The 46,407-nt window shown below is 72.1% G+C and carries 34 protein-coding genes and 1 pseudogene (1 of these 35 cut by a window edge); 5 read left to right on the top strand and 30 right to left on the bottom strand.

Annotation, left to right across the window (positions count from 1 at the left end; genetic code table 11):
- Positions 1–114: 114 nt before the first annotated feature.
- The 16 genes from ACZ7HQ_RS06255 to ACZ7HQ_RS06180 form a co-directional block, all read right to left on the bottom strand.
- Positions 115–291, bottom strand: a complete 177-nt coding sequence (locus tag ACZ7HQ_RS06255) for a thiazolylpeptide-type bacteriocin (RefSeq protein ID WP_470985420.1) — start codon at positions 289–291, stop codon at positions 115–117.
- A 44-nt stretch (positions 292–335) separates the two neighbouring features.
- The gene (locus tag ACZ7HQ_RS06250) at positions 336–509 is read right to left on the bottom strand and encodes a thiazolylpeptide-type bacteriocin (RefSeq protein WP_470985418.1); all 174 of its coding nucleotides are present in this window, start codon (positions 507–509) and stop codon (positions 336–338) included.
- A 21-nt stretch (positions 510–530) separates the two neighbouring features.
- The gene (locus ACZ7HQ_RS06245; RefSeq protein ID WP_470985415.1) at positions 531–719 is read right to left on the bottom strand and encodes a thiazolylpeptide-type bacteriocin; all 189 of its coding nucleotides are present in this window, start codon (positions 717–719) and stop codon (positions 531–533) included.
- A gap of 50 nt (positions 720–769) precedes the next feature.
- Positions 770–2,086 (bottom strand): amidohydrolase, encoded by a 1,317-nt coding sequence (locus ACZ7HQ_RS06240; protein WP_470985413.1) that lies wholly within the window; start codon positions 2,084–2,086, stop codon positions 770–772.
- A 71-nt stretch (positions 2,087–2,157) separates the two neighbouring features.
- Positions 2,158–4,104 (bottom strand): TOMM precursor leader peptide-binding protein, encoded by a 1,947-nt coding sequence (locus tag ACZ7HQ_RS06235; RefSeq protein ID WP_470985411.1) that lies wholly within the window; start codon positions 4,102–4,104, stop codon positions 2,158–2,160.
- On the bottom strand, positions 4,101–4,856 hold the full coding sequence (locus tag ACZ7HQ_RS06230; protein ID WP_470985408.1) for an ABC transporter permease: 756 nt from the start codon (positions 4,854–4,856) through the stop codon (positions 4,101–4,103). Before ACZ7HQ_RS06230 ends, ACZ7HQ_RS06235 begins: the two co-directional genes overlap by 4 nt.
- A complete protein-coding gene (locus ACZ7HQ_RS06225; protein WP_470987106.1) occupies positions 4,853–5,788 on the bottom strand; it encodes an ABC transporter ATP-binding protein in 936 nt (311 codons plus the stop codon). The genes ACZ7HQ_RS06230 and ACZ7HQ_RS06225 overlap by 4 nt, the downstream gene beginning before the upstream one ends.
- Positions 5,789–7,077: 1,289 nt before the next feature.
- A complete protein-coding gene (locus ACZ7HQ_RS06220) occupies positions 7,078–8,142 on the bottom strand; it encodes a lantibiotic dehydratase C-terminal domain-containing protein (protein WP_470985406.1) in 1,065 nt (354 codons plus the stop codon).
- Complete coding sequence (locus tag ACZ7HQ_RS06215; RefSeq protein WP_470985403.1) at positions 8,139–10,961, bottom strand: lantibiotic dehydratase; 2,823 nt, start codon at positions 10,959–10,961, stop codon at positions 8,139–8,141. Before ACZ7HQ_RS06215 ends, ACZ7HQ_RS06220 begins: the two co-directional genes overlap by 4 nt.
- Positions 10,962–10,971: 10 nt before the next feature.
- Entirely contained in the window at positions 10,972–12,585 is a 1,614-nt protein-coding gene (locus ACZ7HQ_RS06210) for a SagB family peptide dehydrogenase (protein WP_470985401.1), read from the bottom strand.
- Positions 12,586–12,612: 27 nt separating this feature from the next.
- Positions 12,613–14,589, bottom strand: a complete 1,977-nt coding sequence (locus tag ACZ7HQ_RS06205; RefSeq protein WP_470985398.1) for a TOMM precursor leader peptide-binding protein — start codon at positions 14,587–14,589, stop codon at positions 12,613–12,615.
- A complete protein-coding gene (locus ACZ7HQ_RS06200; protein WP_470985395.1) occupies positions 14,586–16,805 on the bottom strand; it encodes a TOMM precursor leader peptide-binding protein in 2,220 nt (739 codons plus the stop codon). Before ACZ7HQ_RS06200 ends, ACZ7HQ_RS06205 begins: the two co-directional genes overlap by 4 nt.
- Positions 16,805–18,562: an AfsR/SARP family transcriptional regulator gene (locus tag ACZ7HQ_RS06195; RefSeq protein WP_470985393.1), complete on the bottom strand. Its 1,758-nt coding sequence runs from the start codon at positions 18,560–18,562 to the stop codon at positions 16,805–16,807. The genes ACZ7HQ_RS06200 and ACZ7HQ_RS06195 overlap by 1 nt, the downstream gene beginning before the upstream one ends.
- A gap of 567 nt (positions 18,563–19,129) precedes the next feature.
- Positions 19,130–20,035, bottom strand: a complete 906-nt coding sequence (locus ACZ7HQ_RS06190; RefSeq protein WP_470985390.1) for an ADP-ribosylglycohydrolase family protein — start codon at positions 20,033–20,035, stop codon at positions 19,130–19,132.
- Between the two features lie 12 nt (positions 20,036–20,047).
- Complete coding sequence (locus ACZ7HQ_RS06185) at positions 20,048–20,707, bottom strand: histidine phosphatase family protein (protein ID WP_470985388.1); 660 nt, start codon at positions 20,705–20,707, stop codon at positions 20,048–20,050.
- Between the two features lie 97 nt (positions 20,708–20,804).
- Positions 20,805–21,410 (bottom strand): YdbC family protein, encoded by a 606-nt coding sequence (locus ACZ7HQ_RS06180; protein ID WP_470985385.1) that lies wholly within the window; start codon positions 21,408–21,410, stop codon positions 20,805–20,807.
- A gap of 153 nt (positions 21,411–21,563) precedes the next feature.
- On the opposite strand from ACZ7HQ_RS06180, the gene ACZ7HQ_RS06175 reads away from it, so the two are divergent.
- Positions 21,564–22,094, top strand: a complete 531-nt coding sequence (locus tag ACZ7HQ_RS06175) for a TerD family protein (protein WP_470985382.1) — start codon at positions 21,564–21,566, stop codon at positions 22,092–22,094.
- A 58-nt stretch (positions 22,095–22,152) separates the two neighbouring features.
- On the opposite strand, the gene ACZ7HQ_RS06170 is transcribed toward ACZ7HQ_RS06175, so the two are convergent.
- Both ACZ7HQ_RS06170 and nrdR read right to left on the bottom strand, forming a co-directional pair.
- On the bottom strand, positions 22,153–25,050 hold the full coding sequence (locus ACZ7HQ_RS06170) for a vitamin B12-dependent ribonucleotide reductase (RefSeq protein ID WP_470985379.1): 2,898 nt from the start codon (positions 25,048–25,050) through the stop codon (positions 22,153–22,155).
- 164 nt (positions 25,051–25,214) lie between these two features.
- Positions 25,215–25,766: a transcriptional regulator NrdR gene (nrdR, locus tag ACZ7HQ_RS06165; protein WP_470985376.1), complete on the bottom strand. Its 552-nt coding sequence runs from the start codon at positions 25,764–25,766 to the stop codon at positions 25,215–25,217.
- 563 nt (positions 25,767–26,329) lie between these two features.
- Between nrdR and lexA the strand changes: the two genes are divergently transcribed.
- Positions 26,330–27,109, top strand: a complete 780-nt coding sequence (gene lexA / locus ACZ7HQ_RS06160; RefSeq protein WP_470985374.1) for a transcriptional repressor LexA — start codon at positions 26,330–26,332, stop codon at positions 27,107–27,109.
- A 121-nt stretch (positions 27,110–27,230) separates the two neighbouring features.
- Here lexA and ACZ7HQ_RS06155 read toward each other — a convergent pair whose 3' ends face one another.
- The 4 genes from ACZ7HQ_RS06155 to ACZ7HQ_RS06140 form a co-directional block, all read right to left on the bottom strand.
- Positions 27,231–29,222 (bottom strand): ATP-dependent DNA helicase, encoded by a 1,992-nt coding sequence (locus tag ACZ7HQ_RS06155; protein ID WP_470985372.1) that lies wholly within the window; start codon positions 29,220–29,222, stop codon positions 27,231–27,233.
- A 125-nt stretch (positions 29,223–29,347) separates the two neighbouring features.
- Entirely contained in the window at positions 29,348–30,178 is an 831-nt protein-coding gene (locus ACZ7HQ_RS06150; protein WP_470985370.1) for a GNAT family N-acetyltransferase, read from the bottom strand.
- Between the two features lie 68 nt (positions 30,179–30,246).
- Positions 30,247–32,199: an IucA/IucC family protein gene (locus ACZ7HQ_RS06145; protein ID WP_470985367.1), complete on the bottom strand. Its 1,953-nt coding sequence runs from the start codon at positions 32,197–32,199 to the stop codon at positions 30,247–30,249.
- 287 nt (positions 32,200–32,486) lie between these two features.
- Complete coding sequence (locus tag ACZ7HQ_RS06140; protein WP_470987104.1) at positions 32,487–33,923, bottom strand: diaminobutyrate--2-oxoglutarate transaminase family protein; 1,437 nt, start codon at positions 33,921–33,923, stop codon at positions 32,487–32,489.
- A 434-nt stretch (positions 33,924–34,357) separates the two neighbouring features.
- Here ACZ7HQ_RS06140 and ACZ7HQ_RS06135 point away from each other — a divergent pair.
- A pseudogene (locus ACZ7HQ_RS06135) lies at positions 34,358–35,580 on the top strand (trypsin-like serine peptidase).
- 93 nt (positions 35,581–35,673) lie between these two features.
- Here ACZ7HQ_RS06135 and hflX read toward each other — a convergent pair.
- The 6 genes from hflX to miaA form a co-directional block, all read right to left on the bottom strand.
- On the bottom strand, positions 35,674–37,164 hold the full coding sequence (gene hflX / locus ACZ7HQ_RS06130) for a GTPase HflX (RefSeq protein WP_470985364.1): 1,491 nt from the start codon (positions 37,162–37,164) through the stop codon (positions 35,674–35,676).
- Between the two features lie 159 nt (positions 37,165–37,323).
- Entirely contained in the window at positions 37,324–38,904 is a 1,581-nt protein-coding gene (locus ACZ7HQ_RS06125) for a M1 family metallopeptidase (protein WP_470985362.1), read from the bottom strand.
- A gap of 172 nt (positions 38,905–39,076) precedes the next feature.
- Entirely contained in the window at positions 39,077–41,302 is a 2,226-nt protein-coding gene (locus ACZ7HQ_RS06120; RefSeq protein WP_470985359.1) for a RelA/SpoT family protein, read from the bottom strand.
- Positions 41,303–41,585: 283 nt separating this feature from the next.
- Positions 41,586–42,455 carry a diaminopimelate epimerase gene (gene dapF / locus ACZ7HQ_RS06115; protein ID WP_470985356.1) on the bottom strand — a complete coding sequence of 290 codons (870 nt, stop codon included), beginning with the start codon at positions 42,453–42,455 and terminating at the stop codon, positions 41,586–41,588.
- 77 nt (positions 42,456–42,532) lie between these two features.
- Positions 42,533–43,162, bottom strand: coding sequence for a hypothetical protein (locus ACZ7HQ_RS06110; RefSeq protein ID WP_470987102.1), 630 nt, complete (start codon positions 43,160–43,162; stop codon positions 42,533–42,535).
- A 107-nt stretch (positions 43,163–43,269) separates the two neighbouring features.
- Positions 43,270–44,208: a tRNA (adenosine(37)-N6)-dimethylallyltransferase MiaA gene (gene miaA, locus ACZ7HQ_RS06105; protein WP_470985354.1), complete on the bottom strand. Its 939-nt coding sequence runs from the start codon at positions 44,206–44,208 to the stop codon at positions 43,270–43,272.
- Positions 44,209–44,391: 183 nt separating this feature from the next.
- On the opposite strand from miaA, the gene ACZ7HQ_RS06100 reads away from it, so the two are divergent.
- Entirely contained in the window at positions 44,392–44,685 is a 294-nt protein-coding gene (locus tag ACZ7HQ_RS06100) for a hypothetical protein (RefSeq protein ID WP_470985352.1), read from the top strand.
- A 23-nt stretch (positions 44,686–44,708) separates the two neighbouring features.
- Positions 44,709–44,993, top strand: a complete 285-nt coding sequence (locus tag ACZ7HQ_RS06095) for an antitoxin (protein WP_470985350.1) — start codon at positions 44,709–44,711, stop codon at positions 44,991–44,993.
- A gap of 168 nt (positions 44,994–45,161) precedes the next feature.
- Here ACZ7HQ_RS06095 and ACZ7HQ_RS06090 read toward each other — a convergent pair whose 3' ends face one another.
- Both ACZ7HQ_RS06090 and miaB read right to left on the bottom strand, forming a co-directional pair.
- Positions 45,162–45,875, bottom strand: coding sequence for a class III extradiol dioxygenase subunit B-like domain-containing protein (locus tag ACZ7HQ_RS06090; protein WP_470985349.1), 714 nt, complete (start codon positions 45,873–45,875; stop codon positions 45,162–45,164).
- Positions 45,876–45,995: 120 nt separating this feature from the next.
- Positions 45,996–46,407, bottom strand: partial view of a tRNA (N6-isopentenyl adenosine(37)-C2)-methylthiotransferase MiaB gene (gene miaB, locus ACZ7HQ_RS06085; RefSeq protein ID WP_470985346.1) — the 3' portion only. The gene runs 1,118 nt beyond the window's last position; 412 of the gene's 1,530 nt are visible here — the last part of the coding sequence; its start codon lies off the right edge, out of view; it ends in the stop codon at positions 45,996–45,998.

Genomic DNA, 46,407 nt, shown 5'->3' with positions numbered 1-46,407 from the left:
GTACGCCCCCCCCCACCCCCCCCCCCCCCCCCCCCCCCCCCCCCCCCCCCCCCCCCCCCCGCCCTCCCCCCCCCCCCCCCCCCCCCCCCCCCCCCCACGGCCGGGGGTGTGTGCTCAGCCGCAGGAGCTGGAGCACGAGGTGGTGCTCGAGGTGGTGCTGGTACTGGTCGTGCTCGTGGAACCGAGCATCAGACCGTTGTCCTTGTCCTCGTAGTCGTTGATCTCGAACGTCTCCAGTTCGAGGTCGAGCATCTCCCGCGCCAGTTCGGCGAGATCGCCCTTCTTCGTCATGGGCCGTCCTTTCCTTGTTCCGCTGTGTACCGGACCCGCGGGGGTCAGGCGCAGGAGGTGCAGCTGGTGCAGCTGGAGGTGGTGCTGCAGCTCGTGGTGCTGGTCGAGCCGAGCATCAGACCTTCGGTGTCGTCGTCGTAGTCGTTGATCTCGAAGGTCTCGAGCTCCAGCTCCAGCATTTCCCGCGCCATGTCGGCGAGGTGGCTCTTCTGCGTCATCGGACGTCCCTCCGCCGTGCGTCAGGCCGTCGAGCAGGACGTGGTGCTGGTGCAGGTGCTGGAGCTGCAGCTGGAGCTGTCGCAGCTGGTCGAGGGGACCGCGGACAGCATCTTTCCGTCGAACTCGTTGTAGTCGTTGATCTCGAAGGTCTCCGACTCCAGCGTGAGCATCTCGCGGGCGAGTTCGGCGAGTTCGGGCTTGGCAGCCATTGAACGGGTTCCTTTCGCTTTCGTGCCGGCGGGTTTTCCGAACCGGTGATTCAGTTGTCCCACGCCGCTCGGGCAACGGGCTGACCGTCGTCTTTCACTTCGCTTTCACCGGCGGCGGAGGTGCTGTCACCGTCCAGACAGGCGAGTGCGGCCGTCGCCATCGCGGTGATTCCGCTGCGCAGCACGGGAACCGGATCCGGCCGGAAACGGGGCGAGTGATTGGGCGCGAAGGACGCCCATTTCTCGGTGAATGTGGCTCCCGGTGCCTCCCGCCACTGCCGGGGTCCCACGCTGCCCAGCATCCAGTACACGAGGGGCACCGTCCCCCCGGCCGACAGGGTGGGAAAGTCCTCCGCCGCCATGGAGGTCGCCCAGGGCACCACCGCGTTCGGTCCCAGGGCGGCCACATGGGCCTCGCGCACCACGGCCGTGCGGCCGGGGTCGTTGACCGTGGGGACGGCCGCGGCCGTCGTGGCCACCTCCACCCGCATCGGCGAGCCGTGGCGCGCCGACGTCGTCCCGGCCAGCTCCCGCACGGCGGCCTCCGCCCGGTCCAGGTCCGCCGGGTGCGCGGCGCGCAGGCTGACCTCCAGCACGGCGTCCTCGGGCACGACGTTCGCCGCGGCGCCCGCCTGCAACCGGCCGACCGTGCAGGTCGCGGGGGGCGGGATGTGCGCGCGCAGCCCGGTGACGAGGTCCGCGGCGGCCTCGATCGGGTTCGCGTGGCTCGACGCGTCGGCCGCGTGGCCGCCCGCTCCGCACACCCGGATCCGCAGCGAGCGGCTGGCGGCCAGCATGGTGGCACCGTGCGCGACCCGCCCGGCCGGGAAGACCGCGAGGTGCTGGGCGAGAGCCACGAGCGGTGTGCCGAACCGGTCGTAGAGCCCGTCGGCCATCATGGCGGCGGCCCCGGAGAGCGTCTCCTCCGCGGGCTGGGCCACCACCATCACGGTGCCCCGCCACCGCTCACGCTCGCGCGCGAGGAGGTCGGCGGTGCCCAGCAGCGCGGCCAGATGGGCGTCGTGTCCGCAGGCGTGCATCACCGGCACGGTGAGTCCGTCGCGGACGGCGGTCGCCCGGCTGGCGTACGGCACCCCGGTCCGTTCCTCGACGGGCACCGCGTCCAGTTCGGCCCGGACCAGGACGCGCGGGCCCGGCCCGTTCTCCAGCAGCGCCACGACACCGTGGCCGCCCACGCCCTCGGTGACCCGGCAGCCCGAACGCCGCAGGAGGCCGGCGGCCAGGGCCGCCGTCCGTTCCTCCTGGCCGGACAGCTCGGGGTTGCTGTGGACGTCGAGGTACGCCTCCAGAGCGGCGGGCAGCACGTCGGCGACACGGGGCGGGAGCCATGCGTGCGGGGACTTCACGAGACGGTGAACCTCACAGTCCTGAGTCGGGCGGGGGGCGGGGCGGACGGCACCGGGACGGGCGCGGTCCGTCACGGGAAGGGGTGCGGCACGGCGTGCAGGTCGGCGGGGGTCAGGTCGTCCGCCCGCCATCCCGCGCGCCGGTAGGCGGTGAACATGCGCGGCATCTCCAGGGCGCGCTGGCGGGACCAGCCGAAGTCGAGCGGCAGCAGCCCGGGCACGATGGTCGCCACCGTGTGCACGCCCAGGGCCCGTTGCTCCGGCGTCGTCTGCTCGACCACGATGACGTCGAGACCCGCGTCCGCGAGCTCCCCGGCCACCAGCTCGACGTCCGCCACCAGATCGCCGGTGCGGGGCCGGGTCTCCTGCCAGTGCCGGTACACGTCCGCGAAGGGCCGCCGTTCGGCGGGCCGCAGATAGCGCTCGGCATGCGGTGCCATCTCCGGCAGCGCGAACAGCGTGGGATGGTCGGTGAGCTGGCGCACCAGGAAGTAGTCGTCCATCATCGCGCGCACCTCTTCGGTGCGCCGGCTCAGCCGTATCGGGAGTGCCGGGAGGTAGGTGAGGATCTCCGCCATGGCGCCGAGCAGCGCGGCGCGCGGGTCCAGGGCGGCGCCCGCCGCGAAGGACAGCAGGCCGGGACCGCCGTCCCGGCGGACGGCCACACCGGTGACCGCGGGCACCGCAAGGTCGATCCGGTTGTCGAAGAGGTGGACGTCGTAGCCCTGGAGTTCGGCGCGGTCCAGCATCATCCGCAGTTCCGGATCGCGCAGGTCGCTGACGTCGATCTCGGTCAGGTGCGCCCCGCCGTACCAGCCGAGCACGAAGGAGTCGCGCTCGATCAGTTCGAGGAGACCGAAGAGTACGGCCTCGGCGAGGCTGGACCCGCTGGCGCAGCCGTTGGAGGAGTCGTAGACGAAGTTGTCGTCCGTGCTGTTGCCGCCGTAGTACACCAGCCGGGCGGGCACGAGCACCGGCTCGCCCGAGCGCAGGCGGACACCCTGGACCCAGGGGATGGGCCGGCTCGGGTCGAACGCGTCGACGTAGGGGTCGAGCCGGTACGTCCGCGCGCCGTACGTTCCGCACTCCCGGGGGTCGAGGGCCCGGTCGGCGATGTCGTCGTAGGCGGCGATCAGCGGAGCCGTCCGGTGCCGCCGGGCGACGCCCGCGTAGCGCTCCAGCCCCTCGAAGTAGGCGAGGCCCCGGCTCGCCCGGAAGGAGTTGCCCTGGCCGCTCCAGGTCAGCTCGGCCAGGCGGTGGTGTCCGCGGAAGTGGGAGCGGCCGTTCACCGGGGCGGTGGTGGGCGAGGTCACGCTCAGGAAGGTGGCCCGGCCGAGGATGCCGCAGACGGGGTTGACGAGCGAGCGGTCGGGCAGCGCGAAGCTGTCCACCGACCGTCCCCGGTAGTCGTCGGGGCCGTGCTTGGGGGCCGGGGGCAGGGCGGCCGACAGCGGCTCCGTCCCGGGTTCGCCGCAGGCGGGGCACAGCGGGTCCGCGACCAGCGGGAAGCGCCGGGTCAGCAACGACTCGGTGTCCACGACCCACACCCATGCCTCGCGCAGCACACCGCCGGTGTCCGGACCGTGTCCTGCGGCCGCCAGGTACAGCTGCCAGACGGTGTCCACCAGGTGCCCGGTCGGCAGCGGCCAGTCGCCGGCGGCACGCGCGGGAGAGCCGAACTCCAGGGCCTGGCGCTCGAACTCGGCGCGCAGCCGCTGCCAGCGCAGTGCGAGGCAGTGGCCACAGGGGCCGTCGTCGCCCTCGGTGTCCGTGAACGGGCCGATCACGACCATCGACGAGCCCAGGTGCACGGTCGCCGCCCGGCGTGCGCGCACCTCGTCCGGGCCCGCCGGGGCCTCCGCGTTGTGCGCGCCCAGCGGCACCACGGACGGCCGCCGCACTCGGGCGCGTTCGGCCGCGGGGAGCGCGGTGTGCCGCGCGGTGAGGAGGCGGCCGAAGTCCGTGGCGAGCCGTGCCCGGGACTCGGCGGCGGGCGCCGCGCTGCGGCTTTCGTTCACGGCTTGTTCTCCCAGCGGAAGTTCTTCAGGACGGGCAGCGTCGCCAGGGCCGCGAAGGCCAGCAGGACGAGGCAGCGCCAGGCCATGGCCGTGATGTGCCCACCGCCGTCGAGGACGGCGGTGACGGCCTGGTTCATGTAGCGCAGCGGCAGGGCGTAGGAGACGTCGCGCAGCCAGCCGGGGGCCTGTGAGAGAGGGATGAACGATCCGCTGAGGAACGCCATCGGGACCATCAGGCAGTTGGAGATGGCGGCGACCGCGTCGGGGGTGCGGACCAGGTTGCCCACGCACACGCCCACGGCGTAGAACGCCAGCGCCCCGCAGGCCAGTACGGGCACCGTCAGCAGCAGACCGGTGACCGTGACGTGCAGCCGGAACGGGGGCAGCGCGGCCACGGCGAGGAACAGCACCGCCTGGGTCAGGGCCACGGCGAGCACGACCACCAGCCGGGCGGCGAGCAGGGTCAGCACGGAGGTGGGGGTGCGCCTGATCAGCCGCAGCAGGTCCGTGCCGCGCCAGTTGACGAGGGAGTAGCCGACGCCGAACACGGCGGCGTTGGCGACGCCCCAGGCCATGACGCCCGGAGCCAGGTAGTCGATGGTGTGCCTGCCGCCGCCCGCGGGCTGGTTGCCGAACAGCAGCCCGAAGACGACGATGAAGATGAGCGGGAAGGCGAAGGTGAAGAAGAGCTCCGTCTTGTTCCGGCCGGTGGCCAGGAAGTGGGCCCGCACCAGTGGCTTGAGGCCGGTCACGCCGCGTATTCCTTTCCGGTGAGCTGCAGATAGACGTCTTCCAGCGTGGGCCGACGGGTCTCGACCGACGCCAGGTCGACCAGGGCGCCCAGGGCGGCCAGCACGCTGGACAGCGAGTGGGTGGACAGCTGCACCGACGTGCCGTCGTCGCGGGCCTCCACCACCCCGGGCAGGGCCGCGAGCCGTTCGGTGGGCACCAGCCCGGCGGGGACGCTCACGCGCTCGGGGCCGCCGTGGTCGCGGACGAGCCGGCGCGGGGAGTCGAGCGCGATGACCGAGCCGTCCCGCACGATGGCGATGCGGTCGCACAGCACCTCGGCCTCGTCGAGGTGGTGGGTGGTGTAGACGATCGAGCAGCCGCGGGACTTCAGGGACCGCAGCAGCGCCCACAGCTCCCGGCGGGCCTCCGGGTCGAGTGCGGCGGTGGGCTCGTCGAGGAAGAGCAGCCGGGGGTCGTGGACCAGCGCCGAGGCGATGGCCAGACGCTGGCGCTGGCCGCCCGACAGCCCGGTCACCCGCACGCGCGCGGACGCGGTCAGACCGACGTCGGCCAGGGCCGCGGCGGCCGCCGCCCGGTCCAGTCCGTACAGCCCCGCGACCGTCTCCAGATGCTCCTGCGACGTCAGGTGGGGGAAGAACGACGACGCCTGGGTCTGTACGCCGATGCGGTCGTTGATGTCGGCCCGGCGGGGCCAGGGGGACTCGCCGAAGAGCGTCACCGAACCCGAGTCGGCGCGACGCTGGCCGGAGAGGATCTCGATCAGCGTGGTCTTGCCCGCGCCGTTGGGCCCGAGCACGCCGAAGAACTCCCCTCGCCGCACGGTCAGCGAGGTGCCCGCCACGGCCTGGACGTCCCCGTACCGTTTGCGCAGTTCCTCCGTGACGATCACGGGCTCGGCGCCCGGATCGACGGCGTCGTCGGCCGCCGTCATGTCCGGCATGAGCGGTTCCACTGCCGTTACCTCATCTCGATCTGTGTGGGGGGACTCCTCTTCGCGCGGTGCCGTGCGGTCCGGGAGAGGAGCGGCGGCCCGCCGCCGCAGCAGGCGGCCCGCCACGGAGGCGGCGGCCAGTACCGCCGCCGCCGTGAGCAGCACGGGCCCGTAGGGGCCCGGAAGCCGGCCGGCCACCGCCACGAGGGCGGTGCCGGCCGCGACCAGCAGGACGACGACCAGGACCGCGTAACCGGCGTAGATCCGCCGGGCTCGCCTCGGGTACGCCGCGAGCAGCGGGCTGCGGGTGACCAGACGGTGGACGTACGTCCGTGTCTGCGGGCCGAGTTCGATCACGCCGAGGGCGCTCTGCAGCATGAGCTGGCCGTCGAGGCCCAGCACCGGCAGGTAGTTGAACAGGGCCTGGGCCGTGCCGATCAGCAGCAGGCCGGAGAGGGCGTCATGCGTCACGTCACCGGGTGGCAGCAGCAGCCGCAGCACGAAGAAGGGCGCCAGGAAGACCAGGCTCGCCACCGAGCCCACGGCGGCGGTGACCACGCGCTGCCGCCGGGAGCGGAACAGCAGCACGTCGTCCGCCTCGCAGAAAAACGTCACCGCGGGCAGCCGCCAGCGCATCCCGATGGCCGTGGCCCGGCCGCCGTATCGATGGCACCACAGTCCGTGCGCGAGCTCGTGAAAGGCGGTCCCCGTCCAGACGACGAACCCCGAGAGCATCGCCAGCTCCGGCTGTTCGCGCAGGGCATGGGACTCTCTCAGCAGCACCGGCGCCCGCAGCGCGGTGTACGCCACCAGCGCCCCGCACAGCAGCAGGGCCAGTGCGGCCGTGACGGGCGAGAACAGCCAGGTGACCCGGGGGAGCAGACGGTCGAGGAGCGGACCGGGGTCGCCCCAGGACACCGAGCCGGACAGCCCGCGCGCGCTCCTGCCGGCGTTGACGTCCTCCTCGGTCCGCCCCGGTCCCGGCCGCCCCCGGCCCGCGGCACCGGCCAGGAAGGACCGGTTCCACAGGGCACCCAGGATCGCTCCCCAGGAGCGGTCGTCCAGCCGCTTGCCGAACTGCTGCTCGTAGGCCGCGCCGATCTGCCGCAGAGTGAGCGAGCCGTCCAGCCGCTCGATGATGAACCGCTCCTTGGCACCGATCCGGTAGACGCGTCCGGAGCGGCCGTCCTTCACCAGGTGGACGGTCCGCTCGCCGCGCAGCACGGGCGGCCCCACGGTCAGCTCGGGCGCGCGCACGGGCCGGCTGTCCAGCAGCGACGGCGCGGACATCAGGCCACCGCCTCCGGGTCCGTCAGGGCCCGCAGCAGGGCGTGCGCCAGGTACGCCTCGTCGGTGATCGTGATGTGCAGCCGGTTGTTCGTCATGTGCAGACAGGGCCAGAGCAGCCGCAGCAGGGCCTCGCCGGTGTCCGTCACCGTGCAGTGGCCCTCGCCCTCCCACTCGCGGAACACCAGCCGGCCCGCCGTGGACAGCTCCTCGACCCGGCGGCGCAGCTCGGTGCAGTGCTCCGCCCACCGCCCCAGGGCCCGGGGCAGTTCCTCGCCGCGATCGGCGCGGACCGCCGACCGGACGACGGCGAACCGCTCCCGCAGCGAGTCGGCCATGGCCTCGTAGCCGCGGTCGAAGCTGCGGCCCGCGACGAGGTCGGTGGTCCGGAAGGAGTCGTGCCAGAAGTCGCGGTACCCCTCGAAGAACTCGGCCAGCTCGCCGTCGTCGCCGAGGAACACCGACGCCATCACCATCATCAGCTGGGCCGCGAGACCCAGCTGCACGCTGCGCATGTGCACGTTCATGCCGGTCAGCGCTTCCAACACCAGGTCGGTCGACTGCTGGAAGTGCCATTCGGCCAGCTCCACGCCGGCCGGCCCGCCGTACTTGTCGTACTCCGGCTCGTACGGCTCCCAGCTGAAGGAGTTGTTCTCCCGCAGCCGCATCCGGCCGTCCTCGCCCAGGTAGCCGGCCCGGCCCTGCTCGTCGAACTCCAGCTCGAAGAGGGTGTTGTAAAGGCCGACGTAGAAGTCCGACTTCACCTCGTACAGCGACGGACGGCGCCGCAGGAAGGCGCTGATCGCGGCCTCCGCCTCGGCACGCACCGCTTCGGCGTTGCCCTCGGTGGGCCGGAACCGCACCCGCACGTGCGGGCCCTCCAGCCAGTAGTGCAGGAAGAAGTACCGGCTGATCAGGCCTTGTGCTGACAGCCGGTCGAACAGCGGCTTCACACAGTCGGTCAGCAGCGGCCGGGCGTTGCCCGTGTAGAAGACGTACACGGCCAGCCAGCGGTCGTCGACCGCCGGGGCGGGGCCGGTCGCGGGGACGGTGTCGATCGAGGTCATGCCGACTCCTGGCGGTCGGGGTGCGAGGGGCGCCGGCCCGGGACGGTCTCGACGACGAGTTCCGTGATGTGGGCGCCCTCGTCGGACGTCGTGTGCAGGTGATCCGGCGCGGGGAGCATCTCGGTGAACACCACCGAGCCGGTGCCCGCCTCACGGAGCAGATGTTCGAACAGCTGGAGCGACAGGGCGCTGCCGAAGTCGAGGAAGTGCGGCTTGTGACGACGCGCCGGACGGTCGGCCGCGGCCGAACCGTCCGCCCCCGCCTCGGGCGCCTCCTCCGCCGCGCCGTCCGGCCGCAGCGTCACGAACACCCGCGCCGGCAGGCCGTGTCGTCGGCGCCACTCCTGCCACTGGGCGAACCAGGCGCCGGTGTCCGTCTCCGGCCGGTGCCGCGGCAGCGTCCGTGCCGCGGCCGTCCAGGACCGCCGGCTGATCACCACGCCGCGGTGCCGGACCCGGGGCCGGTAGGCCACGCCGTCGGGGCCGGTGTCCTGCGGCACGCCGCCCCACGGGTCGATCGTCACGATCGACGAGGGAGCGAGCAGAAGCAGGGTGCGGGCCACCTCCGGCAGGGCGGCCGGGACCAGATAGCCGAAGTAGACCGGGACGACCTCCCGCCCGAGCCGGGCGGAGCGCAGCACCAGCCGGCCGGAGTCCGGGTCGTGATGCAGTGACAGGTCGGCCAGGGTGATCCGGTTCTCGGCGGGCGCGGTGCTGGTCTCACCGGGGCAGACGATCTCGTAGTCCGTCAGTCTGCCGTGCAGGTTCAGGTTGGTGCGCGTGGCGCCGCCCGTGATCTCGGCGAGGACGGCGCCCTCGGGCTGGATCTCGCGGTGCCAGCGGCGGAGCTGTTCGGCGAGCCCCAGGTCGTCGAAGTCGTGGGTGAACCGCGAGAAGGGGAAGGAGACACCGCCCCAGGAGCGGTTGAGCACGGCGGTGGGCCGCTCGGTGCCGCCGCACAGCTGCAGGAAGTGCGCCTGCGGGCGGAAGTCCCCCGGCCGGCCGCCCAGAATCCGCGCGACCCCGTCGATGAAGTCGTCGTCGATCTCGACCTCGTCCGGGCGGTCCGGTCCCCCGGCGGCGTCCAGCACGGCGCGCATCCGCCGCGCGAACGCCTGCCGGGCCTCGTCCGCCGCCGTGATCTCGGGCTGGCCCAGCCAGTTCTCCGTGGGCACGAACGTACCGTCGGCCTCGAAGTGCGCCCCGATGCCGGCGACCTGGACGTAGTAGCCGTAGAGGTCCTCCTGGAAGTCCGTCACCAGCTCCAGCAGGTCGTCACAGCGGCCGCCGGTGCCGTAGCGGGCCAGGAAGAACCCGCGCAGGGTCGCCCGGTGGGGCAGCGCGACATCGAACGCCGGCATGATGCGCGCGAGCGACGACAGCGCCGTGCCCACCTCCCGCGCGAAACGCTTCCCGTCCAGCCGCACGGGTGCGGCCGTCGCCCGGGTGTCCTCGTAGACCAGGGCCCGGGGCAACGACCCGGCCGGCAGGCCGAGTTCCTCCTGCACGCGAGCCAGCCGGTCCCGCACCTCGGCGAGCAGCGCGCGGCGCCGGTCCAGCGGCGCGCGGCCGTACTCCCGGACCAGCCCCGCCACCTCGTCCAGGCCGGCGGCGAGCCTGCCGGACCACTCCCGGCCCATGCTGCGGACGCCGTCCGCGAAGGCGCTGACCGGGTCGGGGCTGTGCAGGTCGACGGCGAGCGCGGGGACGCTGAGCAGCCCCAGCCTGAGCAGGGTGGCGAGGAAACGGTCACAGTCGTCGCGGTCCACGCGGACGTGGCGCGCGAAGCGGTCCAGCAGCTCGCCGTACGGCAGCCGGCCCTCGGCGTCGCACAGGGTGATCAGCGCGTCGAGTCCCTGGCCCTGCCGCAGGAAGAACATGTTCTCGGTCACCGAGTCGAAGCTCACGGAGGCCGAGTCGTCCCCTTCGGAGACCTTCCGCCGCACGTATCGGACCCGGCCGGCCTCGGCGGTCACACCGGTGACCAGCTCGACCGGCAGATCCGGCCGCAGATGCGGTGCCTGGGCGACCAGTTCGCCCAGCCGGGCCAGCACGGCGACGTTCAGCCGGGCGCGGCCGGTCCACCGCTCGTCGATCACCAGGGCGGGACGGTCCCCGGCGCCCTCGGGGGACAGCGCGTCGAACTCGCCGACGGTCACCCCGGTGAAGGAGCTGAACGGGCTGGTCTTGCACGCGCACCGGTAGACGTACTCCAGCAGGGAGCGCTCGATGCGGCGCTGCTTCTTGGTGAGCCCACCGGTGATCCCGGCCGTGCCCCCGGCGGCCGGGGGCGCGTCCAGGTACGCCTTCAGGTGTGCGTCGAGCGTCGGCGACGCCAGGATGAGCCCCTGCCGCAGCCGTGGTTCGCCGGCCAGTGCTCGCAGGTGCTCTCGCGCCCGGGCCAGTTCCTCTTCGACGACCGGCTGGGCGAGCAGGGCGGTCAGCTGTTCGTGCCGGTCCAGCCAGCGGTCCAGGGCGGCGCCGGTGGGGCCGCCGACCAGGGCGGCGGTGCGCCTGCCGTCCTTCGGCCACCCGCCGGCGAAGATCTGCCGGCGGGTGTTGAGCAGCAGCCGGCGCAGCGCCGTGTCCTCGTTGGACTGCACGAGCAGCGCCAGCGCATCGCTGAGGGCCCGGCCCTCCTCGGCCAGCTCCGTTCTGAGGCCGGACACCTGCTCGGCCCAGGCGACCGACGCGGGCTGCCCGAGGCCGGTCACCGCGTCGAACGGAAGCCCGCCGAACCGGGCCATGAAACGGGGCGACAGTGCCTGCGGCGCGAAGCGGTCCGCGTCCGTCGCCGTACTCGTCAGGGAAGGGTGCATGGCCGCCGTCTCAGTCGTTCTCGTAACGGCACTGCGCGAATCCGTCGCGCTCGTGCCCGACCATGAGGATGAGCAGCGGGATCTCACGCGTCTGCGTGAGCCCCAGCTCCTCCATGTACGACACGTTGTCGAAGCCGAGCGCGGCACCGCACCCCACCCCGAGGCCCGCGCTCGCCGTGTACACCGCCTGGGCGACCGCCCCGATCAGCGCGTTGGACACGCGGTAGCCACGCGGTCCGGCGGCGTCGATCACCGCGTCGGCCCGCACACTCGGCACGATCACCGCGCCGGCCTGCTCCAGGTTGTAGTTGGACAGGAAGTAGTTGCGCTGGAGGAAGTCCCCGAACCGGCCGGCGGCGACGGGGGCCAGCGCGCCGGTCCGCGCGTCGTATTCGTAGGTGCCCGGTTCGACGCCCTCGACGTGGTTGACGAACACGTGGAACTTGACGAACCCGAGCCCCGCCGCGTCGGAGGCGTCACAGGGCAGCGCCGCACCGGACTCGGCCGCTGCCAGCAGCGCGCCGAGTTCGGCCGCGGTGACGGGGTGCGCGGCCGAGAGCTTCCCGAAGCTGCTCCGGCGGGTGCGCAGCGCCTGCTTCAGCGTCATGTCCGCGAACTCCGCGACCGGCAGCGGCGCGCCGGGCACGGTGCGCGGGGGGAGGGCCCGCGCGGAGTCGAGCGCGGTCGGCGCGGGCCTGGCGGTCGCGCCCGCCGCCGTGTCGGCGTGGACGGCCTGCAGCATGTCGAAACGCACGACCTCGCGGGACCGCTCGTGGTCGGTGTGGGACGCCCGGGAACGCACCGCGTCCGCGCCCTCGCCCCGGGCGGAGGCGCCCGCGCCGTCCCACGGCAGCGGTACGACGGCGAGGACGGCCTCGTCCTCGTCCCCGACCCCGATCAGCTCGCCCAGGCGCGGCTCGTCGAACCAGAACACCGGCCGGATCTCCTGGCCGCGGGCCGCCGCCCACATGCGCCAGGTCTGCGTCAGCGTGCCGATGTCCATCGTCGTGGCGTGGTAGCTGAAGTTGTTGTACTTGAAGGAGTTCTGCCAGAACTTCAGCCCGAGCAGCAGGAACTGGTCGGTTTCCGTCGCGTCCGCCGGCTGTCCCGCGGCGCGCAGCGCGGCCGCGACCTGGGGGGTCACATCGCCGCTGATCAGCCGCTGCAGGCCGTGGTGCATGGGGCTGTAGTAGTACAGGCCGGGCGGCACGGGTGCCGAGGGGCCGGCCGCCCAGTAGATGCTGACCGGGTACAGGCCGCCGCCCGACGCGGTGCCGCGGGAGAACTTCGCGGAGCGGTACGACTGCACCTTGTCCACGTCCTCGTTGGCGTTGATCTCCACGCGCCGGGCCGTGCGGCCGTAGGACTCCATGAGCATTTCGGCGAGTGCGCCGAGCGTGAAGTCCGGGACGGGGGAAGGCTCGCGGGGCGGCGCGAACGCGTCCCGCAGCGCGGTGGCGCCCGTGGACCGCGGGTCCGTGAGGGGCAGCTCATGGACGTCGAGGTCCGGATAGAACTTGGTCAGTCGGGGGGCGTCGCCCCAGTTGGGCTGGAAACCGCGGGGAGGCATCCCCTCCCGGCAGCGCCTCATTATGGCGTCGACATACGTGTGCGCGTAGGCCATGTCGGGTCCTTTCTCGGTGCCTGCGGGTCAGGGGAAGGGGTGGGGAGCGCGGTTGAGGTCCTCCGGCCGCAGGTCCCTGCTGCGGAGCCCGGCCTCGCGCGGCGCCCGGCGCACGCGCGGATGATGCAGCGCCCGCTGCCGCGACCAGCCGAAGTCGATCGGCACCAGGCCGGGGACGAGCACGCTCGCGGTGCGGAAGCCCAGCTCCCGTTCCAGGGGGAAGGTCTGGTCGACGGCGAGGACGTCGAACCCGGCGTCCGCCAGCATGCCCACGCTGGTCATCACGTCCGTCCGCACGTCCATGGCACGCGGTGGCACCCGGGTGGCGTACGCCTGCGCGAGGGGCAGGGGGCGCCGGTCGTCGTCCCCCGGGGCCAGCAGGAAGTCGGCATGCCGTCGCATCTCGGGCAGGCCGTAGACCAGCGGATGGTCGTGCAGCTTGGTGACCTTGGTGAAGTCGCGGCTCATCGCGGTCAGCCGGTCGAGGTTCCAGGTCGTCCGGCGCGCCGACTGCGGTGCGTCGGTGCCGATCTCGATCAGCGCCGAGCGCAGCGCCTGCTCCGGGTCGGGGCTCGCCCCGGCGCCGAAGCACAGGGTGCCGCGGCCGCCGTCGACGCGCTCGGCGACCGCGATGACCACGGGCACCGGAAAGGTGATCCGGGCGTCGAAGAACCGGGCCCGGTAGCCGTGCAGGGCCAGGCGGTCGATCAGCGCCCGGGTGGTGGGCTGCGTGCTGGTGCGGCCGTCCAGTTCCGGCAGGCGCAGCTGCGCGTACCAGGTCAGCAGGAACGCGTCGCGTTCGATCAGCTCCATCAGGCCGTGATGGACGGCCTCGGTCAGCGAGGTGCCCGAGGCGCAGCCGTTGGAGCTCTCCTGCACGAACCGCTCGGCGCGGGGCACCGAGTGGTAGTACGTCAGCAGTGACGGCACCAGGACCGGTTCGTCGCGGACCAGCGAGTGCGCCCAGACCCAGGGGATCTCGCGGTCGTCCGTGAAGGGGGCCACCCGGTGCGGGTCCGAGCGGTGGAACTCGTCGGCGTACAGGCCGCACTCCCGGGGGTCCAGTGCCGGGACGCCGCGGGCACGCAGCCGTGCGAGGCTGCTGACCAGCTGGGCGCCGGAGCCCGGGGAGCGCATGCCGGCGTACCGCTCCAGGCCCTCGATGAGCCCCACCCGGGCACTGTCGCCGTAGGAGAAGGTGTGGCCGCCCCAGAAGGTCTCCTGGAGGTACGACCCGACCCGCATGCCCATCCGGCCGTAGGCCGACGCCGTGGTCGGGGAGTCGTACTCGCGGATCACCCGGGGCCCGAGGACCCCGCAGACGGGGTTGGCGAGGGCGGTCTCGTCGAGGTCGAGATCGTCCAGCGCGCGGGTGCGAAAGCTGCCCGGGGCGGTCTTGGGCACCGCCTCCAGCGTCAGTCCTGCGGCCGGTGCCGCCGCCTCGTCCGGCCGGCCGGCCACGACGTCGGCCGGCGGCGCCGGGGCGCACCCCGGACAGTCCGGGTCGGCGGCGAGCGGATAGCTCTTCGTCAGCAGGGTCTGCAGGTCGAGCACCGTCACCGTGGCGGTCGCCCCGTCCGCCTCCGTACCGGGCGCGGTGTCACGCAGCAGGCGCAGCAGCGCACCCACGGTCTGCACCGCGAACCCGGTGAGGTGGGGGGTGCCGGCCACGGCCGTGGTACGGCCGCCCAGTTCCAGGGCGTCCCTCAGCTCCCGGGTGCGCAGTGCCTGCCAGCGCCGGGCCAGGCACCGGCCGCAGGGGCGGCTCGACGCCGCGTCGCGGACCGGGCCGAGGATCGCGAGGTTGCCGTAGAAGTGGAGGCCGACGGTGGGGCCGATGCCGTCCGCCCGTGCCGGGGGCTCCGGGCGAGTCAGCTCGTCCTGCCAGCCCAGGAGGCCGATCTCGGCATGCAGCCGCAGCCCTTCGAGCACGGGGGCGAGGGCTTCGCGGATGCGCTCGGTCTGCCGTACCGCGTCCACGCGTGGTTCGGTCGCCGTGGTCATGCCTGCCCGTCCCGGGCGAGCAGCACGCGCGCGGCGTACAGGCCACCGGCGCGCAGATCGGCGGAGCCGTCGGCGACGAGGTACGCCGTGTACCCCGCGGAGCGCAGCGCCGCCGGCACGGACTGCGGGTCCGCCGCCGCCCAGTCGACGGCCGGCGCGGTCTTCGAGGGCAGGATCGTGTACGGGTCGAGGGAGTCGACCAGGGGGTGTGTGTCCACCACCGAGCCCGGCCGCTGGCCGGCCAGCTGGCACTGCCCGAGGAGGTCGCGCAGCGCGGTCTTGAGCGCCCGCCGGGGGTCCGAGTGCGAGCCGGCGGCCCACAGCGCCGCGCCGTCGTCGAGTCGCGTACGGGCCAGCAGCACCGGGGTGGCGCCGCACGCCCGCAGGGCCAGCACCTCGACCGAACGGCCCAGGTTCTCGGCCGAATTGAGGAGGAAGACCAGCTCGGGGTCGTGCTCGGCGGCCGCCTCGGCGAGGGGGACGGGGCCGACACCGTCGTCGGACCGCAGGGCCCGCTGTATCTCCTCGTGGGCCAGCGCGGAGAACAGCGCCCGATGGGCGGCGTCGGCGGGAGAGACGCCCACACCGAGCCCGGCGCGGGTGAGGGTGAACTCCCGCGTCGCGTTCAGCCGTGCGTACGGCCGGACCGCCGCCGCGGGGACGAGGGCCTCGCCGCCGTCCGCCAGGGACACGGCCCTGATCCACCCGCGCACATCGCCGGCGGAGGAGCTCAGCCCGCTGAAGGTGCTCAGCCGCGATGCCGCGACCGTCGGCAGTCCGCCGCCCTGCTCCGTGTCCAGCACGGGGGCGGGCGGCGGGGTCACCCGGTCGAGGTACTCGGCCGCCGCCATGGACATCGCCGTGATCCGGGCCGCCGCCACGTGGTGCAGGTCGAAGGCGTTCACGACGTGCCGGGTGCCGGTCCCCACGCCGAACTCCAGCCTGCTGACCTTCAGCGGCAGCTGAGTGGGCCACTCGTCGTCGAACTCCTTGAAGACGCCGCTGACGGAGCTGACGAACGCTCCGGTCAGCCGGTCGAGTTCGGCCACGGCCTCGTCCGCCTCCTCGGGCGCCTCCGGGTCGGGGACCCGGGACTCGACCGGAACCGTCAGCGCCGTCGGATGTCCGTCCCCGGCCGGTACCTCAGGTGTCTCGTGGGCGGCGCAGAGCGGACACAGGGGGTGCGGGAGCACCTTGCTGACGATCGTGTCGAAGGAGGCGGTGTCCTGGATGATCACGGCGTTCTCGGTCTCCGCCGGGAGGACGCCGGAGAACTCCTTGAACGCCTCGTAGCCCAGCAGGTTCCCGATGATCGCCGACAGGTGGCGTCCGGGCCGGGGGCCGGAACCGTCCGTGCCGGTCGCCGCCGCGCGCCACACGTCGGCCGCGGCCGCCTCGTCGCCGTTGAATCCGAGGCGCAGCATCGCGCAGGACCAGCAGGCCGCGCCGTCACCGCCGGTCAGGGGGCCCACGACGACGCGCTCGCCGTACATCGTCACCGGCAGCAGCCGCTGCCCGGACGGTACGCCGTCGCCGGAGAGCAGCCGCAGCGTCTGACCGGGGGCGCCGGTGCCGGCGCAGACCACCAGGTCGAACTCCGCCAGGTCGGCCCAGCTCACCGGGCCCCGGGACGCGGACAGCCGCTCCACCCGGGCCGGCACGCCCTGCGCGGCCAGCTCGGCGGCCTCCGCCTCGGCCTGCGCGAAGACCTGCTGCGGGCCGTGCACCGCCACCACTGCGGAGCCGTTGCGCAGCAGGCTCAGGGCGCACCAGCCCGCGACGGCGTCGTCGCCGAGGACCGCCACGCGGGCGGTACGGAAGCCCAGGAACCGCTTCGCCGCCCGGTCCTCGTAGTGGTCGATGTAGTCGAGCTGGGCGGCGAACTGCCGGGCCACCTCTGGTTCGAGCCCGACGGCCTCCGGTGCCTCGTGCGGCAGGACGTCCCGGGCCAGGCCGCGTTCCAGCAGCATGCGCACCAGGCCGCTCACCATGGGGTGGTGCTGCTCGGGCAGGTGCTCGCACAGCTCCCGGACGGAGACCTCACCGGTCAGATGCGGAACGATCAGCGAGGCGAACCGGTAGGCGGAACGTCCCTTCAGTTGGAATCCGCCATGGGCGTTGTGAAAGAGGACGCCTTCTTCGGTCTCGGTGAACAACACGTCACGCTTCACCCGGACCCGGGCATTGGCAAACGGGATGGTTTCGATGGTGGTCATCAGTTCTCCTGGTTCTCGGACCGGTTCAGATGAGCGCGAAGAATTCGCGGGATCCGGTAGCGGCCACCGGTCAGGTGTTCCACCGTGCAGAATCCGACGAGTTCGTCCAGCAAGGCGGCAGCGGCGGCCTCCGCTTCGCCCAGCAGGGCCGCGCTTTCGGGGACGGAGAATCCTTCCGCCGGGGACGCGGCCAGGGCTCGGACCGCGGCCGGAATTCGCCCCGGCAGACACGCGACGTAATCGTCGAACGCGGCACTCAGGGGGTCCCCGAAATGACCGGCGACGGCTCCGCCGCGCACGGCTTCCAGCAGATCCTGCAAAGGCCTGAGGGATATCCGCATGGAGGCCAGCCGCAACGCCATGGGATGGTCGTCGCAGGCTTCCGCCAGGCGGTTCAGGCACCCTTCCTCGGCAGAGGCCCGCTCCGTGCCGAGCACGGACGTGAGGAAGTGCAGGGAATCGGCCCGCTGCCACGGGCCTACTCGGTACAGCGCGGCCCCGTAACTCAGTGCCAGCCCGGCCAGACTGTGCCGGCTGGTGATCACGGCGGCGCCGAAACAACCGGTGTCCAGGAAGTCCCGCACCTGGTCGGCGTGACGGATGCCGTCGAGGACCGTGAAGGAGCGGTCGTCGATGCCGGGCGGGGGCGCGGGGACGGGCGTGTCGCCGTCGGCCCGCAGGAACCGCACCGACCCGTCCGGGAAGCGGTCGCGCAGCCGGCGCGCCAGGTGTGCGGCGAGCGCGGTCTTGCCCACGCCCGGCAGACCGCACAGGACGAGGATGCGCCCCGGCCCCTGGTCGAGGATCGACTCGATCTCCTCGGTCTCCCGGGCGCGTCCGGTGAAGTCGGCGGGCCGGACCGGCAGCGCGGTCCACGCCGGGCCGCCCGGATCACGCGCCGGAAGGCCGGCCCTCGCGGGCCGTACGGCGGCCGCCGGGACGCTCGGCACGGCCGCGAGCTCCTCGCCGCGCACGATGGCGAGGTGCAGCCGCTGCAGTTCGTGCCCCGGATCGACGCCGAACGTCTCCCGCAGACGGTGGGAGATCTGCTGGTGGACCGACAGGGCCTCGCCCTGCCGTCCGGTCCGGTACAGGGCCTCGATGAGCTGGGCGGCCAGCCGCTCGTTGTCGGGGAACTCCACGAACAGGTGCCGGAGTCCCGGGATGATGCGTGCGCAGTTTCCGAGCGCGAGCTCGATGTCGTGACAGCGCGCCAGGATGCGGATGCGCTCCTCGACCAGGCTCGCCACCACGCCCGAACGCAGCACCGGCGAGTCGAGGTTGGCGACCGGGTCCCCCTCCCAGTACTCAAGTGCCCTGCTGAGTGTGGCCAGTTCGGACCTCGGTGACGAGGCGTGCTCCGCATCCCGCACGAGGCTGCGGAAGGCCAGCAGGTCCAGCCCCGGCTCCTCGACCGTGATCCGGTAGCCACCGGGGCAGGTCTCTATGCCTCCGTCCGGGCCACTGCCGAGCCCGTGCCGGCCGAGCAGTTTGCGGAGCCGCAGCACCGCGACGTGCACGGCGGACGACGCGGCCGCGGGAGCGTCGTCCCCCCACAGGGCGGACCGCAGATATTCCTGCGAGACGATCTCGTTGGGATGGAGCAGCAGGGCACCGAGCAGCACCGTGGGCTTTGAGGAAGGCAGAACGACCTCTTCGTCGGCCCGGCGGATGCGCAGTGCGCCGAGCACACCGAATGTGGGCCGACAGGACTCCGCAGGCCGTACGGGTATGACCCCGCCAGCTGCGACGGACATGCCGAAGCTCCTTACGACTTTCTGTCAATGAACGCGGAAAAGCAGGACGATTCCGTGCTGTTTCCGGGTAAGTGAAAATTCGGCGGATTACCGGTGAAGGTGGAAAGACTTCCGAAGGCGCAGAGTCGACGTCTCGGTGTCGCCGACGTGAATCAATGCGTCAGCGTTCCGGTTGTGACTGGACAGCATGAATGAATCCCCGTTTGTTCATGACCGGGCACGAAAGGCGCGGTTTATGTGTGGCACGGGGTCGTCGGCGCGCACTGAGCGAACGCCGGATACCTGGGAAGGTGGTCAGCCATTCCGAGCCCCGTTGCCGATCACTGTAGCAGCGCGTTCGATTTTGTCGCCCCCTGCAGCACGCTGGAGGAGGAGGCATTGGCAACTTTTTGCCACGCTGGCCGAATCCCGCACTCCGGGTAAAGAAAGCCAACCCCATTGGCAATGGGAAGGTATAGGAAGTCACCGGGTTCGGTCATGTGTGGAACGGGGCCCTGGTGCGCCGTGTGCGTACGTGGAGCGGTGACGACAGGGTCGCAGTCCGCTCAGGCCCCGGTCGCCCGGCCGTCAGGGTCGCGTAGGCACCCAGTCCGGCAGCGCCTCGACGCGTTCGGCCCACTCGGCGGGTGGGGTCCCCGCCTTGCCGGAGGCGAGCACACCGCCGGTGATCGCGCAGGTCGTGTCCACGTCGCCGCCCACCCCGGCCGTCGTCCAGAAGGCCGCCTCGTAGTCACCGAGGCTGCGCGCGGCGGACCACAGGGCGAAGGGAACGGTGTCGTGGGCGGTCGTACGTCGCCCGCACCCCAGCACCGCGGCGACGGTGCCCGCGTCGCCGTAGTCGAGCATGTCCCGGGCACGCCGGAGTCCCTGGCCGACGGCGCTCTTCGGGACCAGGGCGATGACGCCGTCCAGGAGCGCCTCGGGGCTGGGCGGGCCGTCCGGCGAACCGGCCAGCGCCGCCGCGGCGGCCACGGCCATGGCGCCGACGACTGCCTCCCGGTGCTGGTGGGTGGGGTAGGCCGAGATCTCCGCCTGGTGGGTCGCCTGCTCCGGATCGTCCGCGTACCAGGCGCCCAGGGGCGCGATCCGCATCGCCGCGCCGTTGCCCCAGGACCCCCGGCCGTCGAACAGACCGGCGGCCAGCTCACGCCAGTCCCCGCCTTCACGGACGAGTCTCAGCAGGCGGTTGACGGCGGGGCCGTAGCCCCGGTCGAAGTCGTGGTGCTCGGCGAAGGAGCGGGCCAGCGCGTCCTGGTCGACGCGCCCGTGGGCGGCGAGTACGGCGACCACGGAGCAGGCCATCTCGGTGTCGTCCGTCCACTGCCAGGGCCCCGGCGGGAGCTCTCGGCACTTCAGCAGGGCGTAGTGCGCGGGAACGAAGAACTGGGAACCCAGGGCGTCCCCCACGGCCAGTCCGCGCAGGCTCGACAGGGCGCGCTCCAGGCGCCCGGAGGAAGAGGAGTCAGCGGTCATCGCTCTGCCACTCTATCCGTTCACCCAGTGCGGCACCGGCTCCCGCCAGCGCTCGAAGGGCCGGTCGAGGGTGTACTTGCCGTCCTCCCCGAGCACGAGCATCCGCATCTCGGCGTTCCCGGGGTTCGACAGCGACTCGAATTCGGCGACGGTCCAGTGGAACCAGCGCATGCAGAACAGACGCATCGCGAGACCGTGCGTCACCAGGAGGACGTTCGGCGGGTGGTCCGGCGCCTCGAAGCTGCGGTACAGGCTCTCCAGGAAGCCACCGACCCGGTCGTACACGTCCGCGCCGGACTCGCCCTGCGGGAACCGGAAGAAGAAGTGGCCGTACGCGTCGCGGTAGGCCTTCTGCAGCCGTACGTCGTCGCGGTCCTGCCAGTTTCCCCAGTCCTGTTCGCGCAGCCTGGGCTCCTCGCGGACGCGTATGAGGTCGGGGTCGAGCTGGAAGGCGCGGAGCGTCTCGAGCGTTCTGCGGTACGGGGAGACGTACACGCTCACGCGCTCCCTGCCGAAGACCTCCCGGAGCTTCTTGCCGGTCTCCTCGGCCTGCCGCCGGCCGCGCTCGGTCAGGGCGAGGGCGTGGTCGGGTTCGCGCTCGTACACGGAGTCGTCGATGTTGCCCGTTGACTCGCCGTGCCGGACAAGGACGATGCGCCGTGGTCGTACCATGCCAAAACCCTAGATCGAACGGGCGGAAGTCGAGCACTCGTACGGCCCCATACAGCGTAGGTCACACGAATGTGCTCTTCAAACGCACCGCGTCTCCTCAAACCGTCCAGGAAGGCTCCAGCTCCACGATGTCACCGGTAAGGCCCGCGACGTCGGCCTCGGTCTGCGCGCGCAGCGCGAGGCGCTCCACGCGTTCGGTGCGGTACTTGCCGTGCTCGGCCGCCGACCGCCACATCGACAGGACCAGGAACTCCTGCTCGGGTGCCTCGGCGAACATCCCGCGGATCATCCCGGGCGAACCGGCCATCGCGGGGTTCCACACCTTCTCCTGCATGAGGGTGAAGTGCTCGACGCGCTCCGTGTGGACCCGGCACAGGGCCACGCGGATCAGGTCGGCGTCGGTGAACCGCGGCTCGAACCCCGTCTTCACGTCGAAGCGGTACTCGAAGAGTTTGGCCTGGGCGTCCTTGAACGTGCCGGACTGGGCGGCCGCCAGGCGGTCGTGGGAGCGGGCCATGAAGGAGTCGTAGAAGGCGCGGCTCTCCCAGAAGGCGAAGGAGTGCGCCACCCCCGGCCGCTGCCGGCTCCAGCCGCCACCCTGCCCCCGGAATCCCGGCTCCCCCAGAAGCCCCGCCCATTTCCGCTGCCCCCGCTCGAAACCGCGGCGGTCCACCACGGTGCAGCGAATCCACTTGACCAGCACCGCGCCATCGTAAGGCCACCGGGCGTGGCGTCGGTCACGCTCCGGCGGAGATCACCCGCGCATGCACGGCGCTCGCGTGGCACGATGGACAAGGATCCCCAGTTCCACGGGAGTTGGGGGCGAGGCAACCACGAGGGGGGAAGGGGAAGCCCGTTGACCGGCTTCAGCAAGGGAATCGGCAAGGTCGAGGTCGGCCTCAAGTGGGACCCGAGTCCGGCGGGGCAGCCGCCCACCGATCTCGACATCGTTGCCGCGACGTTCGTCTCCGGCGACGCCCACGGGGACCCGGCCTACCTGGTGCACTTCGACAGCCGCTCACCGGACGGCACGATCTTCCTCAACCGGGACAGCACGGACGGCAGGGGCTTCGGCTGGGACGAGGTCATGATGCTGGAACTGGACCGGCTCGACGCCCGGTACGCGCGCGTGGTGGTCGGTGTCGTCATCCAACAGCGGTACGGCCACAGGACGTTCGCCGACGTGCTGAATCCGGCCATGCGCGTCCGGGTGGACCGCTACACCGTGCTCGCCCAGGACGACTTCGGCTCGGTACCCGGGGCGACGGCGGCCACGATCGCCGAGTTCGTGCGTGACGAATCCGGCGAGTGGACCTTCCGTCCCGGCGTCCACGGCTTCGAGGAGGACCCGGCCACCTTCACCCGGGTCATGGGAAGGGCACGTTAACGGCAAGGGCGCCGGCCATGGCCGGCGCCCCTCACTTCACGACTTCAGGTCGGAACCGTCAGCTGCAGCCGCTGGTCGAACCGCAGCCCTCGCAGATGTAGCAGGAACCGGCCCGCTGCATCTTCGTACCGCACGAGAAGCACAGCGGGGCGTCGGCCTGGATGCCCATCTGCATCTCCACCAGCTCGGCGCTGGTGTGGGCCTGCTTCGGGGCGGGCTTGGCCGCCTCGACCTCGGCACGCGGCGTGGCCACGGCCTTCAGCTCCTGGGCGCGCGGCGCCGACTGGGCCAGGCCCTCGACGTCGACCTCGTCGTCGGACGGCTCGTAGGAACCGGTCTCCAGGTGCCGCTGGCGCTCCTCGGCGGAGTGGATGCCGAGCGCGGAGCGGGTCTCGAAGGGCAGGAAGTCCAGCGCCAGGCGGCGGAAGATGTAGTCGACGATCGACTGCGCCATCCGCACGTCCGGGTCGTCCGTCATACCGGCCGGCTCGAAGCGCATGTTGGTGAACTTCGAGACGTACGTCTCCAGCGGGACGCCGTACTGCAGACCGACGGAGACCGCGATGGAGAAGGCGTCCATCATGCCCGCGAGGGTGGAGCCCTGCTTGGACATCTTCAGGAAGACCTCGCCGAGACCGTCGTCCGGGTAGGAGTTGGCGGTCATGTAGCCCTCGGCGCCGCCGACCGTGAAGGACGTGGTGATCCCCGGACGGCCCTTGGGGAGGCGCTTGCGGACGGGGCGGTACTCGATGACCTTCTCGACCGTCTCGCGGATGGTCGCCTCGGCCTTCTCCGTGACCTCGGCCTTCTCCTTCTCCTTGGTCTTGGCGGAGAGCGGCTGGCCGACCTTGCAGTTGTCGCGGTAGATCGCGAGGGCCTTGACGCCGAGCTTCCAGGCCTCGAAGTAGATCTCCTCGACCTCCTCGACGGTCGCCGTCTCCGGCATGTTGACCGTCTTGGAGATGGCGCCGGAGATCCAGGGCTGGATCGCGGCCATCATGCGGACGTGGCCCATCGGGGAGATGGCACGCTCGCCCATGGCGCAGTCGAACACCTCGTAGTGCTCGTGCTTGAGGCCGGGGGCGTCGATCACGTTGCCGTGCTCGGCGATGTGGGCGACGATCGCCTCGATCTGCTCCTCCTGGTAGCCCAGGCGGCGCAGGGCCTGCGGGACGGTGCCGTTGACGATCTGCATCGAGCCGCCGCCGACCAGCTTCTTGAACTTCACCAGCGCGAGGTCCGGCTCGACACCGGTGGTGTCGCAGGACATCGCGAGACCGATGGTGCCGGTCGGGGCGAGGACGGACGCCTGGGAGTTACGGAAACCGTTCTTCTCGCCGAGACGGACGACGTCCTGCCAGGCCTCCGTGGCGGCGGCCCACACCGGGGTGTCCAGGTCGTCCATGCGGACGGCCTTGCCGTTGGCGTCGGCGTGCTGCGCCATGACGCGCTTGTGGGCGTCGGCGTTGCGGGCGTAGCCGTCGTACGTGCCGACGACCGCGGCCAGTTCGGCGGAGCGGCGGTAGGCCGTACCCGTCATCAGGGAGGTGATGGCGCCGGCGAGGGCGCGGCCGCCGTCGGAGTCGTAGGCGTGGCCGGTGGCCATCAGCAGGGCGCCGAGGTTGGCGTAGCCGATGCCGAGCTGGCGGAAGGCGCGGGTGTTCTCGCCGATCTTCTGGGTCGGGAAGTCCGCGAAGCAGATCGAGATGTCCATCGCGGTGATGACCAGCTCGACGACCTTCTGGAAACGCTCGGTCTCGAAGGACTGGCTGCCCTTGCCGTCGTCCTTCAGGAACTTCATCAGGTTCAGCGAGGCCAGGTTGCAGGACGTGTTGTCCAGGTGCATGTACTCGCTGCACGGGTTCGACGCGGTGATCCGGCCGGACTCGGGGCAGGTGTGCCAGTTGTTGATGGTGTCGTCGTACTGGATGCCCGGGTCGGCGCAGGCCCACGCGGCCTCGGCGATCTTGCGGAAGAGCGCCTTGGCGTCGACCTCCTCGATGACCTCACCGGTCATCCGGGCCCGCAGGCCGAACTGGCCGCCGTCCTCGACCGCCTTCATGAACTCGTCGTTCACACGGACCGAGTTGTTGGCGTTCTGGTACTGGACGGAGGTGATGTCGTCACCGCCCAGGTCCATGTCGAAGCCCGCGTCGCGCAGGACGCGGATCTTCTCCTCTTCCTTGACCTTGGTCTCGATGAAGTCCTCGATGTCGGGGTGGTCGACGTCGAGGACGACCATCTTCGCCGCGCGGCGGGTGGCGCCACCGGACTTGATGGTGCCGGCGGAGGCGTCGGCGCCGCGCATGAAGGAGACCGGACCGGAGGCGTTGCCGCCGGAAGACAGCAGCTCCTTGGAGGAGCGGATGCGGGAGAGGTTCAGGCCGGCTCCGGAGCCGCCCTTGAAGATCATGCCCTCTTCCTTGTACCAGTCGAGGATCGACTCCATGGAGTCGTCGACGGACAGGATGAAGCAGGCGGAGACCTGCTGGGGCTGCGACGTGCCGACGTTGAACCAGACGGGGCTGTTGAAGCTGAAGATCTGGTGCAGGAGGGCGTACGCCAGCTCGTGCTCGAAGATCTCGGCGTCGGCGGGCGAGGCGAAGTACTTGTGGTCCTCACCGGCCTTCCGGTACGTCTTCACGATGCGGTCGATCAGCTGCCTGAGGCTGACCTCGCGCTGCGGGGTGCCGACGGCACCGCGGAAGTACTTGCTGGTGACGATGTTGACCGCGTTCACCGACCAGAAGTCGGGGAACTCGACGCCACGCTGCTCGAAGTTGACCGAGCCGTCGCGCCAGTTGGTCATGACGACGTCACGGCGCTCCCACGCCACCTCGTCGTACGGGTGCACGCCGGGGGTGGTGTGGATGCGCTCGATGTGCAGTCCCTTGTTACCCGCCTTGGTGCCCTTGGCTCGGGAACCTCGTGCCGGACCGCTCGCCGTCTCTGTCATGCCGCCTCCCTGTACGGGCAAAAACGCCCTGAAGTGCCCCGTTTGTTCCCGTGGCACGGTGTTCTGTCTGGTGTTGCGGGCACCCTCAGCCGCCGCCCGCAACAGGTCTTGGGTCGCCGCCTCCCGGCCGGAAACCGGTCTCCTCCCGGACCCCGGCCGCCTCGTCAGTCGGCGGCGCGTACGGGCACGGGGACCTCACCGGTCCCGACGGGCCCGCGTTCGTCTTCCTGGCTCCCCGCTCCCGCGTCTTCCTCGTCCGCGGCGGGGCCCCGCGTCGCCTCCCTCAGCTCCGCGATGGCGGCCTCGAAGTCCTCGAGCGAGTCGAACGCCCGGTAGACGGAGGCGAACCGCAGATAGGCGACGAGGTCGAGCTCCTGCAACGGGCCGAGTATGGCCAGCCCCACGTCATGGGTGGTCAGCTCGGCGCTTCCGGTGGCCCGCACCGCCTCCTCGACCCGCTGGCCGAGCTGGGCGAGCGCGTCCTCGGTGACAGGCCGCCCCTGGCACGCCTTGCGCACGCCGTTGATGACCTTGGCACGGCTGAAAGGCTCGGTGACCCCGGACCGCTTGATCACCATGAGCGAGCACGTCTCGACGGTCGTGAAACGGCGGGAGCAGTCAGGGCACTGACGGCGCCTGCGGATCGACGTGCCGTCGTCGGTCGTACGACTGTCGACCACGCGGCTGTCCGGGTGCCTGCAGAAGGGGCAGTGCATGATCTCCAACCCTCCTCACAGCAGACTCAACAACCTCACCGGACCTCATGGGCCCCGCGAAGCAGCCCTAAGCATAGGCGATCGCGGAGCCGTGTCAGACCGGGGGACCACAACTTCTGGGCTGCTGTAGCCATCCAACCACTACATGTGGGGATTGGCTCATACACCGAGGCGGAGTCGCGTGTCGCGACGGCGGGCGGCGGACATCCCCGCAGACGGGCGGCCGCGGGGACACGCGGGTCAGAGCCGTATCGCTGTGGCGCTTGCGGAGATACCGTGGGCGCCGCACGGAGGACGCGTGGGACTCCGGCACAGAAGGGACCCGAAGCCCGGACGGCCGGGTTCCGGATGGCAGACTGGGGCGGCGGCCCACGAGGCCGGCGACCCCGGCGGTGAAGAGTACAACAATGAGCGCTTTTGCCCGCCCGGTGGCGCGTTAGCAATACACCCAGACACGCGGTTGCGTCCGGTGAATCGCACTTTTTCACTCGAACGTGTGTTTGGCGCAACCTTTCGAAACCAACTACCGTTGTCCAGCAGGGAGACCATCGAGAGGGGCCGACGTGACCACCACCGCAGACAGTGCCACCATCACCGCCCAGGACCGCTCCCAGGGCCGAGTCGAGCCGGTACACGTGATGAACGAAGCCGCGAATCCAGAGGCACACAAGCGCTCCTTGCCGGGCCGGCCTCCAGGGATCCGGGCCGACAGCTCCGGACTCACGGACCGGCAGCGGCGCGTGATCGAAGTCATCCGTGACTCCGTCCAGCGGCGCGGTTACCCGCCGTCGATGCGGGAGATCGGACAGGCCGTCGGCCTTTCGAGCACGTCCTCGGTCGCGCACCAGCTCATGGCGCTGGAGCGCAAGGGCTTCCTGCGCCGCGACCCGCACCGCCCGCGTGCGTACGAGGTGCGCGGCTCCGACCAGGCCGTGACCGTGCAGCCCACGGACACCGCCGGCAAGCCCGCCGCGTCCTACGTCCCGCTGGTCGGCCGCATCGCCGCCGGTGGCCCCATCCTCGCGGAGGAGTCCGTCGAGGACGTCTTCCCCCTCCCCCGCCAGCTCGTCGGCGACGGTGAACTGTTCGTCCTCAAGGTCGTGGGCGACTCCATGATCGAGGCCGCGATCTGCGACGGCGACTGGGTCACCGTGCGCCGTCAGCCGGTCGCCGAGAACGGCGACATCGTGGCGGCCATGCTCGACGGCGAAGCCACCGTCAAGCGCTTCAAGCGCGAGGACGGCCACGTGTGGCTCCTTCCGCACAACGCGGCCTACGAGCCGATCCCGGGCGACGACGCGACCATCCTGGGCAAGGTCGTCGCGGTGCTGCGGCGCGTGTGACGCCCGCGGCGGGCGGGCCGTACGGCTGCTCGCTCCCTGACCGGGCCCCGGAACCCCTGCGCCGGTTCCGGGGCCCTGCTGTGTCCGGATCCAGGGCGGGCTGGATCCGGATCGCTTGCGATCACTTCGCCTCGGCGTGCTCCGCCTCTGCCGCCTTCGCCGCCGCGTCGATCGCGGCGAGCGACTTGCGCACCTGATTGCGGTCCGTGGTGTACCAGAAGTCCGGCAGTGACGTCTTGAGATAGCCGCCGTACCGCGCGGTGGCCAGTCGCTGATCCAGTACGGCGACCACGCCCCGGTCCCCCGAAGCGCGGACGAGCCGGCCGGCACCCTGGGCCATGAGCAGGGCCGCGTGGGTGGCGGCCACGGCCATGAAGCCGTTGCCGCCCGCGTCCTCCACCGCCTTCTGCCGGGCACTCATCAACGGGTCGTCGGGGCGGGGGAAGGGGATCTTGTCCATCACGACCAGCTGGCAGCTGGGGCCGGGAACGTCCACGCCCTGCCACAGGGACAGCGTGCCGAACAGGCAGGTCTTCGGGTCGGCCGCGAAGTTCTTGATCAGCTCGCCGAGGGTCTCCTCGCCCTGCAGCAGGATCGGGAACTCGGGGATCCGCGAGCGCAGCTCCTCCGCGGCGAGCTGCGCGGCCCGCATGGACGAGAACAGCCCGAGGGTGCGGCCCCCGGCCGCCTGGATGAGCTCGGTCAGTTCGTCGAGCATGTCGGAGCGCTCACCGTCACGCGCGGGGCGCGCGAGATGCTTGGCGACGTAGAGGATGCCCTGCCTGGGGTAGTCGAAGGGCGAGCCGACATCGACGCCCTTCCACTTCGGCAGGTCCTCGCCCTCCGTGCCCTCGGGGCCGAGCCCCAGGGAGGCCCCGACGCCGTTGAAGTCGCCGCCCAGCTTGAGGGTCGCCGAGGTGAGGACGACGGCGCGGTCGGCGAAGAGCTTCTCCCGGAGCAGGCCCGAGACCGACATGGGGGCGACCCGCAGGGACGCTCCGAAGCGGTCGTGCCGCTCGTACCAGACGACGTCCCACTCCGAGCCGTTCAGAACCCGCTCCGCCACGTCGTGCACCGTCTCCACCGAGGCCAGCGCCTGCTTGCGGACCGCGTCCTCGTCCTGGACCGACTTGTCACGGGTCGAGCCGAGCGCGCTGATGACCGTGCGCGCCGCGTCCCGCAGGGCCATGAGTGCGTAGCCGAGGTCTTCCGGGATCTCCTCCAGGCGGCCCGGCAGGGCCAGCTCCATCAGCCGCTCGAAGCCCTCGGCGGCGGTCTGCAGCTGGTCGGCGGCCTTCTCGTTGACGAGCTTGGCGGCGCGGCGCACCGCGCGGTTGACCTGGCCGGGCGTGAGCTCGCCGGTCGCGACGCCGGTGACCCGGGAGACGAGTTCATGCGCCTCGTCCACGATCAGCACCTCGTGCTGCGGCAGCACCGGCGCGCCCTCGATGGCGTCGATGGCGAGCAGTGCGTGGTTCGTGACGACGACGTCGGCGAGCTTGGCGCGCTCACGGGCCGTCTCCGCGAAGCACTCGGCGCCGTAGGCGCACTTCGACGCGCCCAGGCACTCCCGTGACGACACCGACACCTGCGCCCAGGCGCGGTCCGAGACACCGGGGGTGAGGTCGTCCCGGTCGCCGGTCTCGGTCTCGTCCGACCAGTCGCGCAGCCGCAGCAGGTCCTGGCCCAGCTTGCTGGTGGGCGCGGCGGCCTCGAACTGGTCGAAGAGGCCGTCCTCCTCGTCCTGCGGCATGCCCTCGTGCAGGCGGTGGAGGCAGAGGTAGTTCGACCGGCCCTTGAGCATCGCGAACTCCGGGCGGCGACGGAGCAGCGGGTGCAGCGCGTCGACCGTGCGGGGCAGGTCGCGCTCCACGAGCTGGCGCTGCAGCGCCAGCGTCGCCGTCGCGACGACCACCCTCTCCCCGTGCGCGAGCGCCGGCACGAGATAGCCGAGCGACTTGCCGGTGCCGGTGCCGGCCTGGACCAGCAGGTGGGATCCGTCGTCGATCGTCTCGGCGACCGCTTCGGCCATGGTCACCTGGCCGGGGCGCTCCGTACCGCCGACGGCTGTGACGGCGGCGTGCAGGAGTTCGGGGAGTGAGGGCTTCGTCATAGCCCAACCACCCTACGGCCCGGCACTGACAAACGGGCGATCAAGGCGGGTGGGGACGGCGGGATCACGACCTGGCTCCTGGTGGTGGTGTCGATCACTGAGGGGGATGGCTTCGTCACGGGGCGCTACAGCACGTCCCGCAGGGCTCGGTCCCGGATCATGAGGGCGGCCCGCTTGCCGGGCAGGTCGACCTCGTCGGCGAACCGGAAGCCGGCACTCAGGAACGCGGCGACGGAGGGGATGTTGCGAAGATCGGGTTCCGCCACGACCCGTGCGCAGGTGGGGCGGCGGTCCAGGATCAGGTCGGCCACGGCTCGCAGCAGCGCGGATCCCAGCCCCCGTCCTCGGTCCGCGGCCCCACCGACGAGGAGGTGGATCCCGGTGTCATGGGGGCGGGCCGGGTAGTGGCGGCCCAGCGGGTCCAGATCCGCCCGGTAGATCTCCCAGTAGCTCATCGGTGTGCCGTCCAGTACGCCGAGACACGGCACGCTGCGTCCGTCGCCGTCGAGTTGGGCACGCAGGTGGTCCTCGGTCCGGTCGCGGGGCCCGGCCAGCTCCCAGAACTCCGAGACGGCGGGGTCGTTCATCCAGCGGTGGACGAGCGGCAGGTCGTGGTCGATGCGGACGGGCACGAGCTGGAACGAGCCCACGCGTGTGTCCACGGCGCCCCACGTGTGGAGCTGGTCCAGGAGGCAGGCCGTCCCTGGGGCGAAGAGGGCGAGGAACTCGGCGGGCAGGTGCAGGTCCAGGGTGTCCTCGCAGTCCGCGTCGTCGTCCTCGACGGCGAACCCGGTGAAGGGGGTGCCCCGGGTGCCCGTGCCGTCGGCTCGCGGGCCGGCGGGGCCCCGGTGGACAGGGGCACCGGGATCGACGGGGACGCCTGGGGGGACGGGGGTGCCCGGTCGGGCGGGACCGGGGCCGGGGACGGCGTCGGCGTTCGCGTCGGTGGGAGGCATGGTGCGCTCCTCTCAGGAGACGAGGTGGGTCATGTTCCTCGGAAGTGCGGGGAGTCGGGGCGAGGCGCTCAGGAGTGGAGGGGGTTGGCGACGGTGACGTAGACGGACTGGGTGTCGACCGGGCCGACGAGTTCGTCGAGGCCGTGCAGCCGGGTCAGGAGGTTCGCCTTGCAGCGCAGGACGGGTGAGTCGAGCAGACGGCGGGGCAGGGAGGTCCGCGGTGCGGTGGGCCCTGCGGCGACGTCGGTGAGGAACCGGCGGAAGGCCGCGAGGAGGAGCCGCTCGTCGGCCAGGCGCTGGGAGCCGAACGCGCCGATCAGGCCCAGCACGTTGTTGATGGCCAGGTAGTAGACGAAGCGTTCGTCGGTCACCTCGTCCGAGACGAAGGTGTCGCTGCGCTCGCCGATGCCGGGCAGCCGGGCATCCAGTTCGGCTCGCCGGGACGCGCGGAAGTAGTAGCCCTGGTTGTCCCGGTAGCGGCCGCCTGCGGGCCAGCCGTCGCCGTCGAGCAGGACCAGGGTGTTCTGCTGGTGCGCCTCCAGGGCGATGCCGGCCTCGCTGTCCAGCCAGAGCACGGGACGGACGACCTGCTCCAGGTACCGCAGGAACCACTCCGCGGCAACGGCTGCGAGGGGCCGGCCGGTGCGCGCGGCGAGTCGCTCGACGAGCTCGGCCAGCCGGGAACGCATGGGCCGGGCGGCCGGTTGCGCCGAGGAGTCGCCGCCGGATTGGGGCACGGGCCGGAGCGAGACGAGTCCGGCGACGCAGCACACGTCGTCGGTCGGGGCGAACGGGTTGTGTCTGATCACCACGTCGAGTCCGGGCACGGGAAGTCCGTCCGGGGCGTCGACGGCGAGCCAGGCCGGGTCGCGGACGATGTCGAAGGACGGGTGCGCGGCCTGCCACTGCCGCGACAGGCCGGTGCGCAGCAGCCGGTGCACCTCGACGCCCCGATGGAGTTCCTTGCGCAGGTTCTCGCGGCGGGAGTTGGTGATGCGCAGGCCGAGGGACAGCTTGAGCATCGCGGGTGCGCCGGACCGGTGGACCGTACGGACGGAGGAGGTGGGATGCCAGGCGGTGCCGAGGGGGCCGAGGTCACGGAGGAGTCCGGCGTCGAGCAGGGCCGCGACGGGTTCGCGGTGGCACACCTCACGGGCCTGCCACGGGTGCAGGGGGAGGGCGGCGTGGCCGTCGGGCACGGGGAGGTCGGTGCCGGCGAGGCCCCGGGTGAGCTGGGCGGCGGGGACGGGACGGCCTCGCTCGGTCCAGGCCGAGTCGGTGGCGAGGAGGGAGGGGGCGACAGCGATCCAGTGCAGGGGGAAGCAGCCGCGCAGCTCCGGTGAGTAGCGGCGGGTCTCGGTCTCGGTCAGTCCTTCCCGGCTCTTGGGGGCCGGGTGCAGGGGGTGTCCGAGGAGGAGGGCCTGCTCGGCGGAGAGAAAGAGGTCGGGGACATCGGCGGGGTGCGCGCGCCGGTCGCGCACGAAGGCCGCGGTGCGGCGCAGGGAGTCCGCCACCCGGGCCACGAGGTCGCCGCCGTCGCACGGGCCCGGGCCGGTGAGGTCCTGAGCGCAGGCACCGCCCGCGTCGCCGGCCGTCTCCCGGGCGAGCAGTGCCGCCAGGGTGACGGCGTCGACCGCGGGAGCGGACGCGGGGGCGCTGACCAGACGGGGTGGGCCGAAGCGATGTGAGCCCGTCGGCGACCAGTAGCGGACCGGCACGAGCAGGGAGGTGCCGCTGGCCGGCAGCGGGAGGCAGAGGGTGCCGCCGTGGGGTGCCGCGAGGTTGGTCTCCCGCACCCAGCACCGCACCAGGCTGTCCACGGCGGCGGCCTGGGCCGCGGTGTGCGGGTCGGGATGCTCCAGCAGGTCGGCGCCGGGCTCGGTCACTCGGGTGAGATCGACGGTGCGCCTCTTCTGTGCGGGAACCGACTCGGCGAGCGGTACGTGGGAGGCCGGGATGCCGGAGTCCCCCTGTTCGTCGGGAGCACCGGAGCTGCCGTCGGGAGTGGGGGTGGCGTTCATGACGGCTCCTCGTGGCTGGCTGGGTGGTGCGGGTTGGTGCTGTCGCCCGGGTGCCTCTCCCGCCTTGCCGGCGGTCGCCCCGGCGGGATCGGCGGTGGCCTCGGCGGGATCGGTGGGCGCGGAGGAGGCACCGCGTCGGCACCGAGGGCGAGCAGGAAGGGGAGGGCGGAGAGGCCGGTGGGGGCCTGAACGTCGTCGTGTGAGAAGGGAGTTGGGTTGACGACGGGAACGGTCCGAAGGCCCGTGCCGGCCCCGGCGACTGGTCGGGGCCGGAGTCGGAGTCGATCTCAGCCGGCGCGCTGGGCAGGGCCCTGGGGCCGGCTGCGGTGGGGGCCCTGTTCCTCGTGCGTGCGGGCCACCGCCGCCACCGCGTCCGCCAGGCGGTCCAGGACGGCTGCCGCCTGTTCGTCGCTGAGGGTGAGTGGGGGTAGCAGCCGGACGACGGCGGAGTGCCGGCCGCCGAGTTCGACGATCAGTCCGCGCTCCAGACACTCCCGCTGGACGGCCGCGGCGAGTTCGGGCGCGGCTCGGCGCGCAGTGCCGGTGGCCTCCTGACCGGTGGGCGTGGGGCGGTGGCCCCCGGGTTCGGCTCCGGTGCCTTCCGGGTCGACCAGTTCGACCCCGATCATCAGCCCGCGCCCGCGCACCTCCCCCACACACGTGAACCTGTCGGCCAGTTCCCCGAGTTGGTGCAGCATGCGGGTACCGAGGCCGGCGGCTCGTTGGGCGAGTCCGTTCTCGCGGACGTAGGCGAGGGTCGCGGTGCCCGCGGCCATGGCGAGTTGGTTGCCGCGGAACGTTCCGGCGTGGGCGCCGGGCGGCCAGACGTCGAGGTCGTCGCGGTAGACGATCACGGCCAGCGGGAGGCTGCCGCCGATGGCCTTGGACAGGACCATGACGTCGGGGCTGATGCCGCTGTGGTCGACGGCCCAGAAGGCGCCGGTCCGGCCGACGCCGGTCTGGATCTCGTCGGCGATCAGCGGGATGGACCGGTCGGCCGTGAGCTGCCGCATGCGGCGCAGCCAGTCGTCCGGCCCGGGAATCACCCCGCCCTCGCCCTGGACGGGTTCGAGGATCATGCCCGCGGGCAGGGGCACGCCGGACTTGGGATCGTCGAGGAGGGACTCGGTCCAGCGGGCGGAGAGCTCGGCGCCGCGCGGCCCGCCGACGCCGAAGGGGCAACGGTAGTCCTGCGGATAGGGCAGGCGGGCGACCTGGAGGTCACGGGCACCGCCGGAGGCGGCCAGGGCACCGGCGGTCATGCCGTGGTAGGCGCCGGTGAAGGCGAGGATGCCGGTGCGGCCGGTCGCGGCCCGGACCAGTTTGAGGGCGGCCTCCACGGCGTCGGTACCGGCCGGTCCGCAGAACTGGACCCGGGCCCGGTCGGCGAGGCCGGACGGGAGGGTGCGGAACAGCTCGGTGATGAAGGCGTCCTTGACGGGGGTCGCCAGGTCGAGCACGGAGAGGGGAGCGCCCGAGTCGAGGACTTTGCGGATGGCTTCCAGCACGACCGGATGGTTGTGGCCGAGGGCGAGGGTGCCGGCGCCGGACAGGCAGTCCAGGTAACGGCGGCCGTCGGCGCCCTCGATGGTGAGCCCTCGCGCCCGGACCGGGACGATGGGCAGGGCCCGGGCGTAGGTGCGGGCGGAGGACTCACGCGCCGACTGGCGTCTGAGGATCCCCTCGTGCACGGCACGCCCTTCCCCGTGCAAGCCTCCAGCCATCGACTCCGTTACGGCCACGACGCGCTGTCCTCCCCGCTGTTCAGAGGCGTGTTGATCCGCGGGGACCGGGTGCAGGCAGCTGGCCCCCCACCGCTACAACCGCGCACCGGTCGACGGGTTACGGGTTCCCTCAAGATCATTGCCAGGGGGGCGGGATGGCGTGTGCCGCGCCGTGCCGCGGGAGGAACGTGGCGGGGCCGCCGGCGGACGGTCGCCCTGAGGTGACGTCAAATCGGTAAATCTACGGACGATCGGCCAGGTCAGACGGCTTGTAGCCGAACCGTTGCCGTTCCGTCGGAACTCCCCCACAGCGAGCGCATAGTGTGTGATGCCGTTCCCAGACGGTCGGGGGACCGGCATGAACTCACCATGAGTTCACGGCCGGTGCCGCGGCCGAAGCGCCGAGTACCTTCACCCCAGGGGGAGTCACCAGCATGCGATCCATACGACCGTCGTTCACCGTTCGGCGAGAGAGGGGCCCCCGCCGCACCTCCCCCGCACTGGCGGCGGTCGCCCTCGCCTCGGCGCTGGCGCTGACCGCCACCGCCTGCAACGGCGACGACAAGGCCGACGGCAGTCCGACCGCCTCGGCGACCGCGGCCGGCACCGGCGACGGAAAGATCAGAATCCCGGACGACCTCAGGAAGAGGCTCAAGGAGCACGGGATCGACATCGACAAGTGGAAGAACGGCGCCTGGAAGAACTGGAACAAGGAAGACTGGCTGCGCGAGGCCGACGATTTCATCAACCCGATCATCAAGGGTCTGTGGGACCCGAACCGGATGCGCCACGCCAACGACCCGAACAAGGGCGTCAACGACAACGACATCTCCGGTGACCAGGGCGTGACGGACCCGACCCCGCAGCCCGTGAAGGCCCGGACGGTGGCGCCGCCGTACCACACCAACGCGGCCGCCTCGGGCAAGGTGTTCTTCGACTCCCCCGAGGGCCACATGGTGTGCTCGGGCACGGTGGTCGAGGACCCCGCGCACCCGGGCAAGTCCAACCTGGTCTGGACGGCGGGGCACTGTGTGCACGCCGGCAAGAGCGGCGGCTGGTACCGCAACATGGCCTTCGTGCCGTCGTACAACAACTCCGCCAGGTCGGCCGCCCAGCTGCAGAGCGCCACCCGGTCGGAGATCGCCCCGTACGGCGTCTGGTGGGCGATGGGGCGCAGACCTCGCAGCAGTGGATCGACCAGGGCGGTGAGACCGGCGGCCAGGGCGCGTCGTACGACTACGCGGTGATCCATGTGACGCCGGAGCAGGGCAGCAGTGGCAAGTCGCTGGAGGAGACGGTCGGCGGGGCGCTTCCGGTGAACTTCAACGCTCCGGCGGTGCCGAAGGTCAGCAGCATCACCGCGTCCGGGTACCCGGAGGCGGCTCCGTTCGACGGTCAGCTGCTGTACCAGTGCACGGACAAGCCGGGCCGGCTCTCCCTCGCCCAGGCGGACCCGACGATGTACCGGATCGGCTGCACGATGACCGCGGGCTCCTCCGGAGGGGGCTGGGTGGAGACCGGTTCCGACGGCAAGCCGGCGCTGGTGTCCAACACGTCGATCGGCCCGGTGAGTTCGGGGTGGCTGGCCGGTCCTCGGCTGGGGCCCGTGGCCAAGGGCGTCTACGAGTCGGTCAGCAAGAAGTTCGCCGGGCGGTGACGGGCGGTGAGCGCGCGCCCCTGAAGGGACGCTGACGGGACGCTGAAGGCCCGCCCCCTCACAGAGGAGGCGGGCCCTTTCGTACAGCGGGGGTCAGGCCGTCGAGACCGGGACGTACGGTGCCAGGTCCGCCGCCAGCTCCTCGTGGACCCGGACCTTGAGCAGGGTGCCCTCCGCGGTGTGCTCCTCGGAGATCACCTCACCCTCGGTGTGGGCGCGGGCGACGAGCTTTCCGTGCGTGTACGGCACGAGTGCCTCGACCTCGACCGACGGGCGCGGCAGGTCGTTGTCGATCAGGGCGAGCAGTTCCTCGAGGCCCTGGCCGGTGCGGGCCGAGACGGCGATCGACCGCTTCTCGACCCTGAGCAGCCGCTGGAGGACCAGCGGGTCGGCCGCGTCCGCCTTGTTGATCACGACGATCTCGGGCACGTCGGTGGCGCCGACGTCCCGGATCACCTCGCGCACGGCGGCGAGCTGCTCCTCCGGGACCGGGTGCGAGCCGTCCACCACGTGCAGGATCAGGTCGGAGTCGCCGACCTCCTCCATCGTGGAGCGGAACGCCTCGACCAGGTGGTGCGGCAGGTGCCGGACGAATCCGACGGTGTCCGCCAGGGTGTACAGCCGGCCGCTCGGGGTCTCCGCGCGGCGGACGGTCGGGTCCAGGGTCGCGAACAGGGCGTTCTCGACCAGGACGCCTGCGCCCGTGAGGCGGTTGAGCAGGGAGGACTTGCCGGCGTTGGTGTAGCCCGCGATGGCGACGGACGGCACCTTGTTGCGCCGGCGCTCCTGGCGCTTGATCTCGCGGCCGGTCTTCATCTCCGCGATCTCCCGGCGCATCTTCGCCATCTTCTCGCGGATCCGTCGCCGGTCCGTCTCGATCTTGGTCTCACCGGGGCCGCGCGTGGCGAGGCCGCCGCGACCACCACCCATCTGCCGGGACAGCGACTGACCCCAGCCGCGCAGCCTCGGCAGCATGTACTGCATCTGCGCGAGCGCGACCTGCGCCTTGCCCTCTCGGGACTTGGCGTGCTGGGCGAAGATGTCCAGGATCAGGGCCGTACGGTCGATGACCTTGACCTTGACGACGTCCTCCAGCTGGATCAGCTGGCCCGGGCTCAGCTCACCGTCGCAGATGACCGTGTCCGCGCCCGTTTCGAGGACGATGTCGCGCAGCTCCTGGGCCTTGCCGGAGCCGATGTAGGTGGCCGCGTCGGGCTTGTCGCGGCGCTGGATGACGCCGTCGAGCACGAGCGCGCCCGCGGTCTCCGCGAGGGCGGCCAGCTCCGCGAGGGAGTTGTCGGCGTCCTGCGCGGTGCCGGTGGTCCACACCCCGACGAGCACGACGCGCTCCAGGCGGAGCTGCCGGTACTCGACCTCGGTGACGTCCTCCAGCTCGGTGGACAGGCCCACGACGCGGCGCAGGGCCGCCCGCTCGGAGCGGTCGAACTGGTCTCCGTCCCGCTCGCCGTCGATCTCGTGGCTCCAGGCGACGTCCTCTTCCATCAGGGCATCGGCCCGAAGACCCTCGGGATAGGCGTGCGCGAGGCGCTTGGTGTCCTGGGAAGGGGAAGAAGAGGAGGTCATTGGATCCTTACGTCGATGGGATGCGGTTACGGCGTCGGTGCGGCGGTCCTGCGGACCGCTGCCTGAATCAACGCGCGAGTACCCCGGGAGATTCCCGTGTCCCGTCTCGCGCCGACCCGAAGATGGTCGCACGAGGCGGCACGTCTCGTCACCGTGTTATCACCGGGCCCGCGGCTTGGCCGGCGGCGAAGGCCTGCTGTGCGACTTCGACGCCCTGACCTTGCCCGACGCCTTGTGGTCCGGCTTGCCCGACTTGGCGGGGCCCGACGCCTTCCAGTCCGGGTGGCCGGGCATCGGCGGGGTCTTCTCGCCGTACAGCCAGCCCTGGAAGAAGCCGCTCAGGTCGCGGCCCGATACGGTCGAGGCCAGCCGGACGAAGTCGGCGGTGGTGGCCGTGGAGTCCCGGTGCACCCGGACCCATTCCCGCTCCAGCCGCTCGAAGGCCGGCCGGCCGATCTCCTCGCGCAGGGCGTAGAGCACGAGCGCCGCGCCGTCGTAGATGTTGGGCCGGAAGATTCCGATCTTCTGGCCGGGGGAGGGCGGCTTGGGCAGGCCGGGCGGGCCGCCCGCCGCCCGCCAGCCGTCGGAGGAGGCGTACGCGGCCTTCATGCGGTCGGCCATGGACCGGTGCGCGGTCTCCTCGGCGTACAGCGCCTCGTACCAGGTGGCGTGCCCCTCGTTCAGCCAGACGTCGGACCAGGTGCGGGGGCTGACGCTGTCACCGAACCACTGGTGGGACAGCTCGTGCACCATGATCGACTCCTTGTACCACCGGGGCAGCGAGGACTCGGTGAAGAGGTTCTTCTCGAAGAGCGACAGCGTCTGCGTCTCGAGTTCGAAGCCGGTGGCGGCCTGTGCCAGGAGCACGCCGTAGGTCTCGAACGGGTACGCGCCGACCTTGCCCTCCAGCCAGGCGATCTGGTCGGGCGTCTTGGCGAGCCACGGTTCGAGGGCCTTGGCGTCGGCGCTGGGCACGACGTCACGGACCGGCAGCCCGTGCGGACCCTCACGGCGCAGTACGGAGGAGCGGCCGATGGACACCTGGGCGAGTTCGGTGGCCATGGGGTGCCGGGTGCGGTAGGTCCAGGTGGTGGTGCGGCCGGCCCGGGCCACCCCGGTGGACAGACCGTTGGCGACGACGGTGTAGCCGTTCGGGGCGGTCACGTGGAAGGTGAACATCGCCTTGTCGGACGGGTGGTCGTTGCACGGGAAGACCAGGTGGGCGGCGTCGGCCTGGTTGGCCATGGCGAGCCCGTCGGAGGTGCGCACCCAGCCCCCGTCCTCGTCCTTGGCGGCGGCGGGATCGCTGGTGTGCTTCACCGTGATCCGGGTCCAGCTGCCCTCGGGAAGGGGGTGGTCCGGGGTGACGACCAGGTCCTCGCCGGCGCTGGTGAAGTCCGCGCGGTGCCCGTCGACCTCGACGGACCGCACGGTGCCGTGCGCGAAGTCGAGGTTGATCCGGTCCAGGTCGGCGGTGGTCCGGGCGTCGATGGTGGTGACGGCCTGGAGCGGCTTGTCGTTGGTGCCGGGATAGGTGAGGGACAGGTCGTACGACGCCACGTCGTAGCCCGGGTTGCCCAGATAGGGGTAGAGCCGGTCGCCGATGCCGAGCGGCTCGGCCGGGGCCGCGGCGGCGAGCAGGCAGACGGAGACGGCGGAGGCGAGCAGGGCCGCCTTCCGGTGCCGGAAGACACGGGCCTGGGTCCGGGACTGGAAGCGGGAGCGGGGGGTGAGCGGCATGCACCACCGCTACCAGGGCACTCCCGCGCTACGACGGCGACGCGCGTCCGACCCACCCGAACGGGCTCGGTCCGGGGACCCTTCTGCGCGGAGCCGGGCCGTGCACGGTCCGGCGGCCCGCACGGCGTCACGGACCGTCGTCACCCTGTCGTCATCCCGTCGCGCCACGGCGTCACTCGGCGGCCGGGGCCTGGTGCTGGGCACGGGCCACGTCGTACACGCCCGGGACGTCCCGCATGGCGCGCATCAGGGCCGGGAGGCGGGCCGCGTCGGGGAGCTGGAGGGTGTACGTGTGCCGCACCCGCTGCTGGCTGGGCGGTTCGACGGTGGCGGAGACGATGTCGACACCGGCCGAGGCGATCGCCTCGGTCAGGTCGGCGAGCAGATGGGGGCGGCCGAACGATTCAGCGACCAGCGTGACCCGGCATTCCGTGGTGTCGCCCCAGCGCACGATGACCTCCGTGCGCCCCCGCCCCTTCATGTGCGCCACCGCCGCGCACTCCACCCGGTGCACGGTCACCACTCCCCCGCGTACCGCGAAGCCGGTGATCTCGTCCGGCGGCACGGGCGTACAGCACCCGGCGAGCCGCACGGCGGCCCCCGGCCGGTCCGCGAGCACGTCGGCACGCCGGGGCCGGACCGCGGGCGGAGCGGCGGCACCACCGGCGGTCGCGGGGAGATCGGCGGGCGCCGGGCGGTGAGCGGCGGAGCCCTCGGTGGGCTCGTCGCGTGGGTCCGTCATCTCGTCCGCCCCGGTGCCGCCGCCGGGATGCGTCGCCAGCCAGCGCTGGATCGCGATGCGGGCGGCCGGGGTGTGGGCGTGCTCCAGCCATTCGCGGGAGGGCTCGGAGGCCGGGTCCTGGCCCATGAGGAGCTGGACCGTGTCGCCGTCTCTCAGGACGGTGCTGAGGGTGGCCAGGCGGCCGTTGACGCGAGCGCCGATGCAGGCGTGGGCGTCCTCGCCGTACTGCGCGTAGGCGGCGTCCACGCAGGTGGCGCCCTCGGGCAGGCCGAGCGTGCCGCCGTCGGGGCGGAACACGGTGATCTCGCGGTCCTGGGCGAGGTCCTCGCGCAGGGTGGACCAGAAGGTGTCGGGGTCGGGCGCGGCCCGCTGCCAGTCGAGCAGGCGGGAGAGCCAGCCGGGGCGGGTGGGGTCGACACGCTCGCCGTCGGCGCTGTCGCCGGGGGCCGGGGCGTCGGAGGCGGGGGCGTACGGGTTGCCGAGGGCGACGACGCCGGCCTCGGCGACCTTGTGCATCTGGTGGGTGCGGATGAGGACTTCGACGACCTGGCCGTCCGGGCGGGCGACGGCGGCGTGCAGCGACTGGTACAGGTTGAACTTCGGTACGGCGATGAAGTCCTTGAACTCCGAGACGACCGGCGTCATACAGGTGTGCAGTTCGCCGAGGACGCCGTAACAGTCCGCGTCCTCCCCCACCAGCACCAGCAGGCGGCCGAAGTCGGCGCCGCGCAGCTGTCCGCGTTTGCGGGACACGCGGTGGACGGAGACGAAGTGCCGGGGACGGATGAGGACTTCGGCCTGGAGGCCGGCCTCGCGCAGCACCCCGCGCATCTCGTCGGCGACCTCGGCGAGCGGGTCCTCCGGGCGGGCGGCGTTCTCGGCGATGAGCTCGCGTGTGTGCTCGTACTCCTCGGGGTGCAGGATGGCGAAGACCAGGTCCTCCATCTCGGTCTTCAGGGCCTGCACGCCGAGGCGTTCGGCGAGCGGGATGAGGACGTCACGGGTGACCTTGGCGATCCGCGCCTGTTTCTCGGGGCGCATCACACCGAGGGTGCGCATGTTGTGCAGGCGGTCGGCGAGCTTGATCGACATCACGCGCACGTCGCTGCCGGTGGCGACGAGCATCTTGCGGAAGGTCTCGGGCTCGGCGGCGGCTCCGTAGTCGACCTTCTCCAGTTTCGTGACGCCGTCGACGAGGTAACGAACCTCCTCGCCGAAGTGTTCCCGGACCTGATCCAGCGTCACATCGGTGTCCTCGACGGTGTCGTGGAGCAGAGAGGCCGTCAACGTCGTCGTCTCGGCGCCGAGTTCGGCGAGGATCAGGGTCACGGCGAGCGGGTGGGTGATGTACGGCTCGCCGCTCTTGCGCATCTGGCCGCGGTGCGAGGACTCCGCGAGGACGTAGGCGCGGCGCAGCGGGTCGAGGTCCGCGTCGGGGTGATGGGCGCGGTGCGCCTCCGCGACGTGGCTGATCGCGTCGGGCAGCTTGCCGCGGACGGCCGGGCCGAGCAGCGCGGCCCGGCCGAGCCTGCGCAGATCGAGCCGTGGCCGGGACTTCCTGCGGTCCGCCCGGGGCACCGCGGGGGCGGTGGCCGCCACGGACGACGCGGGCGCTACCGGGCCAGGGGTCGCAGGGTTCGTGGCCTCCGCACTCATGGGCACCTCCGGCTCGTGGACCGGCGGACGGGGCCCCAGGGCGTACGCGGCTCAGGGATGGCGACGTCCCCCCGTCCGTGCCGGTGCTTGATGCTATCGAGCCCACCACGCGCGACCGACCGCCTCTCGGCGAGCGTGAAACGGATCACCCATTCGAGCGACGCACAGCAGGTTTAGGGTTTGCGCCACGTGCCCTGGGGTCGCCCGTGGTTTCGAACGCCTCCCGTCGCCGGAAACCGCTGATCCGGGAGCCGAAGGGCGTGCCGTTCGTGGTCCCGTCGGCTCAACGAAGCGCGTTTTCCAGCCATTCGCCGTCGATCTCGCCCTCGGCGACGATCACGGCGGGTCCGGTCATCTCGATCTCGCCGTCGGGCCGCTCGGTGATGACCAGGCGCCCGCCGGGCAGGTCGACGGTGTACGTGGCCGGGACGCCGGTGACGGCCGGGTCGGCGCCGTCGCGCCGGGCGGTGGCCACGGCGACGGCGCACGCGCCGGTGCCGCACGAGCGGGTCTCGCCGGAGCCGCGCTCGTGCACCCGCATGGCGACGTGGCGGGGGCCGCGGTCGACGACGAACTCGACGTTCACACCGTCGGGGTAGGCGGCGGCCGGGCTGAACCGCGGCGCGTCGTACAGGTGGCCGGCGTGCGTGAGGTCCTCGACGAAGGCGACCGCGTGCGGGTTGCCCATGTTCACGTTGCGCGCGGGCCAGCTGCGCTCACCGACGCTCACCGTGACCTCGCCTTCCGGCAGACGGGCACGGCCCATGCCGACGGTGACGTCGCCGTCCTTCGCGATGTGGACGGTCTTCACCCCCGCGCGCGTGGCGATCGCGAGGTCACCCTCGCCCACATGCCCCGCGTGCTGGAGGTAGCGCGCGAACACACGTACTCCGTTGCCGCACATCTCGGCGACCGAGCCGTCGCCGTTGCGGTAGTCCATGAACCACTCGGCCTCGGCCGCCATGGACCTGGCCTCCGGGTGTGCGGCCGAGCGCACCACGTGCAGCACACCGTCGCCGCCGACACCGGCCCGGCGGTCGCACAGGGCGGCGACGGCGGCGGGACTCAGGTCGAGGGCGTTCTCCGGGTCCGGGACGATCACGAAGTCGTTCTCGGTGCCGTGGCCCTTGAGGAAGGCGAGGGGTGTGCTCATTCCTCGATCGTACGGGAGCACCCGGCCGAGCCCGGCCGATGGGAGGTGGGGGTGGTGCGGGGGCGCGGGAGGGCGCTTCAGCGGAGTCTGGCCACGCGCCACACGGCGAGGACCACCACCACGGCCACCAGCAGGACGTACCCGAGTACGACCCTCCAGTCCGGGCGGCGACCCGAGCCGCGGGCCGGCAGGCCCGGCCAGGTGTGGCCCACCTTGCGGGCGGCCATCATGGCCCAGCCGGCGGCGCAGGAGCAGATCAGCAGGCCGAGCATGGCGATGACGGCGCCGCTGTCGCCGAAGTCGAAGGCGAGCGGGAAGGCGAACATCAGGGAGCCGACGGCGGACAGACCCACGATGGGAGCGAGCTGCCAGATGCGCAGCCGGCGCTGCGGGCGCAGCTCGACCTCGACCTCCGGACCGCCCTGGTACATCTCCTCGGGCTCCGGCCCGTCGTCGGTCACACCGTCCGGCGTCTCGTCGGGACCGTCGTCCGTCAGCCGCACTTCGGCGAAGGCGTCCTCGGCGAGCCGCTCCTCGGCCGCCCGGCCGTCACCGAGCCGGTCCCCGGGCAGACGGGACTCGCCGGGCCGCTCCAGGGCCTCGCCCAGGCAGTCCCCGGTCGCACGAGCCACGACCGGGCCCGGTTCGTCACCCTCGGTGGTGACGTGCTCGGCACTGTGTGCGGTGTCGCGAGGGCCGGCCTCCATCGCCACGCGCCCTCCCAACTAGGCTCCACTTGGTCGATCGAAGCTCGATGATGGCACGGCGCCGAAGGCCGGGATGACCGGCGGCGCATCCCGATGCCATGACGTGATCAGGCTGTGACCGGTCGTTCGACCAACGCCAGGGCTTGCTGCGGAAGTTCCCGGCGGTCCGCCACGGCCCCACTCAACCAGTGCACCCGGGGATCGCGCCTGAACCACGAATCCTGACGGCGCGCGAAGCGCTTGGTCGCACGAATGGTCTCGGCCCGCGCTTCCGCTTCGCCGCACTCCCCGGCGAGCGCCGCGAGCACCTGCTGGTAACCCAGCGCGCGCGACGCCGTGCGCCCCTCGCGCAGCCCCTGCGCCTCCAGTGCGCGCACCTCGTCGACGAGGCCCGCCTCCCACATCCGGTCGACGCGGCGCGCGATGCGCTCGTCCAGTTCCGGACGGGCCACGTCGACCCCGATCTGGACGGTGTCGTAGACGGAGTCATGACCCGGCAGGTTCGCGGTGAAGGGCCGGCCGGTGATCTCGATCACCTCCAGTGCCCGGACGATACGACGCCCGTTGCTCGGCAGGATCGCGCGGGCCGCCTCCGGGTCGGCCGCGGCCAGACGGGCGTGCAGCGCGCCCGAGCCGCGCAGGGCCAGCTCCCCCTCCAGGCGGGCCCGGACCTCGGGGTCGGTGCCGGGGAACTCCAGGTTGTCGACGGCCCCACGGACGTACAGGCCGGAGCCGCCGACCAGAATCGGCCAGCGGCCCTCGGCGAGCAGTGCGTCGATCCGGGCGCGGGCCAGCTTCTGGTACTCGGCGACGGAAGCGGTGACCGTCACGTCCCAGATGTCCAGCAGGTGGTGCGGGATGCCGCCCCTTTCCTCCGGCGTCAGTTTGGCGGTGCCGATGTCCATCCCTCGGTACAGCTGCATGGAGTCGGCGTTGACGATCTCACCGCCGAGCTGTTGGGCCAGGAAGACACCGAGATCGGACTTTCCGGCCGCGGTGGGTCCGACGACGGCGATGACGCGGGGGCTGGGGGGTGCACTGCTCACCGCACCAGTCTCGCAAACCTCCCGGCACTGCCTCGAACGAGTTACGTGACGGGCGGGACCGCCGGTCGTTGCCCGTGGCGAGATACCGCCCTCCGGTTCGCCGGAGGCGGTGACCCGGGCGGCGCAACCGTACGCACCGGGTAACGCGGGAATTCGCCCGCACGAGTACCGTATGGAGTGGATATGGGCGTTTTTGCACGACTCCTCGGCAGGTCGAAGGCGACTCCGGAGGCGTCGGCCCCCGAGGCGGAGGCCGGCGTGGAGTCGGCAGGGGCCGAGGTGGCGGAAGCGGAGTCGGCGGAGGCGGAGGCGGCGGATCCGGCGGAGGCGAAGGGTTCGGCCGGGGACGGGAGCGAGGACGTGGCGGCGGAGGCGGACGCCGGCGCGGACGACGCGTCCGACGGCTCCGGCATCCCCAAGCAGCAGTCCGCCGAGGAAGCCGCCGACAACGAGGCCGGCGAGGGCGCCCGCAGGTAACTGCCCGCGAGGGAAGGTGCACCATGGGTCTGTTGGACAACATGAAGGGCAAGCTCGGGCCGGCCAGGGACAAGGTCTCGGACCTCGCCCGACAGCACGGGGACAAGGTCCAGCACGGCATCGACAAGGCCGCCAAGGTCGTGGACGAGCGGACCAAGCACAAGTACAGCGACAGGATCCAGGCAGGCACCGGCAAGGCCAAGGAGGCGATGGACCGCCTCGCGCACAAGGAAGGCCCCGGCCCGCAGACGGCCACCGGCGATCCGACGACCCCCATGCGGCCGGAGGGTCCGCCACCGGCTTCCTGAGTGTCCTGAAGGGCATACGGATCGGCGGACGGTCGCGGAGCACACCGGCTCCCCGGCCGTCCGCCGTTTCACGCGTGGGGCGGACGTGGGGCAGGCGACATCACCAGACGCCCGCCGCCACAGGCGGCCCCTGCCCCACCGGGACGAGGCAGCCCGCGCAGTGCTCCGCTAGGACCAGGTGGCCACCACGTACCCCACGCCGTACGGCGCGTCCTCGTACAGCAGGGTGCCGGTGAGGTCCGCTTTCTCGGCGGCGCCGGCCAGGACCTGCCAGGGGGCCCGGCCGGAGGCCTTGAGTTCGTGGGCCAGCTCGGCGTCCAGCGCCTGGAGGGCCGCCACGTCCGCCGTACCCAGCGCCCGCGCGACCTCGGCGTCGAAGGGTGCCGCCCGCTCGTCCAGGTAACCCGGCGCCTTGACCGTGCGGCACGCGCTGGCGTCCCCCATCACCAGCAGGGCGACCCGCCCGGCCCGGGCCCCGATCTGCCTTCCGGCCTCGGCGCACCGCTCGGGCGCGAGCGGTTCCCCGACACCGAGTCCCTCGATCGGGGCGTCCGCCCAGCCGGTCCGCTGCAGCAGCCAGGCGGCGACGGCCAGCGACGGCGGCAGCTCCCTCTCGTCGGGGCTGTCCGTCGCGGGGCCGAGGCGTACGCCGAGGTCGACCCCGAACCCCCGGAAGGTCCCCGGGCTGCCCTGCGGAAACGATCCGCGCCCGCTCCCCTCGGCGGGCCCGACGACCACCAGGAGGTCCGGACGGGCGGCGGCGAGCACACCGAGCGCGTCGGAGCACGCCGAGCGCGCGGTGTCCATCTCGGGCGCGGCGCCCGCGGCCACCTCGGGCACGAGCAGCGGAGGGCAGGGACAGACTGCGGCGGCGACAAGCATGATCGGCAGAGTACGCCGTACGGCAGCCGCCGGCCGAGTCACAGCACGACCAGCTTGCCGCAGCACGTCACGCCGATCGGCGGGCAGGCTGTCGCTTTCCGCCCGTACGGTGGCAGGCCCTCAGTCGCAGCCGCAGCCGCTTCCCGCCGCGACCGGCAGCGGGGCCGGTACGCCGATCTTCGGCAGCCCCAGCATGACGCCCGCCGGCTTCGCGGCCGCGGCGGCGTTGCGCTTCTCCCACGCGTCCCCCGCGCGCGTGCGGCGCACGTCGAGGACGGGGCCCTCGGCCAGCAGGTGGTGCGGGGCGGCGTACGTCACCTCGACCGTGACGACGTCACCGGGGCGGACCTCCTGCTCCGGCTTGGTGAAGTGGACGAGCCGGTTGTCGGCGGCCCGGCCGGACAGGCGGTGGGTGGCGCCGTCCTTGCGGCCCTCGCCCTCGGCGACCATCAGCTCCAGGGTGCGGCCGACCTGCTTCTTGTTCTCCTCCCAGGAGATCTCCTCCTGGAGGGCGACGAGCCGCTCGTAGCGC

It is taken from the genome of Streptomyces sp. NPDC037290, from assembly GCF_055603245.1.
This window is presented reverse-complemented; position numbering and strand designations above follow the sequence as displayed.

Bases quoted from the DNA above. Each gene is read 5' to 3' on its own strand.
- ACZ7HQ_RS06255 (WP_470985420.1), bottom strand. From the start codon at position 291: ATGACGAAGAAGGGCGATCTCGCCGAACTGGCGCGGGAGATGCTCGAC.
- ACZ7HQ_RS06250 (WP_470985418.1), bottom strand. From the start codon at position 509: ATGACGCAGAAGAGCCACCTCGCCGACATGGCGCGGGAAATGCTGGAG.
- ACZ7HQ_RS06245 (WP_470985415.1), bottom strand. From the start codon at position 719: ATGGCTGCCAAGCCCGAACTCGCCGAACTCGCCCGCGAGATGCTCACG.
- ACZ7HQ_RS06225 (WP_470987106.1), bottom strand. From the start codon at position 5,788: ATGACGGCGGCCGACGACGCCGTCGATCCGGGCGCCGAGCCCGTGATC.
- ACZ7HQ_RS06220 (WP_470985406.1), bottom strand. From the start codon at position 8,142: ATGACCTCGATCGACACCGTCCCCGCGACCGGCCCCGCCCCGGCGGTC.
- ACZ7HQ_RS06215 (WP_470985403.1), bottom strand. From the start codon at position 10,961: ATGCACCCTTCCCTGACGAGTACGGCGACGGACGCGGACCGCTTCGCG.
- ACZ7HQ_RS06210 (WP_470985401.1), bottom strand. From the start codon at position 12,585: ATGGCCTACGCGCACACGTATGTCGACGCCATAATGAGGCGCTGCCGG.
- ACZ7HQ_RS06205 (WP_470985398.1), bottom strand. From the start codon at position 14,589: ATGACCACGGCGACCGAACCACGCGTGGACGCGGTACGGCAGACCGAG.
- ACZ7HQ_RS06200 (WP_470985395.1), bottom strand. From the start codon at position 16,805: ATGACCACCATCGAAACCATCCCGTTTGCCAATGCCCGGGTCCGGGTG.
- ACZ7HQ_RS06195 (WP_470985393.1), bottom strand. From the start codon at position 18,562: ATGTCCGTCGCAGCTGGCGGGGTCATACCCGTACGGCCTGCGGAGTCC.
- ACZ7HQ_RS06190 (WP_470985390.1), bottom strand. From the start codon at position 20,035: ATGACCGCTGACTCCTCTTCCTCCGGGCGCCTGGAGCGCGCCCTGTCG.
- ACZ7HQ_RS06185 (WP_470985388.1), bottom strand. From the start codon at position 20,707: ATGGTACGACCACGGCGCATCGTCCTTGTCCGGCACGGCGAGTCAACG.
- ACZ7HQ_RS06170 (WP_470985379.1), bottom strand. From the start codon at position 25,050: ATGACAGAGACGGCGAGCGGTCCGGCACGAGGTTCCCGAGCCAAGGGC.
- nrdR (WP_470985376.1), bottom strand. From the start codon at position 25,766: ATGCACTGCCCCTTCTGCAGGCACCCGGACAGCCGCGTGGTCGACAGT.
- ACZ7HQ_RS06155 (WP_470985372.1), bottom strand. From the start codon at position 29,222: ATGACGAAGCCCTCACTCCCCGAACTCCTGCACGCCGCCGTCACAGCC.
- ACZ7HQ_RS06150 (WP_470985370.1), bottom strand. From the start codon at position 30,178: ATGCCTCCCACCGACGCGAACGCCGACGCCGTCCCCGGCCCCGGTCCC.
- ACZ7HQ_RS06145 (WP_470985367.1), bottom strand. From the start codon at position 32,199: ATGAACGCCACCCCCACTCCCGACGGCAGCTCCGGTGCTCCCGACGAA.
- ACZ7HQ_RS06140 (WP_470987104.1), bottom strand. From the start codon at position 33,923: ATGGCTGGAGGCTTGCACGGGGAAGGGCGTGCCGTGCACGAGGGGATC.
- hflX (WP_470985364.1), bottom strand. From the start codon at position 37,164: ATGACCTCCTCTTCTTCCCCTTCCCAGGACACCAAGCGCCTCGCGCAC.
- ACZ7HQ_RS06125 (WP_470985362.1), bottom strand. From the start codon at position 38,904: ATGCCGCTCACCCCCCGCTCCCGCTTCCAGTCCCGGACCCAGGCCCGT.
- ACZ7HQ_RS06120 (WP_470985359.1), bottom strand. From the start codon at position 41,302: ATGAGTGCGGAGGCCACGAACCCTGCGACCCCTGGCCCGGTAGCGCCC.
- dapF (WP_470985356.1), bottom strand. From the start codon at position 42,455: ATGAGCACACCCCTCGCCTTCCTCAAGGGCCACGGCACCGAGAACGAC.
- ACZ7HQ_RS06110 (WP_470987102.1), bottom strand. From the start codon at position 43,162: ATGGAGGCCGGCCCTCGCGACACCGCACACAGTGCCGAGCACGTCACC.
- ACZ7HQ_RS06100 (WP_470985352.1), top strand. From the start codon at position 44,392: ATGGGCGTTTTTGCACGACTCCTCGGCAGGTCGAAGGCGACTCCGGAG.
- ACZ7HQ_RS06095 (WP_470985350.1), top strand. From the start codon at position 44,709: ATGGGTCTGTTGGACAACATGAAGGGCAAGCTCGGGCCGGCCAGGGAC.
- ACZ7HQ_RS06090 (WP_470985349.1), bottom strand. From the start codon at position 45,875: ATGCTTGTCGCCGCCGCAGTCTGTCCCTGCCCTCCGCTGCTCGTGCCC.